General features: G+C 69.8%; 56 protein-coding genes (2 of these 56 running past the window's edge). 18 read left to right on the top strand and 38 right to left on the bottom strand.

The window, feature by feature from the left end:
* On the bottom strand, positions 1 to 1383 hold the 5' portion of the coding sequence (locus tag ACFU97_RS04655) for a transglycosylase domain-containing protein (protein WP_384250799.1). The gene continues 993 nt to the left of window position 1, outside the view; only the first 1383 of its 2376 coding nucleotides appear in the window; it begins with the start codon at positions 1381 to 1383; its stop codon lies off the left edge, out of view.
* A 255-nt stretch (positions 1384 to 1638) separates the two neighbouring features.
* On the opposite strand from ACFU97_RS04655, the gene ACFU97_RS04660 reads away from it, so the two are divergent.
* The 5 genes from ACFU97_RS04660 (at position 1639) to ACFU97_RS04680 (ending at position 6458) form a co-directional block, all read left to right on the top strand.
* Positions 1639 to 2556, top strand: coding sequence for an SPFH domain-containing protein (locus ACFU97_RS04660; protein ID WP_384250801.1), 918 nt, complete (start codon positions 1639 to 1641; stop codon positions 2554 to 2556).
* On the top strand, positions 2556 to 2801 hold the full coding sequence (locus ACFU97_RS04665; protein ID WP_384250804.1) for a hypothetical protein: 246 nt from the start codon (positions 2556 to 2558) through the stop codon (positions 2799 to 2801). Before ACFU97_RS04660 ends, ACFU97_RS04665 begins: the two co-directional genes overlap by 1 nt.
* A 116-nt stretch (positions 2802 to 2917) precedes the next feature.
* Positions 2918 to 3442, top strand: coding sequence for a PadR family transcriptional regulator (locus tag ACFU97_RS04670; RefSeq protein ID WP_384250807.1), 525 nt, complete (start codon positions 2918 to 2920; stop codon positions 3440 to 3442).
* A complete protein-coding gene (locus ACFU97_RS04675) occupies positions 3439 to 4128 on the top strand; it encodes an ABC transporter ATP-binding protein (RefSeq protein WP_384250809.1) in 690 nt (229 codons plus the stop codon). The genes ACFU97_RS04670 and ACFU97_RS04675 overlap by 4 nt, the downstream gene beginning before the upstream one ends.
* Complete coding sequence (locus tag ACFU97_RS04680; RefSeq protein WP_384250812.1) at positions 4125 to 6458, top strand: ABC transporter permease; 2334 nt, start codon at positions 4125 to 4127, stop codon at positions 6456 to 6458. The genes ACFU97_RS04675 and ACFU97_RS04680 overlap by 4 nt, the downstream gene beginning before the upstream one ends.
* 48 nt (positions 6459 to 6506) lie before the next feature.
* On the opposite strand, the gene ACFU97_RS04685 is transcribed toward ACFU97_RS04680, so the two are convergent.
* From ACFU97_RS04685 to ACFU97_RS04715, 7 genes are all read right to left on the bottom strand, one after another.
* Positions 6507 to 6935 (bottom strand): hypothetical protein, encoded by a 429-nt coding sequence (locus ACFU97_RS04685; protein ID WP_384250814.1) that lies wholly within the window; start codon positions 6933 to 6935, stop codon positions 6507 to 6509.
* 4 nt (positions 6936 to 6939) lie between these two features.
* On the bottom strand, positions 6940 to 7326 hold the full coding sequence (locus ACFU97_RS04690) for a roadblock/LC7 domain-containing protein (RefSeq protein WP_384250816.1): 387 nt from the start codon (positions 7324 to 7326) through the stop codon (positions 6940 to 6942).
* Between the two features lie 54 nt (positions 7327 to 7380).
* On the bottom strand, positions 7381 to 8205 hold the full coding sequence (locus ACFU97_RS04695) for a MarR family transcriptional regulator (RefSeq protein WP_384250819.1): 825 nt from the start codon (positions 8203 to 8205) through the stop codon (positions 7381 to 7383).
* Positions 8206 to 8381: 176 nt separating this feature from the next.
* On the bottom strand, positions 8382 to 9761 hold the full coding sequence (locus tag ACFU97_RS04700; RefSeq protein WP_384250822.1) for an AI-2E family transporter: 1380 nt from the start codon (positions 9759 to 9761) through the stop codon (positions 8382 to 8384).
* 138 nt (positions 9762 to 9899) lie between these two features.
* Entirely contained in the window at positions 9900 to 10592 is a 693-nt protein-coding gene (locus ACFU97_RS04705; RefSeq protein ID WP_384250824.1) for a transglycosylase SLT domain-containing protein, read from the bottom strand.
* A 429-nt stretch (positions 10593 to 11021) separates the two neighbouring features.
* The gene (locus tag ACFU97_RS04710; RefSeq protein ID WP_384250827.1) at positions 11022 to 12347 is read right to left on the bottom strand and encodes a PhoH family protein; all 1326 of its coding nucleotides are present in this window, start codon (positions 12345 to 12347) and stop codon (positions 11022 to 11024) included.
* Positions 12348 to 12694: 347 nt separating this feature from the next.
* A complete protein-coding gene (locus ACFU97_RS04715) occupies positions 12695 to 13468 on the bottom strand; it encodes an isoprenyl transferase (RefSeq protein WP_384250829.1) in 774 nt (257 codons plus the stop codon).
* 722 nt (positions 13469 to 14190) lie between these two features.
* Here ACFU97_RS04715 and ACFU97_RS04720 point away from each other — a divergent pair.
* Positions 14191 to 15354 (top strand): winged helix DNA-binding domain-containing protein, encoded by a 1164-nt coding sequence (locus ACFU97_RS04720; protein ID WP_384250831.1) that lies wholly within the window; start codon positions 14191 to 14193, stop codon positions 15352 to 15354.
* 243 nt (positions 15355 to 15597) lie between these two features.
* Here ACFU97_RS04720 and ACFU97_RS04725 read toward each other — a convergent pair whose 3' ends face one another.
* Positions 15598 to 16209, bottom strand: coding sequence for a TetR/AcrR family transcriptional regulator (locus tag ACFU97_RS04725; protein WP_384250833.1), 612 nt, complete (start codon positions 16207 to 16209; stop codon positions 15598 to 15600).
* A gap of 148 nt (positions 16210 to 16357) precedes the next feature.
* On the opposite strand from ACFU97_RS04725, the gene ACFU97_RS04730 reads away from it, so the two are divergent.
* The 4 genes from ACFU97_RS04730 (at position 16358) to ACFU97_RS04745 (ending at position 20247) form a co-directional block, all read left to right on the top strand.
* Positions 16358 to 17248: an NmrA/HSCARG family protein gene (locus tag ACFU97_RS04730; protein ID WP_384250836.1), complete on the top strand. Its 891-nt coding sequence runs from the start codon at positions 16358 to 16360 to the stop codon at positions 17246 to 17248.
* Between the two features lie 218 nt (positions 17249 to 17466).
* On the top strand, positions 17467 to 18564 hold the full coding sequence (locus ACFU97_RS04735) for an NADH:flavin oxidoreductase (RefSeq protein ID WP_384250838.1): 1098 nt from the start codon (positions 17467 to 17469) through the stop codon (positions 18562 to 18564).
* Between the two features lie 103 nt (positions 18565 to 18667).
* On the top strand, positions 18668 to 19228 hold the full coding sequence (locus ACFU97_RS04740; protein ID WP_384250841.1) for a DoxX family protein: 561 nt from the start codon (positions 18668 to 18670) through the stop codon (positions 19226 to 19228).
* A 104-nt stretch (positions 19229 to 19332) separates the two neighbouring features.
* Positions 19333 to 20247, top strand: a complete 915-nt coding sequence (locus ACFU97_RS04745) for an NADP-dependent oxidoreductase (protein WP_384250843.1) — start codon at positions 19333 to 19335, stop codon at positions 20245 to 20247.
* A 280-nt stretch (positions 20248 to 20527) separates the two neighbouring features.
* Here the strand turns inward: ACFU97_RS04745 and ACFU97_RS04750 are convergent, their stop codons facing one another.
* The 4 genes from ACFU97_RS04750 to ACFU97_RS04765 all read right to left on the bottom strand — a co-directional run bounded on the left by ACFU97_RS04750 (position 20528) and on the right by ACFU97_RS04765 (position 23797).
* A complete protein-coding gene (locus tag ACFU97_RS04750) occupies positions 20528 to 21319 on the bottom strand; it encodes a methyltransferase domain-containing protein (protein ID WP_384250845.1) in 792 nt (263 codons plus the stop codon).
* Between the two features lie 96 nt (positions 21320 to 21415).
* On the bottom strand, positions 21416 to 22291 hold the full coding sequence (locus ACFU97_RS04755) for an LLM class flavin-dependent oxidoreductase (RefSeq protein ID WP_384250848.1): 876 nt from the start codon (positions 22289 to 22291) through the stop codon (positions 21416 to 21418).
* Positions 22292 to 22333: 42 nt separating this feature from the next.
* Positions 22334 to 22912: a dihydrofolate reductase family protein gene (locus ACFU97_RS04760; RefSeq protein ID WP_384250850.1), complete on the bottom strand. Its 579-nt coding sequence runs from the start codon at positions 22910 to 22912 to the stop codon at positions 22334 to 22336.
* 132 nt (positions 22913 to 23044) lie between these two features.
* Entirely contained in the window at positions 23045 to 23797 is a 753-nt protein-coding gene (locus ACFU97_RS04765; protein ID WP_384250853.1) for a prepilin peptidase, read from the bottom strand.
* 150 nt (positions 23798 to 23947) lie between these two features.
* Between ACFU97_RS04765 and ACFU97_RS04770 the strand changes: the two genes are divergently transcribed.
* A complete protein-coding gene (locus ACFU97_RS04770; protein ID WP_384250855.1) occupies positions 23948 to 24322 on the top strand; it encodes a DUF192 domain-containing protein in 375 nt (124 codons plus the stop codon).
* Positions 24323 to 24349: 27 nt separating this feature from the next.
* Here the strand turns inward: ACFU97_RS04770 and ACFU97_RS04775 are convergent, their stop codons facing one another.
* From ACFU97_RS04775 to ACFU97_RS04895, 25 genes are all read right to left on the bottom strand, one after another.
* Positions 24350 to 24844, bottom strand: a complete 495-nt coding sequence (locus ACFU97_RS04775) for a hypothetical protein (RefSeq protein WP_384250858.1) — start codon at positions 24842 to 24844, stop codon at positions 24350 to 24352.
* 43 nt (positions 24845 to 24887) lie between these two features.
* On the bottom strand, positions 24888 to 26837 hold the full coding sequence (locus ACFU97_RS04780) for a Flp family type IVb pilin (RefSeq protein WP_384250860.1): 1950 nt from the start codon (positions 26835 to 26837) through the stop codon (positions 24888 to 24890).
* 169 nt (positions 26838 to 27006) lie between these two features.
* Positions 27007 to 27528, bottom strand: coding sequence for a hypothetical protein (locus ACFU97_RS04785; RefSeq protein WP_384250862.1), 522 nt, complete (start codon positions 27526 to 27528; stop codon positions 27007 to 27009).
* Entirely contained in the window at positions 27525 to 28253 is a 729-nt protein-coding gene (locus ACFU97_RS04790) for a hypothetical protein (RefSeq protein ID WP_384250865.1), read from the bottom strand. Before ACFU97_RS04790 ends, ACFU97_RS04785 begins: the two co-directional genes overlap by 4 nt.
* Before the next feature lie 100 nt (positions 28254 to 28353).
* Positions 28354 to 30645, bottom strand: coding sequence for a Tox-REase-5 domain-containing protein (locus ACFU97_RS04795; protein WP_384250867.1), 2292 nt, complete (start codon positions 30643 to 30645; stop codon positions 28354 to 28356).
* A 973-nt stretch (positions 30646 to 31618) separates the two neighbouring features.
* Positions 31619 to 32182, bottom strand: a complete 564-nt coding sequence (locus tag ACFU97_RS04800; protein WP_384250869.1) for a hypothetical protein — start codon at positions 32180 to 32182, stop codon at positions 31619 to 31621.
* Between the two features lies 1 nt (position 32183).
* Positions 32184 to 32849: a hypothetical protein gene (locus tag ACFU97_RS04805; protein WP_384250871.1), complete on the bottom strand. Its 666-nt coding sequence runs from the start codon at positions 32847 to 32849 to the stop codon at positions 32184 to 32186.
* A complete protein-coding gene (locus ACFU97_RS04810) occupies positions 32846 to 34252 on the bottom strand; it encodes a hypothetical protein (RefSeq protein WP_384250874.1) in 1407 nt (468 codons plus the stop codon). Before ACFU97_RS04810 ends, ACFU97_RS04805 begins: the two co-directional genes overlap by 4 nt.
* On the bottom strand, positions 34249 to 34566 hold the full coding sequence (locus ACFU97_RS04815; RefSeq protein ID WP_384250877.1) for a type VII secretion target: 318 nt from the start codon (positions 34564 to 34566) through the stop codon (positions 34249 to 34251). Before ACFU97_RS04815 ends, ACFU97_RS04810 begins: the two co-directional genes overlap by 4 nt.
* Before the next feature lie 59 nt (positions 34567 to 34625).
* A complete protein-coding gene (locus tag ACFU97_RS04820; protein ID WP_384250880.1) occupies positions 34626 to 35663 on the bottom strand; it encodes a hypothetical protein in 1038 nt (345 codons plus the stop codon).
* Between the two features lie 38 nt (positions 35664 to 35701).
* Positions 35702 to 36349, bottom strand: coding sequence for a hypothetical protein (locus tag ACFU97_RS04825; protein WP_384250882.1), 648 nt, complete (start codon positions 36347 to 36349; stop codon positions 35702 to 35704).
* A 418-nt stretch (positions 36350 to 36767) separates the two neighbouring features.
* Positions 36768 to 37421, bottom strand: coding sequence for an OmpA family protein (locus tag ACFU97_RS04830; RefSeq protein WP_384250885.1), 654 nt, complete (start codon positions 37419 to 37421; stop codon positions 36768 to 36770).
* A gap of 8 nt (positions 37422 to 37429) precedes the next feature.
* Complete coding sequence (locus ACFU97_RS04835) at positions 37430 to 38008, bottom strand: hypothetical protein (RefSeq protein WP_384250887.1); 579 nt, start codon at positions 38006 to 38008, stop codon at positions 37430 to 37432.
* Between the two features lie 34 nt (positions 38009 to 38042).
* Entirely contained in the window at positions 38043 to 38657 is a 615-nt protein-coding gene (locus ACFU97_RS04840; RefSeq protein ID WP_384250890.1) for a pilus assembly protein TadG-related protein, read from the bottom strand.
* Positions 38657 to 38890 (bottom strand): hypothetical protein, encoded by a 234-nt coding sequence (locus tag ACFU97_RS04845; protein WP_384250892.1) that lies wholly within the window; start codon positions 38888 to 38890, stop codon positions 38657 to 38659. Before ACFU97_RS04845 ends, ACFU97_RS04840 begins: the two co-directional genes overlap by 1 nt.
* A gap of 253 nt (positions 38891 to 39143) precedes the next feature.
* Positions 39144 to 40097, bottom strand: coding sequence for a response regulator (locus ACFU97_RS04850; RefSeq protein ID WP_384250894.1), 954 nt, complete (start codon positions 40095 to 40097; stop codon positions 39144 to 39146).
* A gap of 56 nt (positions 40098 to 40153) precedes the next feature.
* Entirely contained in the window at positions 40154 to 41803 is a 1650-nt protein-coding gene (locus ACFU97_RS04855) for a sensor histidine kinase (RefSeq protein ID WP_384250897.1), read from the bottom strand.
* Positions 41804 to 41821: 18 nt separating this feature from the next.
* Complete coding sequence (locus tag ACFU97_RS04860; RefSeq protein WP_384250900.1) at positions 41822 to 42709, bottom strand: DUF5936 domain-containing protein; 888 nt, start codon at positions 42707 to 42709, stop codon at positions 41822 to 41824.
* A gap of 31 nt (positions 42710 to 42740) precedes the next feature.
* Entirely contained in the window at positions 42741 to 43685 is a 945-nt protein-coding gene (locus ACFU97_RS04865) for a type II secretion system F family protein (protein ID WP_384250902.1), read from the bottom strand.
* A 61-nt stretch (positions 43686 to 43746) separates the two neighbouring features.
* The gene (locus ACFU97_RS04870; RefSeq protein WP_384250904.1) at positions 43747 to 45084 is read right to left on the bottom strand and encodes a CpaF family protein; all 1338 of its coding nucleotides are present in this window, start codon (positions 45082 to 45084) and stop codon (positions 43747 to 43749) included.
* A gap of 17 nt (positions 45085 to 45101) precedes the next feature.
* A complete protein-coding gene (locus tag ACFU97_RS04875) occupies positions 45102 to 45470 on the bottom strand; it encodes a TadE/TadG family type IV pilus assembly protein (RefSeq protein ID WP_384250906.1) in 369 nt (122 codons plus the stop codon).
* A gap of 1 nt (position 45471) precedes the next feature.
* A complete protein-coding gene (locus ACFU97_RS04880; protein WP_384250909.1) occupies positions 45472 to 45870 on the bottom strand; it encodes a pilus assembly protein in 399 nt (132 codons plus the stop codon).
* A 5-nt stretch (positions 45871 to 45875) separates the two neighbouring features.
* Entirely contained in the window at positions 45876 to 47123 is a 1248-nt protein-coding gene (locus ACFU97_RS04885; RefSeq protein ID WP_384250912.1) for a CpaE family protein, read from the bottom strand.
* 6 nt (positions 47124 to 47129) lie between these two features.
* Complete coding sequence (gene cpaB / locus ACFU97_RS04890) at positions 47130 to 47840, bottom strand: Flp pilus assembly protein CpaB (protein WP_384250914.1); 711 nt, start codon at positions 47838 to 47840, stop codon at positions 47130 to 47132.
* 76 nt (positions 47841 to 47916) lie between these two features.
* A complete protein-coding gene (locus tag ACFU97_RS04895; protein WP_384251134.1) occupies positions 47917 to 48726 on the bottom strand; it encodes a hypothetical protein in 810 nt (269 codons plus the stop codon).
* Between the two features lie 337 nt (positions 48727 to 49063).
* Between ACFU97_RS04895 and ACFU97_RS04900 the strand changes: the two genes are divergently transcribed.
* The 7 genes from ACFU97_RS04900 to ACFU97_RS04930 form a co-directional block, all read left to right on the top strand.
* Positions 49064 to 50626, top strand: a complete 1563-nt coding sequence (locus ACFU97_RS04900) for a Flp family type IVb pilin (protein ID WP_384250917.1) — start codon at positions 49064 to 49066, stop codon at positions 50624 to 50626.
* 20 nt (positions 50627 to 50646) lie between these two features.
* A complete protein-coding gene (locus ACFU97_RS04905; RefSeq protein WP_384250919.1) occupies positions 50647 to 51210 on the top strand; it encodes a hypothetical protein in 564 nt (187 codons plus the stop codon).
* Positions 51211 to 51212: 2 nt separating this feature from the next.
* A complete protein-coding gene (locus ACFU97_RS04910) occupies positions 51213 to 51647 on the top strand; it encodes a DUF3592 domain-containing protein (protein ID WP_384250921.1) in 435 nt (144 codons plus the stop codon).
* A complete protein-coding gene (locus tag ACFU97_RS04915; RefSeq protein WP_384250924.1) occupies positions 51644 to 52039 on the top strand; it encodes a hypothetical protein in 396 nt (131 codons plus the stop codon). Before ACFU97_RS04910 ends, ACFU97_RS04915 begins: the two co-directional genes overlap by 4 nt.
* A gap of 148 nt (positions 52040 to 52187) precedes the next feature.
* Positions 52188 to 53879 carry a chitinase gene (locus tag ACFU97_RS04920; RefSeq protein WP_384250927.1) on the top strand — a complete coding sequence of 564 codons (1692 nt, stop codon included), beginning with the start codon at positions 52188 to 52190 and terminating at the stop codon, positions 53877 to 53879.
* A gap of 130 nt (positions 53880 to 54009) precedes the next feature.
* Positions 54010 to 54522, top strand: a complete 513-nt coding sequence (locus ACFU97_RS04925; RefSeq protein ID WP_384250930.1) for a SigE family RNA polymerase sigma factor — start codon at positions 54010 to 54012, stop codon at positions 54520 to 54522.
* Between the two features lie 56 nt (positions 54523 to 54578).
* Positions 54579 to 55761: the 5' portion of a hypothetical protein gene (locus tag ACFU97_RS04930; RefSeq protein WP_384250933.1), read on the top strand. 80 nt of this gene lie beyond the right edge of the window; 1183 of the gene's 1263 nt are visible here — the first part of the coding sequence; the start codon lies at positions 54579 to 54581; its stop codon lies beyond the right edge, outside the window.

The following is a 55761-nucleotide window of genomic DNA, read 5'->3' on the forward strand; positions in this document are numbered from 1 at the left end:
CGGCTTGCCGGTCTGCGTCTGGGCGTCCTCGTCCAGGGCCGCGGCGAGGATCACCGGCTTGAAGGTCGAGGCGGGCTGGTAGTCGGTGCGCGTCGCGTTGTTGCGGAAGTGCTTGTAGTAGTCCTGGCCGCCGTACATCGCGACGACCGCGCCGTTCTTCGGGTTCACGGAGACGGCACCGGCCTGCACGTCGGCGTCGACCGAGCGCTTCTTCGCATCGAGCTTGCTGGTCAGCTGCGACTTGGCGGCCTTCTCCAGCGCGGCCTGCTTCTTCTTTTCGATGTTGAGCGTGATGGTCCAGCCACCGGCCTTGACCAGGTTCTCGGCGTCGTTGATGTTGTCGGCGGTGCCCTGCGCGACGAGCTGCTTGGCGAGCTGGTTGTTGGCCGCGTCCACCAGGTAGCCGGTCTGGCCGCCCATGCCCGGCGCCGCCTTGGGCGCCTTGGGGACGGGGAACTTCAGGCCGTCGCGCTTGCCCTTGTCGAGCCAGCCCTCCTCGACCATGTTGTCGAGGACGTAGTTCCAGCGGGCCTGCACCAGCCTCTTGCCGGTGTCGGTGGCGATCGCCCAGTCGTACTGGTTCGGCGCCTGGAGCAGCGCGGCGAGATAGGCGCCCTGCGCGACGCTCAGGTCCTGGGCGTCGACGCGGTAGTAGGCCTGCGCCGCGGCCTGGATGCCGTAGGCGCCGCGTCCGTAGTAGCTGGTGTTGATGTAGCCGGCGAGGATGTAGTCCTTGGACTTGGTGCGGTCCAGCTTCAGCGAGATGACCAGTTCCTTCAGCTTGCGCGAGACGGTCTGGTTCTGCGTCAGGTAGTAGTTCTTGACGTACTGCTGGGTGATGGTCGAACCGCCCTGCGCGCCCTTGCCGGACAGGGTGTTGAGCAGACCTCGGGCGGTGCCCCTGAGGTCGACGCCGTTGTCCTTGTAGAAGGACTTGTTCTCGGCGGCGACGAAGGTGCGCTGGACGCCCTTGGGCACCTTGGCCAGGTCCACGATCTCGCGGTTGCGCTGGCCGTCGCGGGTCATCAGCGAGCCGTCGCTGTACTTGTAGACGTTGCTCTGGAGCGTGGCGTCGGCGTTGCCCTTGGGTATCCCGATCATCATGTACAGCGCGATGAACGCGCCCATGCCGAGCAGGCACACCCCGAAGAAGGTCCCCACGATCTTCTTCCAGGTGAACATCCGGCGTATGAAGCTCCGGCCGTCCTTGCCCTTGCCCTTGGTCCGGCCCCGGCCCTGGGCCGCCCTGCGGGCCGCCGCCCGGCCTCCGACGACCGTCACGGGCTCCTGGGCCGACGCGGTCGTGCTCGCCGTGGAAGAGCGCGTGGGCGCCGCGCGGCGGCCACCGCGCTGTCGCGCTCGTCTGTCTTCCGCTCGTCCCATTGGTCCGTTCCGCTCCGCTTCGCTCATGTGTGCTCACACGTCACACAGGTTCGCCGCTCAAGTCAGCTCAAGAAGCTAACACCGTGACATGTGACGAAGGTCCGTCGATCCGGCCTTTTGCGGACGTGACAATCAGCACCCGCCCCAACGGAACCGACGGCTGAAGGGGGTTGAGGGTTGCTCTGCGGAGTAAAGTGTTATCACTTAGCTAGAACGGCGCTAACAGACGAACGCGCCACGAGAACGGGGGCCCTCATGTCCGCACAAGACTCCGCACCCGCGGCCGACGTCCCGGAGATGCCCGCACCGCGGGTCCGGGAGTTCGCCGCGCACAGCATCGGCGGCGCGCTCGCGCTGCTGCTCGGACTGCTCGGGGTGCTGGTGGCGATCGGCCTGTTCGCGGCCGCCTCGGTCAGCCCCGGCTTCGCCGTCGGCGGCGTCGTCGTCCTGATCGCCGCGCTCATCTCGCTGCGCGGGCTCAACACCGTGGCACCGGGCGAGGCCCGTGTGGTCCAGCTCTTCGGTCGCTACCGCGGCACGATCCGCCAGGACGGCCTGCGCTGGGTGAACCCCTTCACCTCGCGCACCAAGATCTCCACCCGCGTCCGCAACCACGAGACCGCGGTCCTCAAGGTCAACGACGCCTACGGCAATCCGATCGAGCTCGCCGCGGTGGTGGTCTGGAAGGTGCGGGACACCGCGCAGGCGACGTTCGAGGTGGACAACTATCTGGAGTTCGTGGCCACGCAGACCGAGGCCGCGGTCCGGCACATCGCCATCGAGTACCCCTACGACGCCCACGACGAGGGCGGGCTCTCGCTGCGCGGCAACGCCGAGGAGATCACCGAGAAGCTCGCCGTCGAGCTGCACGCGCGCGTGGAGGCGGCCGGCGTGCAGATCATCGAGTCGCGGTTCACGCATCTCGCGTACGCTCCCGAGATCGCCTCGGCGATGCTCCAGCGTCAGCAGGCCGGAGCGGTCGTGGCGGCCCGGCGGCAGATCGTGGACGGAGCGGTGGGCATGGTCGAGGCGGCCCTCGCGCGGATCACCGAGCGGGACATCGTGGAACTGGACGACGAGCGCAAGGCGGCGATGGTGTCCAACCTGATGGTGGTGTTGTGCGGGGACCGGGCGCCGCAGCCCGTCCTCAACACCGGGACCCTCTACCAGTAATGGCGTCCTCCGAGGGGCCCCCGCCCTCGCCCGAGCGCCGGCCGCAGCAGCGCAAGCAGGTGCTGCTGCGGCTGGATCCGTCGGTGTACGAGGCGCTGGCGCGGTGGGCCGGGGACGAGCTCCGGTCCGCCAACGCCCAGATCGAGTTCCTGCTGCGCCGGGCGCTGGCGGACGCGGGGCGGCTGCCCGGGGAGGCGCGGCCGATCCCGCGCCGGGGCCGGCCTCCCACCGGCCCGGAGCGCTGAGGACCCTGTGACAGAGCTGTGACAATCGGCCCCCACCTGCGGGGCCGCACACCCCGCCATGATCTACACACTCCGCGTATACATCAGGCGTATACACCGTGTGTAGAGTGCTCCGCATGTCCATCGGTCACACCCTTCTAGGACTCCTGGAGTCCGGGCCGCGCCACGGTTACGACCTCAAGCGGGCCTTCGACGAGAAGTTCGGTCACGACCGGCCGCTGCACTACGGCCAGGTCTACTCGACGATGTCGCGCCTGCTGAAGAACGGGCTCGTGGAGGTCGACGGGATCGAGGCGGGCGGCGGGCCCGAGCGCAAGCGGTACGCGATCACCGACGCCGGGATCACCGACGTGGAGCGCTGGCTCGCGACGCCGGAGGCGCCCGAGCCGTATCTGCAGTCGACGCTCTACACCAAGGTCGTCCTCGCGCTGCTCACCCACCGCGACGCGGCCGACATCCTCGACCTGCAGCGCTCCGAGCACCTGCGGATGATGCGCATCCTCACCGACCGCAAGCGCAAGGGCGACCTGGCCGACCAGCTCATCTGCGACCACGCCCTGTTCCACCTGGAGGCCGACCTGCGCTGGCTGGAACTGACCGCCGCACGCCTCGACAAGCTCGCGGAGGTGGTGGCCAAGTGACCCCGCCCCCCGGCTCCCTGCTCGCGGCCGAGAATCTGCACAAGACGTACGGGCCGACCACCGCGCTCGACGGCGCCGAGTTCTCCATCCACCCCGGCGAGGTCGTCGCCGTCATGGGCCCCTCCGGCTCCGGCAAGTCGACACTGCTGCACTGCCTCGCCGGCATCGTGACGCCCGACACGGGCTCGATCACCTACAACGGCCGCGAGATGGCGACCATGAGCGACGCCGCGCGCAGTGCGCTGCGCCGCTCGGAGTTCGGCTTCGTGTTCCAGTTCGGCCAGCTCGTACCGGAGTTGACCTGCGTGGAGAACGTCGCCCTGCCGCTGCGGCTGAACGGCACCTCCCGCAAGGAGGCCGAGCGGACCGCGCTGACCTGGATGGAGCGGCTCGAGGTCGACGACCTGCGCAAGAAGCGCCCCGGTGAGGTCTCCGGCGGTCAGGGGCAGCGCGTCGCCGTCGCCCGGGCCCTGGTCACCAGCCCCCGGGTGCTGTTCGCGGACGAGCCGACCGGCGCGCTCGACTCGCTCAACGGCGAGCGCGTGATGGACCTGCTCACGGACGCCGCCCGGTCCACCAACGCCGCCGTCGTCCTCGTCACGCACGAGGCCCGGGTGGCCGCGTACTCGGACCGCGAGATCGTCGTACGCGACGGCAAGTCGCGGGACATGGAGCGGGCGGTATGAGGGGGCGGCAGTGGGCCGACGACCTGGCCATGGGGATGCGGTTCGCCTTCGCGGGCGGGCGTGAGGGCTGGACCCGGGCCCTGCTGACGGCCGTCGGCGTCGGGCTCGGGGTGGCGCTGCTGCTGCTGACCACCGCCATTCCGAGCGCGCTGTCCGAGCGGGACAGGCGGGGCAGCGCCCGGGACGACTTCACCTACAGCGGGAAGGTGCTGCCGAAGGCGGACGACACCCTGATCATCGCCTCGACCGACACCACCTTCCACGGCGCGGACGTGCGCGGCCGGCTCCTCCAGCAGGAGGGGGCCAAGGCGCCGCTGCCGCCGGGCGTCGCGACGTTCCCGGCGAAGGGCGAGATGGTCGTCTCGCCCGCGCTGAAGAAGCTGCTCGCCTCCGGCTCCGGCGAGCTGCTGCGCGAGCGCATCCCCTACCGGGCCGTGGGCACCATCGCCGACCGGGGGCTCGTCGGGCCCGGCGAACTCGCCTACTACGCGGGCGCCACCGGCCTGGAGCGGCATCTGGCCGGCGGCAGCGTCGAGCGCATCCACTACTTCGGGCCCTCCCCCAACAATCGGCCGGACGGGCTCGACCCGATCCTGATCCTGCTCGTCACGATCATCTTCGTGGTGCTGCTGCTGCCCGTCGGCGTGTTCATCGCCGCGGCCGTCCGCTTCGGCGGCGAGCGCCGCGACCGCCGGCTCGCGGCGCTCCGGCTGGTCGGCGCGGACGGCCGGATGGCCCGCCGGATCGCGGGCGGGGAGGCGCTGGCCGGGGCGCTGCTGGGGCTTGTCCTCGGCACCGTCTTCTTCCTCACGGGACGTCAGCTGGCGGCCTCGCTGCAGGTGCGCGACATCAGCGTCTTCCCCAGCGACCTCAACCCGTCGCCGGCGCTCGTCCTGGTCGTGGCCGTCGCGGTGCCCGCCGCGGCCGTCCTCGTCACCCTGTTCGCGCTGCGCGGAGTCGTCATCGAGCCGCTCGGCGTGGTCCGTACGGCCAAGCCGCCGCGGCGCCGGCTGTGGTGGCGGCTGCTGCTGCCGCTGGCCGGACTCGCGCTGCTGTACCCGATGATCGGCCAGGGCAACGACAACGGGAACTTCAACCAGTGGATGGTGATCGGCGGCACCGTGCTGCTGCTGATCGGCGTCACCGCCCTGCTGCCGTGGATCGTCGAGGCCGTGGTGGCCCGGCTGAACTCCGGGCCGGTCTCCTGGCAACTGGCCGTACGCAGGCTCCAGTTGAGCAGCGGCTCGGCCGCCCGCATGGTCAACGGCATCGCGGTCGCGGTGGCCGGCGCGGTCGCCCTGCAGATGCTGTTCGCCGGGGTCGAGCACGACTACACCAAGTGGACGAGGAACGACCTCGACCGGGCGCAGATGGAGATCTCCGTACGCGGCGACGTCCCGCTGTCCGAGGTGGACCACAAGCTCGCCGCGACCGAGGGGGTGCGCCGGGTCACGGCGCTGTCGCTCGGCTCGCTCGGCGACGGGCCGAAGGACCCGAACAACGAGCTGGAGGTGGCGGTCGGCAGCTGCGCGCAGCTGCGCGAGGTGGCCCGGCTGACGTCCTGCCGCAACGGCGACATCTTCCGCATCGACGGCGACGAATACGGCACCGAGACCAAGAAGCTGGTCACGGCCGGCCGCACGCTGTACTTCGACCCGGCCTACAGCGGGTCGAGCAGCCACCCGGCGGCCTGGAAGGTGCCCTCCGGGGTGAAGACGGCGGGACAGCGCGAGGACCCCACCGGCTACAAGCGCGGCGGACTGCTCATCACCTCGGGCGCGCTGCCGGCGGCCGCGACGCCCGGCCTGAGCCAGAAGGTGTACCTCTCGCTGGACCGGTCGATGCCGGACGCCGACGAGTACGCGCGCAACACCGCCGCCGGGCTGGATCCGCTGGCGGACGTGTTCACGCTGACGTCGACCAAGCAGTCGCTGCAGTTCCGGTCCATCCGCACCGGGCTGTTCGTGGGCGCCACCTGCGTGCTGGTGCTGATCGGCGCGAGTCTGCTGGTGTCGCAGCTGGAGCAGTTGCGCGAGCGCAAGAAGCTGCTGTCCTCGCTGGTGGCCTTCGGCACCCGGCGCCGCACGCTGAGCCTGTCGGTGCTGTGGCAGACGGCGATCCCGATCGCGCTCGGCCTGCTGCTCGCGTCGGTGGTCGGGCTGACGCTGGGCGTGGTCCTGCTGAAGATGACCGGCGCCACGGTGAGCGTGGACTGGGCGAGCGTGCTGTCGATGACCGGCATCGGGGCGGCGGTCGTCCTCGCGGTGACGCTGCTCAGCCTGCCGCCGCTGCTGCGGCTGATGCGGCCGGACGGGCTGCGCACCGAGTGAGCCCCTGGCGCAGGCCCCTCCCCGGTGCGGGGAGGGGCCTGCCGTCGTTCACAGGCTGTACTCCCGTACCACCCGCCGCACCTGGGCGAAGAGCATGCCCACGTTGACCGACTTGCGGCAGACGACGACGGCGACGACGTCCTGCTGCTCGTTCATGCGCACGAACAGGTGTGTGAGGTTCTCACTGTTGACCAGGATCTCCTGGAAGAAATGGTTGTCGCTCTGGATGCCGCGGCGCTCCTTGAAGACGTCCTCGATCATCACGACCGTGCGTCCCTGGAACAGGTCGAGGGTCGCGCCCGCCAGCAGGTCCAGGACCTCGGGCGGATGGTTGTCGATGGTCTCGTACGAGAGCAGCATCCCCGTGGACATGTCCACGACGCCCGAGGCGACGCACTCCGGGGCGTCGGTGCGAAGTGCCTTGACCAGGCCCATCACCTGGTCCGAGAAACCGGTGGTCATACGCTTCGTCGCCATCCCTTCAGACTCCTTCTGCCGTCTTGTGCCTGAGGATCGAACCGATGCGATCCAGTGCTGGTGCGGTCGCCCGGTGCAGCCGGTCGACATCCATGCCCTCGTCGCCCAGAACGACCATCAGCGCGGTGTCACCGACGGCGTAGAAGGCGGCACAGCCGTGGCTGCCGTACGTCACCGTCTGGCGCAGCGCGCCGCGTGAGGTCGCCTGCGCGGTACGGCGGGCGAGCCCGAGTCCTGCCGCGGCGAGCGCGGCGAGGCCCTCCGGGTCGATCGTGTCGGCGGTGTCGGCCGCGATCAGCAGTCCGTCCGCCGCCGCGACCGCGGTATCGGTGATACCGGTCACCTGCTCCCGCAGGCCGCGCATCTCCAGCGCGAGGGCTTCGTGGTCCATGTGCTCAACTCCCGTGTGTCTTTTCACAGTTCGGTACGCGTCTGGTCGGTTCGATCACTTCGGGGATCCGTTTCGGAGGCGGAAGAAGCCGTTCGGTCTGCGACGGGGGAGAGTGACCGGCGCCGGCGGTTCCGGCGGCGGTGGCGCGGGGGGCGGCGGGGTGCGGCTGTGGATGCCCTCCGGGGCCACGCGGACCGCGATGGGCGCCGGCTCGGGCGGGCACCGCAGCAGGCCCTCGGTGAGCATGCGGGAGACCTCGACCGTGACCGTGTAGACCCCGCGGCCGGTACGGAAGGCGAGGTCTCGGGCGGTGCGGCGGCCGTCGGCGTGGGCGAGCAGATCGGTGCGGAGCTCGCCGAGCGGGGCGGTGGACTCCGGTACGGGCAGCGGCCGTTCACGGTCGGGGTGCACAGGGTGGGGCAGCGCGGCGAGGGCTCTCAGCTTGCGGGCGGCGTCCTCCAGCAGCCGTGCGCAGGGCTCGCCGACGGAGACCGGAGCGGGCGGCTCCACGCCGGCCTCCACGCGCTCGCAGTCCTCGACGCGGCCCGCGAGGATCGCGAACACCGCGTCCTGGAGCGCCATCGCGCACACCACCGCGAGCTGGGCCGCACCGGCGTAGCCGCCGGCGACCAGTCCCGCGGCCGGCCAGCGGGCGCCCCCGCCCTCGCGCACCAGCGCGGCCCACTGCTCGCCGTCCACCCGCCCGGACCGCAGCAGCAGCGCTTCCGGCCCCGGCGACCCGGGCGACTCGGCGGCGACGATGAGTCCGTGCCGCAGGTGCAGCACGCCGCCCGGCGACCCGGTCACCCGCAGGGCACCGGTCCACCCCTCGCGCCCGCAGGCAGCGAGAGCCCGTGCCAGCAGGTCGTGACCCGACATGACACCCCCTGTCGCGTACCGCTGAGGGGGGAATTCGTATCAGGCCGAACGCATATTCCGGCCGGAGATTTCCGACCTGTCCCCAGGTGACGGAAGTTGCACCCGGAGTCCGTTCAATTGGCTTTGTTCGGCGCGCATTTGATCGAACGGCGAACGCAATTCAGGCGCCTCGAAGGTCAGCTGCGGGCGCCCTCGGAGCCGTCCTGGGCGGGCGCCTCCCCGGCGCCCGCGCCGGTCCGCGCGACCTCGTCCTCGATCTCCTGCGGAGCCTCCGCCGGGGGCTGTTCGTCGCCGCCGGGAATGTGCTCCGCCGAGTACGCCCGCAGATACGCCACGACCGTGTTCGACACGGCCACCAGCGGCACGGCCACCACGGCACCGCCGATCCCCGCCACCATGCCGCCGGCGGCGACCGACAGGACCACCGCGAGCGGATGGACCCGCACCGCGCGCCCGAGGATGAACGGCTGGAGGATGTGGCCCTCGATCTGCTGGACCGCGAGCACCACGGCGAGCGTCATCACGGCCGTGAACACGCCCTGGGTGACCAGCGCGACGACCACCGCCAGCGCGCCGGAGGCCACCGCGCCGACGAGCGGGATGAAGGAGAACAGGAAGATGAAGACGGCCAGCGGCACGGCCATGGGCACGTCGAGGAAGTAGATGCCCAGGCCGATGAAGATGGCGTCGATCAGGGCGACGAGCACCGTGCCGCGCACGTAGGCGGTCAGCGTGCGCCAGGCCCGCGGACCCGCGCCCGCGATGGCGGGACGGGCCGCCATGGGCACCAGCTTCAGCGTCCACTCCCAGATGCGCCGGCCGTCGTAGAGCAGGAAGAGGGTGGAGAAGAACGTCAGCAGGATGCCGGTCAGCGCCTCGACCACGACCTGCACGCCCTCGAGGCCCGCCGAGGTGATCTGGTCGGTGTTCGCGCCGACCGCGTCCCGCAGGTTCTTGGCGATCTGGTTGATCTGCTTGTCGGTGACGTGGAAGGGGCTCTTCAGCAGCCAGTTGCGCAGGTCGTCGATGCCGCTCTGGATCTGGCTGGAGAGGTTGTCGATGTTCTCCATGACCTGCCAGGTCACGAACCACCCGATCAGGCCCATGACGACGAAGCCGAGGATCGCCGTCAGCGCGGTCGCGGGGCCGCGCGGAACGCCGTGCCGCTTGAGACGGGCCACCGTCGGCTGGAGCAGAGCCGTGATGAGCAGGGCGACGACGAAGGCGAGGACGACGAGTTGTACGGCGCTGATGACCCGCATCAGCACCCAGACGGTGCCGGCGAGCACCAGCAGCCGCCAGCCGGCCTCCGCCGCGACCCGCACGCCCCACGGCACGGCCTGCGCGGGCTCGGGGCGCACCGGCCGGGCAGGGCGCGGCGACGGCACCTCGGCCGTGCGTTCCGGGGCCGGCTTCGCCCCGTTCTTGCTCCGGGAAGACGGTGTGTCGTCCTCGGTGGACTCCCGTTCGACCTCGGCGCGGCGTTCGTCCAAACGCTCACTCACCTCGGTCAGGCCGGCGCCGATCCGACCGAGCCACCCTGGCACTCGCGACATGATGCGTCCTCTTCCCCCGTCTGTCCCCACCACTCCCCCCTGGAGCCGTTGCGTTCGACCGTACAGGGCGAAAGCCCCTCCCCCTATGACGGGGAGGGGCTGCGCAAGGTTGAGAGACGGGCCGAGGACCTCGGCGGCTCAGTACCAGCTGTTGGCCTGCCAGAAGGACCAGGCCTCGCACGGGCTGCCGTACCGGCTGTTCATGTAGTTGAGGCCCCACTTGATCTGGGTGGCCGGGTTGGTCTGCCAGTCGGAGCCGGCGGACGAGTACTTCGAGGCGGGCAGCGCCTGGAAGAGGCCGTAGGCGCCGGAGCCGGCGTTGACCGCGTGGTAGTTCCAGCTGGACTCGTGGTCCACGATGTTGCTGAAGCACTGGAACTGGCCGCTCGGCACCATCTGCCGGGCCATCGCCTGGATCTGGCTCACGGAGTACGAGCTCTGCACGGGGAAGTCGGCCGAGGTGGCCTTGCTGCGGCTGGCAGCGGCCTTCGCCGCGGCACGCTCCTTGGCCTCCTTGGCAGCCTTCTCCGCCGCTTCCTTCTTGGCGATGGCGGTGTCGGCGGCAGCCTTGCGGGCCGCCTCCTCGGCGTCCTTCTTGGCGCTGGCGTCGGCCTGGATCGCCTGTGCGTCGGCCTGCTGCGTCAGGGAGGCGGTCTGCACCTGGGCCTGCTGGCCCGTGGGTATGTCCGCCAGGAGCGTCGCGTCGGATGCCGTCGCTTCGGCGTCGTTGGGCTGGGCAGTGCTGCCCGAGGCAACTCCGACAACGCTTCCGACGGCGGTGACCGCGGTGGCCGAGGCCACTGCGAATCCCCGGACCGAAATCCGGCTCACTCGGTTTCCTTCCAGCATCGCCCGCTTCGGTGACCCTGGCGGACGCAATCGTGCCCCTGACGCTGGCCTCCCCACTGCTTGGTCACGGGAGGCACGGGCCCGGTGGGCAACTCCTGCTGGAGGAGCGCCGCATGGTGCTCGGGCGGCATACGACGACGCTGTGGAGTTAGCTGTGGTGCTTCTGTGGTGCCGTACCGCTGGGGGTACAGGTGTGTCGTATGCGGGGCCTGACAGGAGTGAGACTCTGCCGTAACCGGACGCCGGGTGGCAATTCTGAGTTGCGTGTGAAAGCTCACATCCCGTTTGACCCTGGGGATTTTGAGAAACGGCAGCACGCGAAGGCGCCGCCCGGCTAGGCTCGCAGCCTTTGCTGGACGGCGCCAACTGACGCGTAACCGGCCCCAATTGGGCCTAGGTCGGTGAGACCGGCTAGATCTGCCCGTCTTCGAGCATTTCGGTCACAAGGGCCGCGATCTGGGACCTCTCGGACCTCGTCAGCGTGACATGCGCGAAGAGCGGATGCCCCTTCAACTTCTCGACGACGGCGACCACTCCGTCGTAGCGACCGACGCGCAGATTGTCCCGCTGTGCCACGTCATGGGTGAGAACCACCCGTGAATTGGCCCCGATCCGGGACAGAACGGTCAGCAGCACGTTCCGTTCCAGCGACTGCGCCTCGTCCACGATCACGAACGCGTCGTGCAGCGAGCGTCCGCGGATGTGGGTGAGCGGAAGGACTTCGAGCATGCCGCGCGCGGTGACCTCCTCGATGACCTCGCGGCTGGTGACCGCGGACAGCGTGTCGAAGACCGCCTGCGCCCAGGGGCTCATCTTCTCGGCCTCGGAGCCGGGCAGATAGCCGAGTTCCTGCCCGCCGACCGCGTACAGCGGACGGAAGACCATCACCTTCTGGTGCTGACGGCGCTCCAGCACGGCCTCCAGACCCGCGCACAGCGCGAGCGCCGACTTGCCGGTGCCGGCCCGGCCGCCCATCGAGACGATCCCGACGTCCGGGTCGAGCAGCAGATCCAGCGCGATCCGCTGCTCCGCGCTGCGGCCCTTGATGCCGAAGGCCTCCCGATCGCCGCGCACCAGGCGGATGTTGCCCTCGGGCGTGACCCGGCCGAGGGCCTTGCCGCGCTCCGACTGGATCGTCAGGCCCGTGTGCACGGGGAGGTCGGAGACCTCCGGCACGTAGACGTGCCCTTCCTCGAAGAGGATGTCCACCTGCTCGCCGGGCAGGGTCACTTCGGACATTCCGGTCCAGCCGGAGGAGTCCGTGATCGCCAGTTCCGCGCGGTACTCCTCGGCGAGGAGACCGACGGACGAGGCCTTGATCCTGAGCGGCAGGTCCTTCGAGACGACGGTGACGTCGAAGCCCTCGGCCTGCAGATTGCGGGCGACCGCGAGGATGCGGGAGTCGTTGTCCCCCAGGCGGTAGCCGCTCGGCAGCACGCTGGGGTCCGAGTGATTGAGCTCGACACGGACGGTCCCGCCCAGTTCACCGATCGGGATGGGGGCGTCGAGGCGGCCGTGCCGGACCCGGAACTCGTCGAGCAGGCGCAGGGCCTGCCGGGCGAAGTAGCCGAGTTCGGGATGGTGCCGCTTCGCCTCCAGCTCCGTGACCACGACGATGGGGAGCACGACCTCGTGCTCGTCGAAGCGGCTCAGGGCGTTCGGGTCGGCCAGCAGGACGCTGGTGTCGAGAACATAGGTGCGCCGGTCTGGCTTGTGGCGCTTTGTGCTGGTCACCACGGAAGGACGTACCCCCTCGGATGAGGTCGGGGAGCGACGGAGTGGAGCTGGGCCGGTCGACGGCCGCCATGCACGGGCCGAAAACCGGCCCTCCGCCTTTTCGTCCGTGCTGTGACCGCACGATCGGGCTGGTGCAAAGGGCCTCCCGGGCGGACGGCCCCGTGCCGTCCGCTGAGATCCGACACCCGTGGTTCGGGTGTCGACCTGCTTGGCTTATGCCCTCGAACAAGCGTCACCATGCCGACATCTATGGCGGCGCGCTGGTGAACTCCTTGTTACTTCCGCCCCAAATGGGGTACTGCCGGCGCGCTCCGAGGCCGCCGATGCCAGGCGTGGCAAGGCCTGTGTCAGCCGCCGTAACGCCGGTGTCGCGCCGCGTAGTCACGCAGGGCGCGCAGGAAGTCGACCTTGCGGAAGGCCGGCCAGAAGACCTCACAGAAGTAGTACTCGGAGTGCGCCGTCTGCCACAGCATGAATCCGGACAGGCGCTGCTCGCCGCTGGTGCGGATCACCAGGTCGGGGTCGGGCTGGGCGCGGGTGTAGAGGTGCCGCCCGATCATGTCGACGTCGACGGCCTCGGCGAGGTCGTCCATCGAGGTGCCCTTGTCCTTGGCGTCGAGGAGCATGGAGCGCACCGCGTCGGCGATCTCCTGCCGCCCGCCGTAGCCGATCGCGACGTTGACCAGTATCCCGTCGACGTGGGCGGTGGTCTCCTCCGCCTCCTTCAGCGTGGTCTGCATCTGCGAGGGCAGCAGGTCGGGCGTGCCGACGTGGTGCACCCGCCAGCGGCCGTCCGCCGCGAGGGTCTTCACGACGTCCTCGATGATCCCGAGAAGCGGGCCGAGCTCGTCCTGCGGACGGTCGAAGTTGTCCGTCGACAGCAGCCAGAGCGTGACGACCTCGACGTCCGTCTCGCTGCACCAGCCGAGGAACTCCTCGATCTTCTCGGCGCCCGCCCGGTGACCGTGCACGGTGGTGGAACCCGAGGCCTTCGCCCAGCGACGGTTGCCGTCCATGATGACGCCGATGTGCTTGGGCACCTGAGCGTGGTCCAGGTGGCCCTCCACCCGGCGCGCATACAGCCTGACGAGCAGGCCGCGCAGCTTGTCGCGCAGGTTCACGTGTTTGTCAGCCCCTCCGTGCAGATGCGGTCCCCGCGGCTCGCAGCCTACCCCTGCGGGGCTGCGGCATGGGATGTGGGGTGCCGGGGTGGGGAGTTGGGGCCACGGGTTCACGGGAGGTCCCGTCCGCCGGCGGATGCGGGTGCGCGGGTGGCTCGCCGCGCGGCTCCCCGCGCCCCGGAAGCCCTCGCCCGTGCCCGCCGGGAACATAAAACGGGCCGGTCCGTGGGGGGGAGACGGACCGGCCCGAGGGGGGGTTTCCACCATAACCCTTCGTAAGGGCCGGTGGGTGCATCGGCGTGCCACAACTACTCTCCGGAATCGAACGGCGACGCGCCGGTGGCCGTCACGCGGCCGTCTTATGGCTGGTTCATGGCCGGATGCGGGCCGGTGCGCAGTTCGGTCGGCGGGCGGGGCGCTGTCCCCCAGGCGGGTGAACCGGGCCGCGGATCCGGGCTTGACGCGGGAAAGGGCACCGCGCAGCCCCCTCCACTGCGCGGTGCCGCCGCGCAGCTTTGCTCACGCGAATTACCTGCTCTTGAACTTACGTGACACTCGAGGGCGGAGGCGAGCCAACCTTGATAACAATGTGAAAACCGAGTCGGACCTGTGAATGTGCGAGTGCGACCCGCCCCTGATGCCGTAAATGTCCGGTCCGGTGGGGAGAAAGACATCACGGATGGCGGACGGGATCTGACCTCCATCCGGCCTACCGTCGCCTCATGACCCTGACGATCACATGGGACGAGGCGAGCGCACGGCGGCTGGAGCGGCAGTTCCTGGCCACGCCCGCGCGAAGCGGCACTCCGGTCGCCGACGTCGTCGGCGCGATGCTCGGCGCGCATGCGCAGGTGCTGTCCGCGGCGGAGCTGTCGGTGGGACTGCGGACCGCGGACGTGACACGGGCCGGGGTGCGCGCCGCGCTCTGGGGCGATGCCGCACCCGCGTCGCTGGTGAAGATGCACGGGCCGCGCGGGACGGTGCATCTGCTGCCCGCTCGTGAACTGCCCCTGTGGTGCTCGGCGTTGCCCGCGGTGCCGTCCGGGGCGGGGCCGTTCGCGCCGGACGTGCGGGTCACCGAGGAGCAGGCGCGGCAGATCGTTGCGGCGATCGGGGACGCGCTGGAGGGGGTGTGCCTGACGGTCGACGAGCTGAGCGAGGAGGTCGTCGCCCGCACCGGCCCCTGGGCCGGCGACCGCGTGATGCCCGCCTTCCAGGATCTGTGGCCGCGCTGGCGGCAGGTGATGCACCGGGCCGGCCAGTCCGGCGCCCTGTGCTCCGGCCCGAACCGCGGCCGCAAGGTCACGTACACGCGCCCGCCCCGCTTCACGCCGCTGCCGCCCGACGAGGCGGTGCGCGAGCTCCTGCTCCGCTACCTGCACGCGTACGGCCCGGCCACGCCGCAGAACTTCGCCAAGTGGCTGGCGGCGCCGGGCGGTTGGGCGACCACGCTGTTCCGGCGGCTGGCCGGGGCCGGGGAGATCGAGGAGGTCGCGTTCGAGGGGGAGCCGGGGTGCTGGATCGTGGCCGGTGACACGGAGTTCCCCGGGGACCGGGTCCGCGGGGTCCGTCTGCTGCCCTACTTCGACGCCTACGCCATCGCCGCGCAGCCCCGGGAGACGCTGTTCCCGGGCCCGGCCTACCGGCGGGCGCTGGCCGGCGGGCAGGCCGGGAACTTCCCGGTGCTGCTGGTGGACGGCGTGGTGGCGGGGGTGTGGCACCAGCGCCGCAGCGGCCGCCGTACGACGGTCACGGTGGAGCCCCTCGGACGGCTCACCGCGCGGCAGCACAAGGAGCTGTCCGGGCAGGTGGAGCGGCTGGGCGAAGTGCTCGAGGCGCAGCCGGAGTTGGTGATCGGCGAGGTGACGTCGGGACCGCACGCCTAGTCGACGGCCTCGTGGACACCGGTGTACCCCCGGACGACAACGACCGACGCCTCGACGCCCTCACCCCGCCCTGGGTGAGCCGGTGCCCGCCGGCGATGCCCGTATCTCGCTGGTCCTCGTCGGACCACGTACCGGGAGCGGCGAGGAGCCGAAGAGGCGGGCAGCCCTGGTGAGGCCGCGGGTGGACCCGGCAGAGCCTCGCCGTCGGTGACATCGCCGGCCCGCCGCCGGACGGGCGAGGTCTCAGGCGGTACGGAGCGGCTCGGCGGGCGTGGCCCGCCCGCAGTCGCACGGGCCGCGGCTGGCGAGCCCGTACATCGCGGTGGAGAGCAGGCGGGCGACCAGATCGGAAGGCTCCACCGAGCGTTCGGCCGCCCAGGCGAGCCCGAGGACGAGGGAGATGACCTCGGTCACGGTCACGTCGGGCCGGACCGAGCCGGTCTCCTGCGCGCGTTCCAGCAGCCGCCCTCCTGCGGAGCGCATCTCGGCGCAGGAGGCGTGAAGGCCCGATTCCTCGTCCGCCAGCGCATTCATGATCGACTCCGGCAGGCCCTGATAGGTGGCCGAGCCGGCCGCCAGTTCGGCAAGCCAGGTCAGCAGCGCCTCGCCGGGCGCGGGGGAGGAGACCAAGCTCTCGGCCCGGGTGCGCAGGGCGTCGAAGTTGGCGTCGAGAAGGGCTTCGAGCAGCGCTTCACGGGTGGGGAAGTGCCGGTAGAGCGTTCCGATGCCGACACCTGCGCGACGGGCTATGTCGCGCAGCGAGGCGTCGGTGCCGTGCTCGGCCACGGCCTCCCTCGCCGCGGCGAGCAGCAGCTCACGGTTCTTGCGGGCGTTGGCGCGAGACACCTGCGGCACGATCGACACCTCTTTCAAACCGGAGCGGTGCTCCGTTGACTGCCGGAGCGGTGCTCCGTAAGCTGGCGGAGCGGTGCTCCGGAAAGTCGGAGGCACCTCTGGCATTTTACCGGAGCGGCGCTCCGGGTGGTTACAGCACTGGAGAGTCATGCCCCCCACATCCAAGATCGCCCTCGTCACCGGTGCCACCGGCCGGCAGGGAGGCGCCACCGCCCGGCACCTGCTCGCCGGTGGATGGCGGGTACGGGCGCTGGTGCGCGACCCGGCCGGCTCGCCGGCGCAGGAGCTGGCCCGGCTAGGGGCCGAGCTGGTGCCCGGCGACATGGACGACCGAGGGTCCCTGGATGACGCCGTCCGCGGGGCGTACGGGGTCTTCAGCGTGCAGCCCTCCCTCATCCCGCCGGATTTCACCGAGAACGAGCTCCAGCGAGGGCTGAATGTCGCCGAGGCCGCGCACGAAGCGGGCGTCGAGCACCTCGTGTACGCCTCCGTGGGCAGCGCCGACCGGAACAGCGGCATCCCGCACTGGGACATCAAGTGGCAGGTCGAGCAGCGCATCCGTGCTCTGGGGATTCCCTCCACGATTCTCCGCCCGGTGATGTTCATGGAGAACCACGCCGATCCGGCGTACGGCCTCACCGGCGAGCACACGTTCATCGGGGCGATTCCATCCCGTGCCACCGTTCAGCTGATCGCCGTCGGCGACATCGGCGCCTTCGCCGCTCTCGCCTTCGGCGACCCCGGGCAGTACCTGGGCAAGGCGATCGAGCTGGCCGGTGACGAACTGACCCGCGACCAGATGATCGCCGCGATCAGCCGGGCGACCGGTCGCACGCTGCCGTTCTCCCCCGAACGCGAGGAGCCGGTCGCCCCGGTGGCCGCGGGCGACGCCGAGGGGACGTTCTCGTTCAGCGGCTGGCAGGCGGACATCCCGGCTCTGCGGGCGCAGCACCCGGCCCTGATGGACTTCGACACCTGGCTGGCCCGGGAAGGCACGTCCCTGATCGAGACGCTGCTCGACCGCGCGGAACAAGCGTGACCCCACGCCTCGGGTGGTGGCGCGCCCACGTCGCACCCGGGGCCCTCCAGGTCTTCAGTCCTTCGCCCGGGCTCTTTCCCGCCGAAGCGACTGTCCGAGTCGAGGCACGTCAAGACGCTCGCCACCCGGCGGACAGACCTGCCTGCCGCGCCCGTGTGCCGGCCCTCCGTTCCACCCCCGTACACGATCCATGCCGTACGCGCTCAAGGAGCAGCACTGTGTCATCCCCCGCAGCCCGGGCCCTGTCCCGGCCGTTCAGTCTGGGACGTCTGACCGTCCCCAACCGGATCGCCATGTCCCCGATGACCCGGTCCTTCTCTCCTGGAGGAGTCCCGGGCGAGAACGTCGCCGCCTACTACGCGCGCCGCGCCGCGGCCGGAGTGGGACTGATCATCACGGAAGGCACGTACGTCGGTCATCCGTCGGCCGGCGACGACGGCGCCGTGCCCCACTTCCACGGCGAGGAGCAGCTCGCAGGCTGGCGCAGGGTGGCCGACGCCGTGCACGCCGCCGGCGGACGCGTCGTGCCGCAGCTGTGGCACGTCGGCATGGTGCGAGAGCCGGGCAGGCCGCCGTTTCCCGACGCGCCCGCGATGGGACCGTCCGGCCTCACCCTGGCCGGCACGGAGGGAGGCGGCCGCGCCATGACCCGTGCGGACATCGACGACGTCATCGGCGCGTTCGCAAGGGCCGCCGCCGACGCCGAGCGGATCGGCTTCGACGGGATCGAGATACACGGGGCCCACGGATACCTCGTCGACCAGTTCCTGTGGTCGCACACCAACCGGCGCTCGGACCGCTACGGAGGCGACGCGGTGGAGCGCACACGGTTCGCCGCCGAAGTCGTGGAGGCCGTACGGGAGCGGGTCTCGTCGGACTTCCCGGTGATCTTCCGCTTCTCGCAGTGGAAGGCGAGCGACTACGACGCCCGGCTCGCCGACACCCCCGACGAGCTGCTGGCGGTGCTCGCTCCGCTGGCCGATGCCGGAGTCAGCGCCTTCCACGCCTCCACGCGGCGCTACTGGGAGCCGGCTTTCGACGGCTCCGACCTCAACCTCGCGGGCTGGGCCAAGAAGCTCACCGGCAAGGCGGCCATCACGGTCGGCTCGGTGGGCCTCGACGCCGACGTCATCCAGGGAAATGCCGGGCCGGCGGGGCTGGAACCGCTGGTCGAGCGCCTGGAGCGCGACGAGTTCGACCTTGTCGCGGTCGGCCGTGCGCTGCTGGCCGACCCGGAGTGGGCCAGGAAAGTCCTCGACGGCCGGGGCGACGGCTTCGTTCCGTTCACCCACGAAGCGGAGAAGACGCTCTTCTGAGCCGTCCGGCCCTTCCGCGTCTCTTCGCCGGCCTTGTGCCGCCCCTCGCCACGCCGGGTGGCGATCACACCACAACATGCCTTCCCCCGAAATGAGTTGACCCATGTCCGTTTCCCGCAGCAGCACGCTGGACCACTCCAGCTCCCTTACGTCGGCAGCCGACGAGCAGGGCGCTCCACCGCACGCCTACGACACCGGGCTGCTGCTGTTGCGCCTGGCCCTCGGTCTGACCATGGCGGGCCACGGCGCGCAGAAGCTGTTCGGCTGGTTCTCCGGCCCGGGCCTCGACGGCACGGGGACGTTCTTCACGTCAGTCGGCTATCCGGCAGGGAAGACCATGGCGGTCGTGGACGGGCTGAGCGAACTGCTCGGCGGTCTCGGCGTCGCTCTGGGCCTGCTGACCCCTCTCGCCGGGGCCGCGGTCGTCGGAGTCATGATCAACGCCATGGCCGTGAAGTGGGGCGGCGGCTTCTTCGTCCCCACGGGCGTCGAATACGAACTCACCCTTGCCGTGGCCGCGGCGGCGCTGGCGCTCACCGGACCCGGCCGGCTGGCGGTGGACCGCCACCTGCCCGGGGTACGGGCGCACCGCGTGGTCCACGGCCTCGCCGCGATAGCCCTCGGCGTGGTCGTGGCCGCGGTGGTCCTGCTGGTCCGCCACTGATCGCGACCTGCTCGCCGGCCCCACGGCCGAGCCACAGCGCGGCGTCTCCGGGTGCCGCCGCGCAGTCCCCCACCTCAGCACAACGACCTGAAAGAACAGCAGATATGCGCGCAATCATCGTCAACTGGTCAGCCGAAACAGACGGGTTCGCAGTGGAGCATCTCCCCGATCCCGAACCCGCCGCAGGGCAGGTCCGCATCAGGATGGTGGGGGCCGCGGTCAACCCGGCCGACCTTCATGTCCTGGGCGGCTGGGGCCGCGACACGACGGACGGCGCCCCCGAACGTCGTCTGGGGGTCGGTCTGGACGTGGCCGGCGTCGTCGACATGACCGGTCCCGACGTCCACGACCTGCCCGTCGGCACGCCCGTTGCGGCCCTGACCTTTCCTCACGCGCCGCACTCCGCCGCCGGAACAGCGGCCGAGTACGTGATCGTCCCGGCGGCGGACGTGGCGCCGGTGCCCGACGGCGTCGACCTGCTGGACGCGGCCACGGTCCCGCTCAACACCCTGACCGCAGACCAGCTCCTGGCCCGGCTCGGCCCCTCCCGTGGCAGGCGCCTGCTGGTCACGGGAGCCGCCGGCGGAGTCGGCGGGTACGCGGTCGCCCTCGCCGCACTCGCCGGCTGGTCCGTCACGGCTCTGGCGCGCCTGTCCGACGCCGAGTTCCTGACCCGGGCCGGGGCCGCGGAGACGATCGGCGGTCTGGAGGGAGTCACGGGCTTCGACGCCGTGCTGGACGGTGCGCTGCTGAACGACGCGGCCCTCCGGTGTGTCCGCGACCACGGAATGTATGCGGGTGTCTTCCCCGGCCTGGAGCCCCAGCCGGAACGTGGCATCACGATCACCAGCGGAGTGGTGGTCCCCGACGGCCGTCGGCTGCGCGACATGCTCGCTCTGACGGCCGAGGGAAAACTGGAGGCCCGTCGCGCCGGCACGGTGTCTTTGGAGAACGCCGCCCAGGCCTACCAGGCGCTCCGCGGCGGTGGACAGCGCGGCCGGTGGGTGCTGACGCCGTGACGTCCCGGAACGCGTGATCAGGCGCCGGGACTCCGTCGAGTCGGCTCGTCCGGAGTGCCGCCGACCGATCAGCGCGTCTCCGGTGCCGGCCATGCGCGCGGGCAGACACCTCGAGCGACCGGGCCCGGACGGGAGTGTGGTCGGCGGCGTGCGGGCGGCGGTCGCGCAGGACGACGGCACCGCCCGCCGGGCGGGGACGGGCCCGGGCGGCGGGGCGGTGCCTCCTCGGGCTCGGCCCATCCGTGGCCTCGCGCCAGGGCCATGTCCTTGCGCGACGGCCCTAGCGGTGGTGCGGTCTGCGGGCCTCGAAGAGGTGGCGGGTGCTGTGCGCGACGAAGGGTCCCTCGGTGACGATCCGGTCGTGCAGGGCACGGAGGCGGGCCTCGTACGCCTCGACCGTGAAGTCCGGGACCATCCAGATCACCTTGCGCAGGAAGTGGACGACGGCGGCGATGTCGTGGAACTCGATGCGGAGCCGCTCGGCGCGCAGGGTGACGACCTCCAGGCCGGCGGCCTCGGCGCCGGCCCGTTCGCGCCCGGGGTCGCGGACGGCGCTCTGCTCGGCCGGCAGCGGACCGAGGAAGTACTCGACGAGTTCGAACACGCTGCGGGGGCCCACGTGCTGCGCGAAGTACGTGCCGCCGGGCTCCAGGACGCGGGCGATCTCGGCCCAGTGCGGGGTGACCGGATGGCGGCTGGCGACCAGGTCGAAGGAGCCGTCCGCGAAGGGGAGCGCCGCGTCCTCGGGCGCGGCGACGACCACCGTGCCGCGGGGGCGGAGCAGGGCGGCGGCCTTGGCGACGTTCGGCGGCCACCCCTCGGTCGCGGCGGTGAGCGCCGGGGCCTTGGCGGCACGGCCGAGCGCGAAGTCCAGGACCTCTCCCCCGCCCGTCTGGACGTCCAGCGCGGCGGTGGCCCCGGAAAGCCGGCCTGCCAGGGAGGTGGCGTACCCCCACGAGGGGCGCTGTTCCGTGGCCCGGCCCTCGAACCAGGAGAAGTCCCAGCCGTCGGTGGGCACGGCGGCACCCTCGGCGACGAGGTCCTCGAAGCTGCGGGACTGGTTCAGAGGCATGGCGACATCGGTCCTGTCGGAGATCGGAGAACGGAGAACGGCAACGGAGAAGAGTGAGTGGCGAACAGGGCGGGTGACCGGGCGGCGGCGGGCCGGTCAGGGGACGAGGGGCCTGACCTCCTCCGCCACGAAGCGCACGAAGCCCTCGGGGTCGGGCTCGTCGCCCGTCGGCTGGAGGATCACCGTGTCGGCGCCGGCCTCGGCGAGGCGCCGCACGGCCTTGGCGACGGTGCCCGCGTCGCCGGCGACCCCGAGGTCGGGGGCGGGTTCGAGTCCTTCGCCGGCCTGCTCGGCGCGGAGCCGGGCGCCGGCGTCGGGGCCGCTGGTGGCGAGCAGGTAGACGACGACCTCGTGCGGATCGGCGGTCCGCCCGGCCGACTCGCGCCCCTCGTCGATGAGCCGGCGGGCCCGGCGTACGCCGTCCACCGTGGTGGAAGCCGTGAGGACGGTGCCGTCCGCCGCCTCGCCCGACAGGCGCAGCGAACGCGGTCCGGTGGCCCCGGCGAAGACGGGCACGGGAGCGGGCGGCGGCCAGTCGAGGCCGACGTCGTCGAGGCGGACGTAGCGTCCGCTCGTGGTGAGGCGCTCGCCGCTCAGCAGGGTGCGCAGGGCGAGGAGGTGCTCGCGCAGCAGGGTCAGCGGGGACTCGGCGCGCGCCCCGACCTGCCCCATCCACGCCTGTACGCCGTGCCCGACGCCGACGATCGCGCGCCCGGGGAACATCCGGTGCAGGGTGGCGGTCTCCATGGCGGTCACGGCGACGTTCCGCAGCGGCACGGGCAGCAGGCCGACGCCGATCCGTACCCGTTCGGTCCAGGCGAGGGCGGCCGCGGCGGCCGAGATCCCGCCCTCCAGGAAGCAGTCCTCCCACAGCCAGAGCTCTTCGAGCCCGGCCTCGTCGGCGGCACGGGCGACGGCGCGCAGTCGCTCGGGGGGCAGTTGGGGGCGGAACACGGCACCGAGTCCAGTCATGCGTTCCTTCCTACCCGCGCCGAAACCGGCCGGACAACTGCTTTACCAGGCGGCGCCGACGGCGTTCGGCACGTAGTGCAGGAACTCCACGCCGTTGCCGAAGGAGCGGCTCTCGGCGAGCCGGAGCGACGCGGTGAAGTCGGCCTGCGGGAAGAGCCGGGTGCCGTGGCCGACAAGGACCGGGTGGACGTAGATCCGGTACTCGTCGACGAGCCCGAGCCGCAGGAACTCCGCGGCGACCCCCGCCCCGCCGAGCCCGAGGTCGCCGTGCGCCCGCTCCTTGAGCGCCCTGACCTCCTCGGGGACGACGTCCCGTACGACGGTCGCGTTCCAGTCGGCGCCCAGCAGGGTCCGCGAGTACACGACCTTCGGGATGTGCCGCCAGATCCCGGCGAACTCGGCGGTCACGGCGGAGACGTTCGGGTCCATGTCCGCGGTGGGCCAGTAGCGGGCCATCAGCTCGTAGGTCCGGCGGCCGGTCAGCAGGGCGCCGAACTGCCGGATGGTGCCGTTGAAGTGCTGGTGGATCTCCGCGTCGACGCAGTGCCAGGAGATGTCGTGACCGGGGCCCTCGACGAAGCCGTCCAGGGAGATGTTCATCATCAGCACGATCTTCGGCATCTCTCACCCAGCAGTCGTCCGTCCGAACCGGTCGCCGCTCACCGTATCCAGAGCGGGCGGAAATCGATCAGGAGGAGCTACGGAGGTATCAGAAGGCGATGCGAAGACAATCGGGAGGCGATGCGGAGGCGGTCAGCGTGCCGCGAACGCGCCCAGCAGCAGGCCCGTGAACGCCCCGCCCGTCATGAACGGCCCCAGCGGAATCGCCGACTTGCGGCCCGCCCGGCGCAGCACGACCATCCCGAGCCCGTACACCGCGCCGTAGAGCAGCCCCATGAAGGCACCGCTCAGGAGGATCCCCCAGCCGTACCAGCCGAGGGCCGCGCCCAGTGCGAGCGCCAGCTTCACGTCGCCGAAACCCATGCCGGAAGGATTGATGAGGAAGAGGACGAGATAGGCGCCGCCCAGCGCCAGGCCGCCGAGCAGGGAGGTGGACCAGGAGCCGGCGGCGGCCGGCAGGAGCGCGGCGACGCCGAGCAGGACGGCGGTCGCGGCGGCCAGCGGCAGGGTCAGCACGTCGGGGAGGCGGTGGACCCGGTGGTCGACGAGCGTCAGCAGGACGGCCACCGGGGTGAGCAGGGCCCAGACCGCCGTCTCCGGGTGCGGGCCGCCCGCCGCGGCGAGCGCGGCGCAGACGAGGGCGGTCGCCGCGGAGACGATGCGCGTGCTCGGGCCGTACGTCCCGCACGGGCCGGCCCGCTCCACGGTCGCGCAGCTGGCCCGGCCCACCCAGCCGCCGCAAGGCCCCGTGATCAGGTGCCCGGCGGGGCAGCTCGCGCTCCAGGGCTCGCCCGCCTCGACCGAGAAACGGTGCGCCGCACGCGGCAGCGCGAGGCCCGCCCCCGCTCCCCACACGGCAGCCACGACGATCAGGAGTACGCCCACGGCGGGACCCTATGGCGGCGGGGGCGGGTTCGGCATGGGTCCGTGGGCCCATGTAGGGCCCAGTGGTGTGCGGATACGTTCGGTTCTCGCGGTTCTCCGGCGCGCGGGGTCCTCCCGTGTACGGCGGCGACAACGGAAGGGAGCCTCGGTATGGGGCGGCGTTGGCAGGACGGGAAGGGCACGCTGATGGTGCGGGGGGACGGTGGACTCGGCGCACATCCGGTGCGGTTGGAGATCGCCACGTCCTACCGGGCCCGTACGAAGGGGCTGCTCGGCCGGGACTCGGTCGACGGGGCGATCCTGCTCTCCCCCGCCAACAGCATCCACACCTTCCGCATGCGCATCCCCATCGACGTCGCCTATCTGGACCGCGACCTCAACGTCATCGCCGTACGCACGATGAAGCCCTGGCGGCTGGGACTGCCGCGGCCCCGCTCCCGTCACGTGTTGGAGGCGGAGGCCGGGGCGATGGCGGGGTGGGGGCTGCGGGCGGGGGCGCGGGTGGAGGTCACGGGCGAGGCGTGAGGTGAACGTGCACCGGGTCGGCGTCCGCTAGTGGTCCTTCTCCCAGCGCCGCATGTCCTCCGCGTTGCCGATCCTGATGCCGAAGGTCCAGGTCGGGTCGAGGAACAGCCAGTGACGGGACTCGAGTTCGAGGGCGAGGCACTTCAGGACGCCCCCGGCCGGGTCCGAGCCGGGGTCCGTGTACGTGCGCACGTCCGTACACCGCAGCCGCGCCCAGCCGTCCCCGAACAGCTGTTCCCCCCAGGAGGCGTGGGCGACCTCGTCGTCCGTCTCCTCCTCCACGGTCTCGAAGAACTCGACCCCGCCGAGCGAGACGTCCTCCACGAGACGCACCGCCAACTGGTCGTACTGCCCGACCGATTCGAGCCGCAGCACCCCCTCGTCGAGCACCACGTGCACCACGAGCGGCTGCGGCCGGAACACGGGGACGGGCAGCTCGTCCCGGTCGATGAGACCGGGCACGAGAACGTCCGTCACGTGACGCCGCCGCAGGACGTCCTCGATGCGGTTCCACGCGGTCACTGCCTGCTCCTGTCCCTCGGCCTCGGTCCGATTGGACCACGGGTCACTCGGCCTTCTTGGTGATTTCGATCGAGGTGTCCAGCCCCTCGCCGGACTTCAGCGCGGTCCAGAACTCGCCGTTCTCACGCAGCACGATGGTCACGCCGTTGCCGCGGTAGATGAGACCCTCCGGCTCGCCCTTCTTCAGCGTGCCCTTGCCGACCAGCTTGAACGTGCCGTTCTTGATGTTGGCCTCGATGTCCTGCAGGAACCGCGGCCCGTCCTCCTTGAGCTTCTTGTACTTCGTGCCGAGCGCGTCCTCGACCAGCTTCTTGTGGCGCAGGAAGTGGTCCTTGAACTTCTTCGGGTCGCCCTGCTGGACGGTCGGCTTCTTCGCCGCCTCGATCTCTTCCTTGGTCATCCGGCCGGCCGCGCCGTCGGCCTCGTCGGCCTGCTTGCGCGCCTCCTCGGCCTCCTTCTTGGCGTCCTCGTCGCAGCCGTCGTCGGCGAGGACGACGTACGGGGAGCCGCCGGCGGCCAGGACCGTGGTGCCGGTGCCGGAGGAGCCGGTGAACGTGCCGCCGTCCGCCGGGGCGGTGCCGTCGTAGGGGATGCGGCGGCTCGGGGCGGAGATGGTGCAGCCGGACTTCCTGGCCTTCTTCTCCGCCTCCTCCGCGGCGTCGTCGGCCTCCTTGGCCGCCCTCTCCGCGCCGGCCACGTCACCGGCCTTGGCCGCCTTCTTGGCGTCCTCGGCCGCCTTGCCGGCCTTCTCCGCGAGCTTGCCCAGTTTGCCGAGCTTGCCGAGGACGCCGATCTTCTCGACGACCTTTCCGGCGTCGTATCCCGGGATGAAGAGCGAGCCGATGTTCCAGACGACGGTGGTGACGGCGCGGGTCTTGTTGCCGCTGTTCCACTGGTCGGCGACGTCCTTGCCGATGAACATGTCGTAGAGGACCGTGCCGCCCGTCTTCAGCGACGCGCCGCCCCAGTCGGTGAGGGCGCCGAGGTAGTCGCCCTTGGACCACATGTCGGCGGCGCCCTTGGAGTTCTCCACCCAGTCGTGGCCGAGCTGCTTGCCGTAGTCACCGAGGCCGCTGAGCGTGTCGAGGGGGTGCCGGAACATGTCGTAGATCCCGGTCACGTCGCCCCAGACGCCGTCGACGAAGAGGCCCTGGCCGACCTGCTTGACCTGGTTGCCGGCGCAGCCGAAGAAGGCGCCGAAGCCGGAGAAGCAGCCGTCGTCCTTCTTGTCGTCCTTCTTGTCGTCCTTCTTGTCGTCCTGCTTCTTGTCGTCCTGCTTCTTGTCGTCCTGCTTGCCTGCCGGATCGTCGGCGGGATTGTCGGCGGGGTTCTGGGCTCCGGGGGCGTCGGTCTTGCGGCCGGGGTCGGCGGTGCCCTTCCCGTTCCCGTTCCCCGCCGTGACGTCCGTACCGCCGCCCGACGGGGCCGGGCAGGCCATGCCGGTGACCTTGCAGACCTGCGCCTGGATGCCGCCGGAAATCTGGGTCCCGAGCCCGCTGACCACCAGGGCCGTGACGATCGCGGCGACGATGGCGACCAGACCGGCGTACTCGACCGCGGTCTGCCCGTCGTCCCGGCGCCAGCGGATCATGCGGGCCAGGGAGAAGGGGCGGCGCTCGGCGCGCTCCAGTCCGGGAACGTCGTACCAGCGACGGCTCTCCGGGCGCAGCAGGAAGCACAGGACGAGGATCGGCAGCACGAGCTGCGTTCCGCCGCGGGCCGATCCCGCGACGAGGTTGGCCGCGCCGCTCAGGATCAGCCACACCTGTACGGCGATCAGACCGCGCCGTACCGCGACCCCGCCCTCCCAGCTCCGCCGGGCCAGCCACCAGCCCAGGGTGCCGGGTACGGCCCCGTAGACGAGCAGCGCGAGGACGCCGCCGCCGAGTGCGCCGGCCGACGTCGCCGTGAACAGCAGACCGAGGCCGCCGACGATCGTCATGCCGAACAGGACGTGCACGAGAACCAGCGCGGAGGCGAGCGGTGTGGGCATGGGCCGGCGCCGGCCGTGTCCTCCCGGCCACCCGGCCCCCGACTCCGGCACTCCCCCGATCGACGCCATGACCGCCCCCCCTCGACTGGCTACTCGGCCGAGGTTAGGAAGAGGCGGTCTGCCCGAGATGGGCCCGTGGACCCAAATCCACGCCCAAAGGACCGAAGGGTTACGGCAGTCCGCCGTCGGGGCCGGTCACGGCCGCGAAGAGGACCACCGGTTCCTCCTTGTCCTCGTGGCCGACGCTCGCGGCGACGACGCGGTCGCCGGCGCGCCAGTGGAGGAGGTCACCGAACCAGCCCTGGCGGACGAGTTCGCGGAGGAGGGGCGGGAGGCCGCTCTCGCCCACACCGCCCTTATCGCCCTCATCGCCCTCGTCGTCGGGGTCCAGGAAGGCGTAGTCCTCCATGGACAGTTGCCCGTGCGGGCCCCAACGGGCGTCGAGGGCGGTCGCGAGGTCCTCGAGCTCCGCGTGGAACTCCTCGCTGACACGCATGAGTTCGGCCCAGTCGTCGTCCGGGTCGGCGGAGGAGAAGTCCCGGCTCTCGTGCAGCCTCAGCAGGTGGAAGCCCTCTTCGGGGAGGGGGCGGGCGAGGTGCTCGGCGATCGCGGCGACGTATGTGGAGGTGGAGAACTGATCCTGGGCGCGCGGCGGGGTGGGCGTCGGGGTGGCCTTCGGGGCGTCGTTCACAGCGTCGGCCTGGTGGCGGGGAGCGGCAGGGGCTCCAGGGCGCCGCACTCCATGAGGGCCTTCTGCGCGGCGAGCACCGTCTCCGTGCTGGGCGTGGCGCCCGGGGTGTCCGCGAGGTCGAGGACCAGTCCGCCGTGGTCCGTCGGGAGGCGGCGGGCGGGGAAGTCGGCGGGGACGCGGGCGGCGCGGCCGGCGGAGAGGTGGACGGACCAGCCGGCGCTCGGGTCGGTGTTCTGCAGGCCGTAGGACTCCTGCACGGCGTCCGACAGGTCCCAGTCGAAGACGAGACCGCAGTCCGCGTCCCACACTCCGCCGAGCACGGCAAGCGTCTCGGCGTAGTGGTCCGACAGCGGTGACCGGGGGGACGTCGGGGCGCGGAAGAGTTCGAGGGTCGCCGTGAAGGGCGTGTACTCGTCCGTTCCGCCGGCGATCACCTGGGCCCGTACGTGGCTGCCGTCCTGCTGGGTGGCGACGACGTGGCCGGTGTAGCCGAGGATGTCGAGGTCGTCCTGGGTGTTGGCGTCCCGCAGGTCCGTGGCGAAGGCGTCGGGGTCCGTCGGCACCGGGGCTCCCGGGCCCGCGTCCTCCTCCCAGCGCCACTCGGCCAGGGCGCCCTGGGACAGGTCTGTCAGCCGCCGCAAGGTCTCGAGCCAGCGCGCGGCGAGCGCCTCCGGCGACTCGGGACGGGGGCCCCAGGCCACGTTCACGACCACTTCGTTCGGCATCCGGGCTACTCCGCTCCTACGTCTGTGTATCGGGGTGCTAGGTCTGGGTTCCGGCGACTGTGTGTCGGGGTCTGTGTGTCGGCGTCTGTGTGTCGGGGTCCTACTTCTGCACGGGGGTGTATTTGACGACCACGTTCACGCGGGCCTGGCGGAAGGCGCGCTGGGCGGCCTTGGCGGCCTTCTCGTTGGAGAAGTTCCACTCGACCGGCTTCCCGTTCGCCGCCCGCAACTGGCGCCGCGCCTGCTCGATGAACTTGTCGGCCTGCTTCTTGACCAGGGTGCCGTCCGGCGCGACCTGCTTGCCGTAGCCGAACTTCGCCTCGACGTAAGTCTGCCGTGCCGAGTCCCAGCCGTCGAAGTCGACGGCCCGGCCGGTCTGCGGATCCTTGACCGAGTACTCCTTGCCGCGCTTCACCTTGGAGATCTGTTCCTGGTAGCGCATCCAGCGCTCCTGCGTCGGCCAGTACGCCACCGACTTCTTGGCCTTCCAGGCGCCGTCGCCCGCGTCCTTGAAGCCCGCGCGCGGGTTCTTCAGGTCCTTGTACCAGGACGGCTTCTTCCACTTGGCGACCAGCTTGCGGCCGGCCTCCTTCTGCGCCGCCTTCTCCGCCTCCGCGGCCGCGTCGGCCTGCTTGCGCGCCTCCTCTGCCGCCTTCTTGGCGTCCTCGTCGCAGCCGCCTTCGGCGAGGACGACGTACGGGGAGCCGCCGGCGGCGAGGACGGTGGTGCCGGTGCCGGAGGAGCCGGTGAACGTGGTCCCGTCGGCAGGGGCGGTGCCGTCCTGATCGTGGTCGTGGCCGTGGCCGTGGTCGGAGCCGTGGTCGTAGGCGTAGGGGATGCGGCGGCCGGGGGCGGAGATGGTGCAGCCGGTCTCCCGGGCCTTCTTCTCCGCCTCGTCGGCCGCGCGGTCGGCGTCCTTCGCCGCCTTCTCCGCCGCCTCGGCGTCGCCGACCTTGGCGGCCTTCTTGGCGTCCTCCGCCGCCTTGCCCGCCTTCTCGGCCAACTTACCCAGCCTGCCGAGCTTTCCGAGCTTGCCCAGCTTGCCGATCTTCTCGCCGACCTTGGCCTCGCCGTAGCCGGGGATGAAGAGGGAACCGACGTTCCAGATGACCGTGGTGACGGCGCGGGTCTTGTTGCCGCTGTACCACTGGTCGCGGACGTCGTCCCCGATGAACATGTCGTCGAGGATCTTGCCGCCCGAGTTCACGGTGGCGCCGCCCCAGTCGGTCAGGGCGTCCCAGTAGTGCCCCTCGGACCACTTCCTGCCGGCGTCCTTGGAGTCCTGCGACCACTGGTCGGCGATCGAACTGCCGTAGTCCTTCAAGCCCTTCAGGGTGTCCAGGGGATGCCGGACGATGTCGTAGACCCCCTTGACGTCACCCCACACCCCGTCGACGAACAACCCCTGGCCGACCTGCTTGACCTGGTTCCCGGCACATCCGAAGAAGGCCCCGACCCCGGAGAAGCACCCCCCGTCGTCGTCCTTCTTCTCCTGGTCCTCGGCAGCCTTCTGATCGTCCTCCCACCCGGGTTCACCGTCGGCGGCGGCGTCCTTGTCGTCGTCCGTCTCGTCCACGGCGGTGTCGTCCGTGGGGGCGGTGGGGTGGGAGTCGGCGGACGGTTGCCGGTCCTGCGGCCGGCCGTTCTGTTGTTGCCCGTTCCCCTTCTGGCCGTTCTGTTGCTGACCGTTCTGTTGCCGGCCCTCTTGCTGAGGGTTGTCAGGGTTCTTCTGCTGGGAGCCATCGCCTTGCTGGGGATTCTTTTGCTGAGGGCTGCCGGCGTTGCCGTTCCCGGCCCGGACATCCGTACCGTCGCCGGAAGGGGCGGGGCACGCGGTGCCGGTGACCTTGCAGACCTGGGCCTGGATGCCGCCGTAGATCTGTGTGCCGAGCCCGCTGACCAGGAGGGCGACGACGATGGCGGCGACGACGGCGATCAGGCCGGCGTACTCGACCGCGGTCTGGCCCTCGTCCCGACGCCAGCGGATCATCCGCGCCAGGGAGAACGGCCGCCGCTCGGGCCGCTCGTGGCCGGGCAGCCGATACCAGGCGCGGCTGTCCGGCCGGGCCAGGAACAACAGGACGAGGACGGGCAGGAAGAGCTGGGCGAACCCCTTGGGCGAGCCGTGAAGAATGTTGCCGACCGAGGAGAGGACCAGCCAGATCTGCACGGCGACCAGCCCGCCCCAGACCCGGCCCCCGCCCTCCCGACTCCGCCGGGCCAGCCACCATCCGAGGGTGCCGGGTGCGGCCGCGTAGACGAGCAGCGCGAGCATTCCGCCGTCGAGGGCGTCGGCCGAGGCCGCGGTGAGCAGCAGACCGATTCCGCCGAAGACCGTCGCGGCGAACAGCACGTGCACGAGCACGAGGGCGAACGACAGGGAGCTGGGCATGACGGCCCGCCGCCCACCACCCACCCCGAACACCGGGACTCCCCCACCTACGGCCATGCCTCCGCCCCCTCAACCCCCGCGGCGGAGAGCCGAGTTCACCCACCTCCGGGCGACGTCACGCCAACCCCGCGCCAGCAACGCACGACAGGCTCCGACGGTAGGGACGGACAGCTTGGGCAGCATGGGCCTGCGGACCCAAATCGGTACCCAATCAGGAGAGGGGCTGAAAGAGCTGTTCCTTGACCTTGGCGCGGTCAGGAGGCCAACCGTCTGTGCCGAGTGAGATTCAAAGCACAGAGTTCAACGGCAAGATGCGAATCAGGTTGGTCCACGCACCGGGTCAAACTCGCTACGGACTGGATTGGGCGTTGTAGAGATCGATCGCCAGACCTGAGCGGCTTGGCTCGGGGACCTATGCCGGTTGGTAAGCAGGCCGTCGAGAGGAGATCCTCTCGCGAGCCAGCCCCAACCGCAGTCGCCGAAGCCCGAGTTCGTCCCGATCCCTGTTTAGGCCCCACTCGTGGCACCCATCCAGATCGCTGTCGATCTTCGAGCGACCGGCTTCCCCGGCAGGCTGATCGGATACGGGTACCGGCCGATGAGCGAGCTCCACTGCTTCGCGGCAATCGGTGAGCGGGGGCTGGTTGCCATCGCTATGAGTGGCCAGTTCGGACGCATCGCCGTCGACATGGCCACTGGTCACATAGTGCAGATCCCCATCATCGGGTCAGCGAACCACTCATCACGTCATCAACGACCTCAGCTTCACCATCGACGAGACCGCTCTCGCACCCAACGGGTCTGGGAGACCTTCTGCGACGACGTGGCAATGGGGGCTACGTAAACTGGGAAACGTGATCCGCGCCAACCATCCTGCGCGCACCTCACCCCTCAGGAGCTACGAATAAGTCGCGGGCCACTGTCAAGCAAACCGCCTCGAAATAACCGAATCAAGTTCAGCACTTCTCAGGGGTCATTCCGCCTTGCGACTCAGATTCTGATAGATCACGAAGAGACGCTGCGGGCCCGGAACCGCGATTACACCTGCGGAACGAGGATCTCCCGCGAGCCAGATCTCCTTCGCTTGAGCAGTCTTCTTGGTGGTGAACCCTCGACCAAGGCGTCGCCTCCACCATGCGGACCGAACATGGCCATGCAAGATCACCGGCACTTTCTCACCCGCTTGCTCAGGATTGGGAAAGCTCAACCAGACGTCTCCCATTCCGGCACCGGGAATCTCACCGATACCGCTTTCGGGGGCGTCGAACACCTGCCATGGGTGCTCCCGTAGGAGACGGCGCGTTCGAAGAGCCGAAGTGACGTATGCGGGCTGGAGGAAGGTTCGATAGAACGAGTAGAGCAACGGGAGGAAGAAGAACCAAAGCGTCCAGACAGGCAGACTCACGTGCCACGCGAGGAGCGCAACCCACGCCACTGGCCACAAGAGCTGCCCGAGAAGCGCGCATACGAACAACTGCGTCCAGGCGCGCCGCGTAGCTGGGTCGTCCCACGCCGTGGAGTGGCGGATGGCAGCCATGTCATTCCTCATCTGGTGCGTCCGAAAGCGGGTTGTCGAAGCTGATCGAGCGGGCGATGTCCCGAAGAACCGTACGGTATTGATCCGCGCGCTCGACTCCCGTGGTGGCCAACGTCAGGATCGCGATCCGCATCCCATCCGGACACGGGACATACGCAGCAATCTGCAGCAACTCCTGCTGACCGAGGGGTCCCTCAATGGATATTTTCAAGTGATTTACTACGATTGAGGCTGGCCCACAGGGAAGGTCGAGAGTCTCGATCTGATCGGCCCCACTGCCCACAGCTGCGCGGGCCGCGGTGACGCTGCGTGGAGCCCAAGCGGTCGCACGCCAGGCAAGATTGAAGACGGAAAGCAACGGGCGTCCGTCACCCTGATCGTCCGAGTGCAATCCAAGTGAGCAGTGAATGCTGCCGCTCGCCACTGCCGCCTGAGCCATGCGCTGGAGGGGAGCGAAGTCCGTCAACAGTCGTTGCCGAGTCTCGGCGTCGCGGACCCCGTCCAACAGCGGACCCAGGACAGCCCCCGGCCCTGCCTCCTCTGGACTGCTAGCCGTCGCGGCCAGTTCAACGAGCGGAAGAGCCACGAAGCCGGCGGGCAGCGCGAACCAGATATCCGCGTCGCGACTACGCGCCGACGCGTCGATGACATAGGGAACGTCGCTCATGACGCTGCCCTCGCCCCGACAACGAAGAAGTGAAGGGCTCCAAGGGTTGCAGGCAGGTCCACGGCTGCGGTCCTTGGCCCATCCAGACCACTGGTGATGACGGAGGCGGTGTCATTGTCCAGACTGTCCCAAACACTACCCGCCAAACCGTACAACGCAGTGCCAGCGCCCAGGATGGTGGCCGGCTTGTCGACCGCTTCCACAATGGGACCCAATCGACCTCCGAACACCTTTTCATGAGCCAAGATGTTTACGGCTCCTTCAGCGTTGACGGCCTGAGTCTTGATGGAAGTTCCGAGGGAAGTTCCGAATGTCTTGCCCACCCTGGCAATCTTCTGCCCCAGGGTCAATACCTCATCAGCCTCACCAGTCGCCCGCGATGCAGCTGTGATGAGTTCCGGCGCTTTCATGGCACCTTTAGCCACCGCCCCCAATGCCGGCAGCGTTCCAAGAAAGTCGCCCGCAACCCCTAGGGCGTTACTCCAGAAGTCGGCGTCGAGCTCGCCGTGGAAACCGTCAGCCAACGACGCCCGGACCTCCGGATCACTGATCCGCAAGCCAAAGGCAGCTCCACTCAGTAGACCGGCCGCCAAGAACAGCGCCCAGGGAGCGATCGCGGTGAGCCCCAACAATGCGATGACGCCGAGCACCGCTGCACACGCGCTGAGGATGTCGGGCAGGTTGTCTTCCAGCCAGTCCACGACCTTGTCGAACACGCCCGGTTCGTGCGGCGCCAACTTCTCCGTTGCGTCGCGGATCTTGTCGGCTCGGTGGTGTGCCTTCTCCTCGTGCTCCTCGGCCAGCTTCTTCGCCTTGCCGATGATCTTGTCGAGGTCGGCCTGCGCCTCCTCCACGGCCGTGTTGGCATGGATCAGTGATTTGTGCGCGGCGCTTTGACGAGATCCCTTTTTGTCGAGATCAGGGTCGTTCTTGGCTGTGGACTGGCGTCCCTTCGCGGAGTCCAGAACGGCCTGCGCATCCTTCGCGGCGCTCTCCAGGCCCCTGGCGCGGCGCTGGAAGTCGTCCAGTTCGCCATTCCAACGGTCAAGCTGGCGAGCTGCCTTACGGATGGAATGTGCGGCATTCTTCAGGTTCAGCGGCAGTGGACCGTCTTCCAATTGCCCTCGAAAAGCGACAGCCGCGTCACCTTTCCAATAGCTTCCCTCCAGCAGCTTGGTCACCAAGCTGTGCGTGTCTTCCAGCACCTTGGCACACGTCGAAAGCTTCTTGTGCAGGTCGCGGACGGCGTCCGTGTCCCCCGGCACCGGGTTGAAGCCGAGGTGAGGGTAGTCCGGGTTGGGGATCCTTGGAGCAGACTTCAGGCCCTGGGGCTTACTGAGATCTGCATGGGCTCGGGCATCGGGAGCAGCGCCTGTCTGCTCAATACCGGGGGTGTACGTCACTTCGAACCCCCGGCATGACCCTTCTCAGCCTTCTTCAGTGCTTGCTCAAGCGCCTTGTCCACCTCTTGGTAGCTGTCCTTACTCTTTCCGATGATCTCGGCAAGGTCATCAGTCTGCTCGCCGATCTGCTCGGTGCCGTACTTCCAGTCCTTCTGGAACTCTTCGCACGCGGAGTCGAGATCGTCAGTTCCGAGCCCGGTCACGGTCGCATCGCTCAGGGCCTTGCGCAGCCCGTTGAGCGATGTGCTCGACTTCTTGAGCAGCTTCATGAAATGCGCGAGTTCGTCACCATCGACCGACAGTCGCTCCGCCATATACGCTCCTCTCTCCCCGCGTTCCGTTCCCGGGCTGCAGCAGAACGCCCGTATCACGTTCAGCGATTGACGGACTGGATCTCCTGGACAGCCATGTCCTGAGTGGTCTCGAAGGTGCCGTCCGGCAAGTCCCCCCTCGAGCCGCCGGACCCCTCCCACGAGATCTGCCATGTGATGGACGCCTTCAGCCTGTACGGCCGGCCATTGGTCGCTCGCAGATAGGTGATGCCGCACGGCGGCGTCTTGCCGGCCTCACCGCTCGCGTAGGGGGCGCCGATGGAGCCGTCGTCGTTGATCACGCAGTCGCCGGATGAGGGGTGGGTTTCTGCGTCGCTCGTGCCCGGGCCCACATGCAGGGCGATCGGCTTCGCCGTGGTCTCGGCCCACACACCGGCTTCCGGCAGTTCCGCACGAACCTTGACCTCCTGGAAGTCGGCCTCGTCCAGCCACACCCAAGTCGGTGCGTTCACCGTGGACTTGACGGCAGGCTTCAGCTCCACCTGAGTCTGCGGGACGTCGATCCTGTTGTAGGCGTAGGCGGCGAGAACATCAGGGGTGGGGGCGTGCTTGTCGTCGGGCAGAGTGCGAGCGTTCTGCCAGAACATGGTCCGCTCGCAGTCGGCCGAAGCGATGTCGTTCCGCCTGTTCGGGTTGATGACACCTCGCCAGAACATGCCGTCCTTGCCGAGGTTGTAGTTCTCGTAGCCCGCTCCGCTGCCGTTCTTCGCCGTGCCCTTCTCGTAGTGGTCCACCATCAGCTGCTCCCCCCAGCTGAGCGTGGGGGTGACGGGGACGAGGTGGCCGTTGGGGTTCTTCTTCAGGCGGTCGACGGCGTCCTTGAGCTGCTGCGGTGTGGACACTGGCTCGTACCAGCACGCCGGAGGACTCCAGTTGGGGTCCACTGGAGCCAGCGGCTTGGCGGAGGTACCAGAAGAGCCCTTGGTCTGGGTGACCTTGATGCGGGATGCGGTGGCCAACGCGGTCAAGGTGCTGCCGGAAGCACCACCGGAAGGGGTTCCGGCAGACGGACCAGGAGCCCTGTCATGACCCTCGCCGTAGCCGTAGGACTCTGTGCCGGATGCCAAGAGAGCGACCATTGCGGTGGCCAGCAGACACAGGCCCCGCCGTGCTCCCCTCACTGCCCGCACGCCCCCCGCTCGGTCTGTACCGTCCGCGTCTTCCAAACCCCTTGAGAGGTCTTCTCCAAAGTGGTGCGGTACTGGAGGTACGGGCTGGTGCCCCTCGGGGTGCCGGCCAGCTTGTTCGTCTTCCGGTTCTTGGTGAACGCCTTCCCCTCGTCCACGCAGTAGAAGAGAACACCCAAGCCCTGGCTGTTCACTCGCACCTGAGAGTCGAAGACCCTGACCTTGCCGACCAGACTGTCGTCCGTTTTCACATAGCCCTTCACCCACGACCGGGCCGACTCCAAAGCAGCGCCCTCGTTGTAGAACGTCACGGGGCCTGCGTTCGGGTCGGCATCGATGATGGCGGCGTGGGTCGCCCGCAGCCCCTCCTTGCCGTCATCGAGGACCGCCTGCAGCTTCGGGTCGCTACTCGTCCACCCTTCGAAGGTCATCGTGAAGGTCGACGGCAGCGCGATCTCCGGTCGCTTCACATCGGACGCCACAGAGGCCGAAGCCGATGGGCTGCTCTTCGCTCCGGTATCCGCCCCATTGATCTTGTCCGAGGACGAGTCGTCGCTCCCTCCCGAGCCGCAGGCGGTGAGCAGAAGGGCCGCGGACGCGGTGAACGTGGCGATGGTGAGCCGGGCGGGGCGGTTCACTGTGGACTCCGGTTGATGTGGGGGTTACTCAAGCGAACCAAACGGTAGTCGTGGGGCACATCTGGGCACCAATCGAGATCTCGTCAAGCGCCGATGAGTCGACTGGCGATTTGGTCTAGCTTCAGGTAGTTGTGATGCACTCCGGGTGACCAGGCAGCCAGCAACAGGTGACCGATGGCACAGCGATGGAGCACGATCAGCCGTCCTGGGAAGCGAACTTGGTTTGCCTGTGCGCGCTTCACTGACTGTGCGATCGCCTTCTCAGCCGCTCAGTTGAGTCAATGAATGCCGTGCGTGTGCCGAACGTCGAGTTCAGGCGGTCCAGGGCAACTGTCCGCACAACAAAGAGGGGCCCGCCCCTCGCCCTTGGCGGCTTGGGACGGGTCCCGAATCGTTCCCGTGTGTCGTACGGACTGTTTCAGTTGCCGCTCTCGCTCCGCGGGAACGTGACCTCCACGCGCCGGTTCTTCTTGCGGCCCGCCTCCGTGGAGTTGTCGGCGATGGGGTACTGCTCGCCGTAGCCGCGGACCTCGAAGGTGATGTTCGGGTCGTTGAGTTGCTGGTCCAGGATGTCCTGGACGGCGTTGGCGCGTTGCCTGGAGAGGACGTCGCCGTGGGCCGAGGAGCCGAGGTTGTCGGTGAAGCCGAAGACGCGGACCTTGGTCGCCTTCTGGTTCTTGATCTCGTCGGCGATCGTCGCGATACGGGACTTCGCCTCGCCGCTCAGCTTCGCGCTGTCCTTGCTGAAGAGGACCTCGGCCTGAAGGGCGAACGTGACGTCGGTGTTGGTGTCTTCGCGACGCTCGTCGCCGCTCTGGTCCTCCACGACGGACTTGATGTCGAGGACTTTCGGCTCGGCGAGGGTCGCGCCCTCGGGGAGCTTCAGGTCCGGATCGTTGGGATCGACCTTGACGGGCGCGGAGGCGGAGGCCTCGGTGCCCGGCGGGGCACTGGGGCTTTCGCTGGCGTGGGCCGTCACGGCGCCGTAGAGGTTCGCGGCGACCATGACGGAGGCCGCCGTGAGGGCCAGGGCGAGGCGCGGGGGCGCCTTGCGGGTGTAGGAACGGTTCATGGCCGGCCTCACCCGGAGATCTTGATCGAGCCGCTGGAGAACGTCGGTACCTGCAGGTCGACCTCGGACGTGCTCGCCGGCGGCGCCGGGAACTGCATGAACACCGGAAGCGTCTGGCCCGCCTCGAGGTTCCCGAGGCCGGTCGTGGTCAGCGGGCGCCCCTCCGTGTCGCGCAGCACGTAGTAGCGCTTCTTGCCCTGGGAGTCGACGAGTGTGGCGCCACCCAGGGAAGGACCGTGCGCGATCACTTCGGTCTCGTCCCCGCTGGTCTGGGGCGGAATGACGACCGACTTGGCGCCGTCGTTCTTCACGACCCCGTTCACGGTGACGAACCCGCCCGAGTCCCTTTTGGCGGAGGTGATTTGGAGAAGGAGACCGTCCGTGCCCTTCAGCTCGGCAAGAGGTGTCTCCGACGTGCCCTCCTGAGAACTCGGCTTGGATCCACCCTGTTGGGAGGAGGACGCCGATGTGTCGGGCTTGTTGTCGTCACCTCCCCCGCCGCAGCCGGCCACCCCGATCGCCAGTCCGGCCGCAACGGTCAGCGCGACCAGTCCCCTACGGGCCTTCGTAGTGAACCGAATGCTCATGACTCTGTTTCCTTCTCCACTCGTCGTTCGCCTGTCAGTCGTCGGCCAGATGGACGTCGAAGAGGTCTTCGGGTCCGGGCAGATCGGTGAGGTGCTTCGGGTCCAGGTCCCAGAACTTGCCGTTGTCGCAGGTGAGCCGTGGCAGCACGTCGGGCCCGGCGTCCGCCGGCAGAGGCCTGAACGTGCAGAGCGGTTCGATCACGGCAGTGGCGTGCGCGTGCGAGTACCGGTTCTCCGTGCCGGGGACTATGGACTCCCCGACAGGCTTGTCGGCCTTCACATGGACCGTGTAGCTCAAGGACAGCAGGTTCGGGCTGCAGCCCCCACCGGGCACGTCCACCTGCGCGTCGTTCTGCGACGCGAGCTGGTCCGCGCGCCCGCAGCCGTTGAGCACGGCCTGCTCGCCGGTGAGGATGCCGTTCCACTTGTTCGGGTCGAGTACGTTCTCCGACCACAACCCGGCAAGGTCGTCCCTGGTCTCCTGAGCCGCCGCGAGTGCCGCCGCGTCGGCGGCCGTCTGGGCACCGTTCCGATTCGCCGCGGCCTGGCCGACCGCGAAGTAGGCGAACGCAAGGAAGAGCAGGCCTCCCACCACCGTGATGTAGATGGGGAAGGCCTGCCCTGCATCGCCGTACCGGCGAGGTCGCATCAAGGAGCGACCTTGGCGATCTGCGCCTGAATCTTGCCGAGAATCGTCTGACCGAGGTTGGTGCCCGTGATCGCCAGCACGATCGCCACGACCACCGCGATGATGCCCAGGTACTCGACCGCGGTCTGGCCCTTGTCGCCGGCGCGGCGCTGCACTGCCTCGACCGTCGTGTTCTTCCAGCCGTTCACACGGACCTTGGTCGCAACGGCGGTCTTCAGCATCAGGTCGCTCATGGTGTTCCCCTCCGGGTTCGGCCGGCCGTCGACCGGCCGACTCCTGCGTCTCTGTGCCGTTCGCGTAACCGGCTTCCTCCTTGCCGGTGCCGCTTTCGACACGAGAAACGTACGGCGGGACACCCCGCCCGCCAGAGGGTCCCAGGGCCCAATCAAGGGCCCAAAGAGAGGCCCAGTCGCTGCTTTGGGACTGCGTGCCCACGGCGTGGGCCTGCGGGTCCTGCTGCACGATCCCCCGTGTCTTCACCCCAGCTCACCCCAACCCTCGGCCCGACCCGGGTGCCGTGCCGAGCCACTTGGCGGCGGCCTCCGAGCGGCTGGTGCTGTGGAGTTTGGCGAAGATGCGGTTGATGTGGTTCTTGACCGTCTTCTCGCTGATGAAGCAGGTGGCGGCGATCTGCTGGTTGTTCATGCCGGACGCGATGTGGTCCATGATCTCCGCCTCCCTCGTGCTCAGTTGGAACCGTGACCTGTCCGGAGCGGCCGGGCGGCCACCCGACCATCCAGACGACGACTGTCCCACATCCGGTTGCATTTGCGAAAGGTTTTCCGCAGAAACATCGGGAACAGGTGGCCGGTGGGTGTCGAAATGGCCTGGTGGTGACGGGACTTCGGCGTAGGAGTAGGCGTTTCTTGAGGATGCGGTTTCGTATGCAGTCGCATCCACCTGGCCCAGGCCCTCGGGCAGGGGTACGCCCCCGGCGGGGTTCTGGCCCTGGCGCAGCTGTGCCAGCAGCGCGCCCGCCGCCGTCGGGGTGAAGTGGGCCCTGCCCTCCTTGATGTCCCGTACGGCCGCGACCAGTTGGTCGGCCGTGAACTCGCCGTGCACCAGGTAGCCGCCCGCGCCTCGGCGCAGGGCCTCCTGGACGATCTCCGACTCCCTGCTGTAAGTGAGCATCACGACCGGGGCGATGTGCACGAGGTACGGAAGGGCCGAGATGCCGTCCACGCCCGGCATGCGGACGTCCAGGAGGACGACGTCGGGGCGTTGCTGGAGTGCGGCCTCGTAGGCCTGGCGGCCGTCCGCCGCCTCCGCCACGACCGTGATGTCGGAGCGGCCGGAGAGCAGCGCCGTCAGGCCCGCGCGGACCACCGGGTTGTCGTCCGCCACCACGACCTTGAGCGGTGCGGGTGGGGGGAACGCCTCGAACGGGCTCTTGGGCGGCGGCTCCTGGGAGCCGGGGTGGGGACTCGTCGGGTCCGGCATGGGGAGGTGGCCTCCTCTCTTCTGAAAGGGTTCGTGGGGGGACGGATACGGCGTACTCATGCGGGTGAGGGCGACGGCGCCGCCGTCAGGGCCGCGAGCGGGAGTTCCAGGCGGACCTCCGTGCCCTTGGGGTGGCCGCCCCGGCCGATACGGATGCGGGCGCCGACCGACGCGGCCCGCTCGACCATGCCGACCAGGCCGAAGTGGCCCGCACGGCGCAGCTGTTCGAGGGTGGTGCCGGAGGGCAGGCCGCGGCCGTCGTCGTAGACGCTGATGCGGAGCAGGTCGCCGTGGACGCCCGCGCTGACGTCGACGCGGGTCGGGCTCGCGTGGCGGTGGGCGTTCTCCATCGCTTCCGTGGCGATCGTCAGAAGCTGGCGGGCCACGGCCGGTGGCACGGGTGGCACCGCGTGCTCGCCGGTGGGGCGGTATACCGCCGCGAGCCGGGTGCGCGTGCTGAAATCCCTTGTACGGGCGGCCAGTTCGACGAGTACGTCGGTGGCGTGCTGCGGGTCGGACTCGCGGCGCAGGTCGGCCAGGAGTTCGCGGGACTCGGCCGCCGCCCTGCGGGCCGAGCGGGCGACCAGTTCGGCCTGCTGCTTGACGAGTTTCGCGTCCATGTGAGGGGCGCCCGCGGATCCGGCGAGGCCGTCCGCGGCGAGCGCCACGCCGTGCAGGGTCTTGGCCACCGAGTCGTGCATCTCGCGGGCCAGGCGCGCCCGTTCGGCGCTGACCGCCTCCGTGACCGCGAGGCGGGCCTGGACGGTGGTGAGAGCCTGCGTCGCGGCGCCGAAGCGGAGCATGAGGTTGCGCAGTGCCGAGCCGACCGCGCCCGCGATCACGCAGAGGCCGGGCAGGAGAAGGGACTCCGCCGGGGCCGCGTGCAGATCCTTCGTGGTCGCGTAGACCAGGACGAGGATCACGGACTGGAGGGAGGCGAACACCGCGGCGCCGCGCCAGCCGTAGACGATGCCGGCCAGGAGCGGGGTGCAGACGCTGACGTAGGCCAGGGTGGTGTCCGGGCCCGCGGAGATGAGGAGCAGGGAGCCGAAGAGGGTGTCCACCGCGAGGAGCGTGGGGTGGCGCAGGAGGAGGGGGCCGAACCGTTCCCAGTCCCGGAAGAGGACGTAGGACCCCATGAAGGTGACGACGACCGCTGCGCCCACGAGGCGGGTGGCCAGGCCCGGGGAGGCGTTGAGGAGGGCGGCGGGGGCGGCGAGGGCGATCATGGCCAGGCGGAAGCCGAATACCTGGCGGCACATGGCCTGGAGGGCGTTGACCTGGATGGGGATCGCTGCGGCGCCGGGTTCCGCTGCGGGTGCGGGTGCGGGTTGCCGGGTGGGCACCCGGCCTTCGGCCGGGCCGGTGTTCACGCCCGCGCCACCCGTGCTGCTTTCGTCGTCCGGTGCGGGTGGCCCTTGTGGGTGACCAGCACCATCGGCGGCTCCCGGCGATCCCTCGGCTACGGCAGCGTCGGCCGCCGCCTGACCCGCCCCCCTCGGATCCGGCTGCGCCGGCATCCCCGTCAGCCGGACCCCCGCCGGTTCCCAGCCCGGCGGCAGTGCGGGGGTCACCGACGTCACCGGGATGTCGGGGGCGCCGGTGCGGACGTGGGCCGGGAGGACCGTGCCCGCGGGTGGGGTGGTGATCTCCGGGGTCTTCGGGCGCCGCCGCAGCAGGCCCGTGCGTTCGCTCGTCGTCGCCATGTCCGTCGTCACCCCGTCCTACTTGCCCGTGAGGGAGCCGAAGTCGGTGCCGGAGCCGAGGATCAGGCCGGCGCCGAGGAGGATCATGGTGGCCGGGACCATGAAGGTGGTGATCATCATCGTGGCCTTGGGCACCGCGCGGGCCGCCTTGCGGCGGGCGTTCTGCGCGTCCGTGCGGCGCATGTCCTTCGCCAGGGACACCAGGGTGTCCACGATCGGCGCGCCGAGCTCCTCGCCCTGCTGCAGCGCGGTGACGAACATCGCGACCTGCTCGGAGTCGTTGCGGCGGCGCAGTTCGGCGAAGGCCTGGCGGCGGCTCATGCCGAGGTCCATCTGGCGCAGGGTGATGCGGAGTTCGTCCGCCCACGGGCCCTCGTACTTCGACGCCACCCGGTCCAGCGCCTGTCGGAAGCCCAGGCCCGCGCTGACCACGACCGCGAGCACGTCCAGGAAGTCCGGCAGCGTGCGCTCGATGACGTCCTTGCGGACGCGGATCGCCGCCCAGATGCCGACCTCGGTCCAGAACGCGCCGAAGGCGAACAGGATGACGGCCACGATGAGGTTGCCCTTCATCAGGAACACCAGGCCGCCGACGCCGCCGAGGAAGCCGTAGACCGCGCGGCGGGCAGCGTAGCGGTCGATGGTCAGGCCTCCCGGGTTGCCCGCGAGGTCGATCTTGCGGCGGTACCTGGCCACCATCCTGGGGCCCATCAGCCGCAGGACGGTCGGGGCGTACCGCATGCCGAGGCGGTCGACGAGCGAGTCGACCGCGCCGGTGCGGGTGGATCCGACCTCCAGGGCCAGCGCGAGGTCGCCGGGCAGTCGCGCGTCCGCGCGGTACATGCGGATGCCCGCGAAGATGCCCCAGATGCTGAGGCCCATCACCAGTGCCAGCAGAAGTCCCACGGTCGTCCTCCCTCCAGGCTTCTCGGACGTCTCAGACGTCGATACGGGACATACGGCGGATGAGGATGAAGCCGACCGCGTAGAGCGAGAAGGCGATGATCACCGCGCCCTGTCCGAGCGGGGAGCCGGTCATCCGGTCCAGGGCGCCGTCCTTGACCCCGTTCATCAGGAACAGCGACCCCACGCCCAGGACGGGAACGGCGTACGACGTCATGTTGACCTGGGAGAGCTGGGTGCGGACCTCGCGCCGGGTCTCCTTGCGCTCCTCCAGCGTCTCGGTGAGGTTGCGCAGGGCGCTGACCACCTGCCCGCCCGCGCGGTTGGACAGCACCAGGGTCGTCACGAGGACGACCAGCTCGCGTGAGGGCAGCCGGTCCGCCAGTTCGCCCAGCGCGTCGTCCATCGACGCGCCGACCGCCAACTGGTTGGCCACCTTGCCCAGTTCCTCGCCCGCCGGTGCCTCCAGCTCCTCCGCCGCCATCCCGATGGCCGTTCGCAGGGCCAGGCCCGCCTGGGTCGCGTTCGCCAGGATGCGGGCCAGTTCGGGCAGTTGGTTGATGAACTTCTCGATGCGCTTCTGGCGCTGCCAGTTGAGGAACTGCAGGGCCACCCAGATGCCGAGCATTCCGGCCAGCGGGCCGAAGAACGGGGCCAGGGTCGCCTGTCCGATCAGCCACAGCCCCGCCACCGTCGCCAGCATGTAGACGAAGAACTCGCCCGGCGTGATGTCCAGGCCGGTCGCCGCCAGCCGGAGTTCCAGCTTCTTGCCCAGCTTCGTACGGCGCAGCCGGCGGTCCAGGTTGCGGAAGCGGCGCCGCTTGCCGCCGATGGGGATCTGGCCGGTGGCCGAGAGCCGGTCGACGAGTTCCTGGCGCTGGGCCTTGCCCATGGCGTAGGCGTGCAGACCCATGACCGCCAGGACGCAGGTCAGCAGGGTGATGCCGGTGGTGAGCGTGACGAGGGTTTGCAGATCCATCGGACGGGTTCCTACCTGGATTGGGTCTACGTGGCGTGTCGGCCGACTGGCTGCCGGCCGCCTACCTGGCTTCTCTGGTGGCGAGTTGGTCTGCGGACTGGGCCACGCCGAAGGCCTGGGGGACGGGCTGGCTCGCCATGTAGAGGCGGTCGGCGGTGCGGCGTGGGAGCGGGAAGTATTCGAAGGCGCCGTAGATACGGCCGTCGGAGGCCATCGGCTGGGCGTTGAAACGGGCCACCGTCGCCAGCCGGTACGGCTCGCTGCCGTGGCTGTCGAGCAGGGCGACCTCGGTGATGCGGCGGGCGCCGTCGGCGAAGCGCGTGAGCTGGATGATCACGTCGATGGCGCTGTTGATCTGGTCGTGCAGCGCCTCGAAGGGGATCTCGACCTCGGACATCGACGCCAGGGTCTTCAGTCGCATCAGCGCGTCCTCCGCACTGTTGGCGTGCACGGTGGCCAGCGAGCCGTCGTGGCCCGTCGACATCGCCTGGAGCATGTCGAGGGACTCGCCGCCGCGGACCTCACCGACGACGATGCGGTCGGGGCGCATACGCAGCGAGTTGCGGACCAGGTCGCGGATGGTGACCTGGCCCTTGCCCTCGACGTTCGGGGGGCGGGACTCCAGGCGGATCACATGCGCCTGCTGGAGCTGGAGTTCGGCGGAGTCCTCGATGGTGATGATGCGCTCGCCCTCCGGGATCAGGCCGGAGAGGGCGTTGAGGAGGGTCGTCTTTCCGGTGCCGGTGGCGCCGGAGACGATGACGTTGAACTTGGCCTGCACCAGGCCCGCCAGCAGATACAGCATGTGCTCGTCGAGCGAGCCGAAGCCGATCATCTCCTGGAGTGTGAAGGAGCGCGGGAAGCGGCGGATGGTGAGCGTGGCGCCGGTCAGCGACAGCGGCGGGATGATGACGTTCACGCGCTCGCCGGACGGCAGGCGCGCGTCGACCATCGGATTCGACTCGTCCACACGGCGGTTGACCGTCGAGACGATCCGCTCGATGGTCTGCATCAGCTGGTCGTGGGAGGGGAAGCGGAGCGGGAGCTGCTCGACGCGGCCGCCGCGCTCGACGAAGATCGCGTCGGGGCCGTTGACCATGATTTCGGTGATGGAGGCGTCCTCGAGGAGCGGTTCGAGGATGCCGAGGCCCAGCGCCTCGTCCACCACGCGGCGGATCAGCTGCGAGCGCTCGACCGTCGACAGCACCGGGCCCTCGCGGCTGATGATGTGCCCGAGCACGCGCTCGAGCCGGGCGCGGCGCTCGGCGGCGGCCAGCGCGCTCATCTCCGCGAGGTCGATCTCCTCCAGGAGCTTGGCCCGGTACGAGGCGACCATGTGGCCGTCCTCGCCCTTGTTGCCGTTCTCCTCGGGGGAGTTGATGCGTGCCCGCAGGCTCATGGTGATCCTCGCAGTGCTCAGTGGTCGAGCGGCATGGTGGCTGTCTTGTGCGCGGCGTCGAAGTCCCAGAAGGGAACGATCGAGGGGATGTCGACGGTGGACGTGACGGTGACGTCGTCCGTGCCGAACGCGGCCTGGCAGTCGGTGCCGTCCGCCAGGAAGCCACTGACCGCCTTGCGGCAGTCCTGCGCGTAGTCGTCGCGGAGCGAGGCGCTGCGTGCCCCGGTGCGGGCCGCGGTGCCGGCCTGCTGGGCTGTGTACGCGATCAGCCCCAGCTGCACGGCTGCCATCGCCACGAGCAGCAGAATCGGCAGGAACCCCAGATATTCCAGCGCCACCTGGCCCCTGTCGCGCCCTTTCCTCTCCCTCTTCCTCCCGTACGACATCTCAGTTCGTCGCCTCCTCGACGGCGCCCGCGTGGCCCTTCACGGTGAACGGGAAGTTGATCGTGCCGGGGAACAGGATGGGGACCTTGATGCTGACGTCCGAGGTGATGTAACCGGTGCCGAACCCGCCGCAGTCCGCCGTCGTCCCCTCCTTCCACGCGCCCGACAGCTTGTCCAGGCCCGCCTGCCGGCACTTCCCCGGGCCGTCGTACCGGGCGGCCGTTCCCGCCCGGACCGCCTCGTCCGCAGCATTCCCCGCAAGCGTGAACGCGTACCCCACCAGTACGAGCTGCCACAGCACCACCAGCGTGACGATGATGGTCGGCGTCATCCCGAGGAACTCGATCGTCACCTGCCCCCGGTCCCCGCCCCTCCACGACGTCCGCATGCGCTCCCCCATGCCGCTCACTCCTTACGCCGCCGGAAACTCACCGAGCCGCGATCGCCGCCTCGCAGGCGTCCGCCCTTCTGGGGCCCTTCCGTCACCTTCACCAGGCCGAGTTCGCCCGCCAGCGCCCACAGCGCCTGCTTCACCACGCCCTTGCTGTCCAGCTCGTGGACCCGGCCCGCGTCCACCGCGCCCTGTAGTTCCTTGAAGTTGGCGGGGATCGCGGTCGCGGCGACCGTCGTGCCCGTGATCTTCTGGATCAGCGGCGGCTGGATCTCCGTGCCGCGCGTGTGCCGGTTGACGACCACCGTCGTCTCCTCGGCCTTGCGGATCTGCAGCCGGTCCCACATCCGCACCGTCCGCTTGGCGCCGCGCACGGCGACCACGTCCGGCGTGGTGAGCAGCAGCGCCGCGTCCGCCATCTCCACCGCCGCCGCGCCCGCGCCGCTGAGCTGCGCACCGCAGTCGACGACCACGACCTCGTAGCGGGAGCGCAGCGCGCTGACGATCTGCCGCGCGGCCCGGTCGGTGACCTCCTCGCCGCGTTCGCCCTCGCCGGGCGCGAGCAGCAGGGCCACGCCCGTGTCGTGCCGGAAGACCGCGTCCGCGAGCACCCGCGGGGAGATGTCCGTGATGGCCGCCAGGTCCACCACCGACCGGCGGAACTGCACGTCCAGGTACGAGGCCACGTCCCCGGTCTGCAGATCCATGTCCACCAGCGCGGTGCTGCGTCCCGATGCCTGTGCGGCCAGGGCGAGTTGGATGGAGGTGAGGGTCGCTCCCACGCCGCCCTTCGCCCCGCACACCGTGACGACGGTGCCGCCGACGCCGGTGAACACGTCGCCGCCGGAGCCCAGATGGCGCCGTACGCCGACCGACCACTGCGCCACCGCCTGGACGCGGCTGGCCAGTTCCTCGTAGCTGAGCGGCAGCGCGACCAGTCCGCGCGCGCCGTAGTCCATCGCGGCCTGGAAGAGTCCCGGGCTCGCGTCGGAGGTGACGAGGATGACCCCCACCGCGGGGAAGCGCAGGGCGACTTCGCGGATCAGCTCCAGGGCCGGGACCGGGCCGATCCGCTCGTGCACGACCACGACCTCGGGCAGTTCGTCGACCGACTCGGCGGCGAGGCGCGCGAGGGTGTCGATGAGCTGGGTCGAGTCGGCGACCGGGGCCACCGGCTCGGCGTCGGGCAGCTGGCTGAGCAGTGTCGTGATGGACCGGACCGCGTCCACGTCACCGACGGCCGGGAGGATCCTCGTGGCCATGGCCTCTCACTTGTCCTTCGCGAGCTGGTACGTCCGGTCCCGGTCGGGGACCGTGGTGTCGCTGCCGGGTGCGACCAGCGCGAGCCGGACCCGCTGGGCGAACGACTCCGCGTAGGTGATGCGCTGGGCGTCGAGCGTGGAGAGGGCGAAGGTGATGGGGACGGCGTCGGTGGGCTGCTGCTGGTTCTTGTCGCTCTGGCCCGGTTCGAGTGCCTTGATCTCGCCGACGTCGAGGACCTTGGCGTTTGTTACGATGATCTTGGACTGAGCGGGGTCACCCTCCCGTTCGCCCGCGAAGGTGGCGTACACGTTGACGGTGGAGCCCGGCGTGATCTTGCCGGCGACACCGGTCGCCGCATCGATCATGATGGCGACCTCCTGCTGCCCGGGCTGCAGGGCGGGCTGGTTCACGATCATGTCGCTCTGCAGCAGGGAGCCCGCCTGGAGCGTGGTGACCGCGATCTTGCCCTGTATCTCGCGCAGATTGGTGATCGCGTTGTCCGACAGCCAGCGCTTGGGCATCTGGATCTTCTCGAACTGGCCCGTGTTCAACTGGGTGTAGGGCGGCACGTTGGACTTGACCCGGTAGGCCGTGACCTCCGGACCGACCTTGGACTTCACGTCGCTGATGACGGACAGGACGCCGGCGAACGCGCCGAGGGCGCAGATGACCGACAGAAGCAGGAGTAGCACGCCGCGGCGCTGACGGGAGTTCATGAACCGTACAACCTCATTGGGGATATCGGTCGAGCGGAATGGATTCGTGCGAGCGGTGCGTCTGGAGGTTCAGGACTCACCCGGCGGGGATTTGGTTCTCGACGAGCGGTGGAGTGGCGGAGCAGAAGACGCAGCGGTCGCCGATGACGTCGATGCCGCACCAGTGGCAGACGCCCTGCCGGACCGACGTGACCAGCTGGTACAGCACGGACAGGTCGGGGAGATAGGCGGCGAACTCGATCAGCTTGCCCGTACCCCACCAGATCTGCGACTCGGCCGGCAGTGGTGCTTCCTTGAGTCCCTGGACGCTCCAGGACTGCGCAAGGGTTCCCGTGACCCAGTCCGACTGCAGCTGCCCCTTGGCCACCAGCATCCACGTGCCGAACTCCGGGCCACTCAGTTCGGCGCCGGGGCCGATCTTCACCAGCTGCGGCTCGGGGTGCGCGAGGACGCCGAACTGGCTGCCCGGCACCCATGACTTGGCGTGCGACTTGAGGCCCACGGGGACGCGGTCGAGCCGGGCGACGGAACCGAGCAGCGCGCCCGCGTGGATGTAGTGGGTGAGCAGGCGGCCGGCCGAGGCGAGCACGCCGGGGCTGAGGTCGCAGGAGGCCAGCTGCCTCAACTGCCGTGCCAGGACGGCCAGTCCGAGTGGGGGCAGATCCGGACGGAACAAGGCGATGCGGTCGCTCTCCAGCAGGGAGCGGATGGTGTGCAGACGTCTGTCGACCCCACGGGAGACCGCCTGCGAGCAGACCACGATCAGATGCCCGTGCTGGTCGATCAGACCCTGCACCGCGGCCAGTGCCTGCTCGAGCGGCTGCTTGTCCAGGTCCTGGAGGACGACAGCGGGCAGGGTCCGCTCGTCCTGCGGTGGCAGCGCCATGTCGGCACTGGTCACGGCAATGGCAGTTGGCACGCGCAGCTCCCCGTGTTACGCCGTCGATCCACCGGGGTTACTCCGGTACACCGAGATGACTTCACTGCGTGACTACCTCAGCACTGTATCCACGCCTCTGTGACCGGAGAACAGCGTTTCTGTAGCTGGTGGGCAACTGTCGATTCACAAGACACGCCAAAACGGGGCAGGTTGAGCATCTTGCCGGTCCCATTCCGACTCTGGGCCTCCGTTTGGGTCCCCGGGCCCACGCCGCCCGGCACCTCGCGCGCCTACCGTCGCCGCCGTCGGCAACAACCACACCGCCCGCCAAGGAGGGGTGCGCATGTCTCGCGGGGGAGGCATACGACCGCACGCACGACGGAGATTCGCATACGACGACCGGGGCGCGACCGGCACCGAGTACCTCGGGATGGTCGTCGTCACCGCGGCGATCGTGCTCGGCGTCTCGGCCACGGGCGTCGGCCGGACGATCTACGACAAGCTCGGCGCCGAGATCTGCAAGGTGGCCGGCGGCGGCAACTGCTCGGCGGGCGGCCCGGATGCGGGCAAGCCGCTGACCGACGCCGACTACGAGCCGGCCCTGTGCCAGGTCTCCTCGGTGACCGACAAGGCGGGCTCCAAGGCCAAGATCCTGTTCTGGGAGATCGGCAACGAGTACGGCTTCCAGGAGCAGCACCTCAAGGCGAAGACGGACGTCAACCACGACGGCAAGGTCGACGACAAGGACGAGCTGGTCTATCTGACCTTCACCGACGCCGCGTCCGTCGGCGTGAAGAAGGACTTCCAACCCGGCATGAAGGTGGGCAAGTTCGGCACCGACAAGGTGGAGCTCGGCGCCGGCATCAAGGTCACCAATGGCGACACCTGGGTCTTCGAGAGTCCCGACGAGGCCAAGCAGTTCCGGGACGACGTCGAGAAGCTGCAGATGTACCAGATGCGGCGCGAGATGCCCGGCGGCGCGGACGCCAGCCTCGGCGACGGCATCCTCTACCTGTTCGGCACGGGCCCGCTCAAGGACGAGGAGGACACCGAGAACCGCATCAAGGACCACCTGGGCGACAACCGCAAGATCACCTACGGCAAGGTGGGCCTGGACGCGTCCGCGTCCGCGGGCATCAAGTTCTCCATGGCCGACGAGAAGAAGCTCAGCGCCACCCTCGGCGGGAACTTCAAGTACTCGCCCGACGTGACCTGGACGGACAACGCCTACAAGAACACCAAGTCGTACACCTACTCCTCGTCCATCGAGTACGGCACGAAGGTGGGATACCAGGCCGGACCGCTCAGCGGCGACTACTCGGCCTCGCGCACCCAGACCGGCACCATCACGGTCACCTACGACAAGACCACCGGCAAGCTGGTGCGCATCGACATGACCCGCACCGTCGAGGACGGCGGCCAGAAGGACGGAGCCAAGGTCGGCGGCGACAACGGCAAGGACGGGAAGGACAAGCGGGGTGGCAGCGTCGGCGAGAAGGGCACCGACAGCACCACCGGCATCCAGATCGTCACCAACTCCGTGAGCTTCGACCCCGGTCCGGCGGGCGACAAGGACCGGGCGATCGGCGAGCAGTGGCTGGACAGCAACAACGAGCAGATCGCCACGCCGTTCAAGTACATGTTCGACGACCACGCGCCGACCGGCCGCCCCGGCGACGACGACCCCTTCGGGCAGCTGATGTTCGACAAGGGCAGGTCGAGCCGGATGAACTACACGGGCGAGGTCAACGCGGCCGAGTACGGCTTCGAGCTGAACCTCGGTCTCAGCCTCGGGCTGTCGATCAGTACCGAGAAGAAGTCCGAGACCCTGACCGACGCGCAGTTCCTGGGCGCCCCTCGCGGCAGCAGCCGCTCCTACCTTCCCTACAGCTACTGTGCGAACTGACGAGAGGGGAGCTCCCGCTGATGAAGACCCGCCGTACGTTCCTGGCCGCCGGCCTGCTGACCGCGTTCCTCGCCGGGTGCGGAGGCGGGGGCTCGGACTCCGCCTCGGTGCCCGACGGTTGGGGGACGCTGAGGACGAAGGGCGTCGATGTGTCGTACCCGAAGGGGTTGGGCGGATACCAGGAGCAGTCCGACGCCGAGCGGAGCAAGTACAACGCCGCGGCGGCCGACCGCACGGAGAACGGGAAGACCGTCTCGATCATCACCGTCCAGCTGGACTTCACCCAGGCGAACTCGGCGGAGCAGGCCGCGATCGCCGCCGAGGCCGGCATCCAGATGGGTGCGAGCGTCAAGGGCGACAAGGACGTGAAGCTGACCGGCGCGGACGAGGCCAAGCGGATCGACTTCAGCTTCAAGTCGACCGGCCAGGACGGCGATCCGCCCAAGGGCACACCCGTCAAGGGCGTGATCCTGACCGGCCTGGACTCCTCCGGCAAGACCTTCGCGGTCCGGATCGACGCGGTGCGGGGCAAGCTCTCGGACGCGGACCTGAACAGGATCGTCAAGTCGGTGGAGGTGCACTAGCCGTGCACGTACCGGGCGGTGGTTACGTCGTACTCGTGCTGCTCGTCGCCCTGTTCGGGGCGATCGCGGTGAAGTACGCCCGGCGGCTGGTCACGGTGGCGCGGGTGCTGCGCCGCGGGGTGCGCACGTCCGGGGAGTGCGTCCGCGTGGAGACCGAGCCCTACGACCGCTCGGACGCCACCCGCCACTTCTTCGCCTTCCGCACGCCGGACGGCACCCGGGTCGAGTTCGAGGACCTGGCGGGCCGGTCGACCGGCGAGGGCGCCCCGGTCACCGTCACCTACGACCCGCGCGATCCGCGGGGCACCGCGACCGTCGCGGGCCGCGGCAGCTGGTCCCCGGTGCTGCAGTCCCTGGCCCTGACGGCGGGCTGCGGCCTGGCGGCAGTGGGCTTCACGATCCTGCTCTGGCACGAGGCCTTCGGAGGTGGCCGATGACACTCGTACGGTCCTGGGCCGCGGGCATCCTGGTGCTCGTCATCACGGAGTACATCCAGATCAGAGCCTTGTACGACAACGCCGTGGGCCCCGAGGGGGTCGGCTCCTTCGGGGCGGCGCTGGTCTTCGTCCACATCCCGAACCTGCTCTGCGTGGTGCTCGCGACCTGGGCGGCCGCGCGAGTGCATCCGGATCCGTGGCGGCGGGTGCCCGGGCGCCATGTGGCGGCGGCGTGCGCGGTGCCGGCGGCGGGGCAGCTGCTGACCCTGTCGCTCCGGCCCGATCTGGTGACCGTGTCGAGCCTCGCGCTGTGGATGTCGACGGGCGTGCTGCTGGCGGGATGCTCGATCGGGCTGCTGCTGGACAAGTGGTGGCAGGGCCGGGAGGCGTGACGACCCCCGACCGCCGGGAGGCGTAGCGACCCCCGATCGCCGGGCGGCATAGCGACCCTCGACCGCCGCGGGCCGTAACGGCCCCCAGTCGTCGGCAATTTGGTCTGGACCTCTTGACAGCTCAATTGGTCTGGACCAACTTGTTGTCATGTCCCCACACAGAAGATCGGCACGGCTCTGGGCCTCAGTGGCCACCGTCGCCCTCGCCCTCACCTTCGCGGGCACGGGCCAGGCGTCCGCGGCGGACGTCAACAACGCCAGGAACGCCGGCTTCGAGTCCGGCCTCGGCAACTGGACGTGCAGCGCGAACAGCGGCACGACCGTGTCCTCCCCGGTGCACAGCGGCGCGGCCGCGCTGAAGGCGACGCCGGCCGGGCAGGACAACGCCCAGTGCAGCGAGTCCGTGGCGGTGAAGCCCAACTCCACCTACACGCTGAGCGCCTGGGTGCAGGGCGGCTACACCTACCTGGGCGTGACCGGCACCGGCACGACGGACGTCTCGACGTGGACCCCCGACTCGTCGAGCTGGAAGCAGCTGTCGACGACCTTCACCACCGGGTCGTCGACGACCTCGGTGACGGTGTACACGCACGGCTGGTACGGCCAGGCGCCGTACTACGCGGACGACATCTCGGTGTTCGGCCCGGACGGGGGCGGCGGCAGCGACCCGAACCCGACGGTGCCGGCGGCGCCGGCGGGCCTGTCGGTCTCCTCCACGACGTCGACCTCGGCGTCCCTGGCCTGGACGGCCGTGTCGGGAGCCACCGGCTACAACGTCTACCGGGACGGCACGAAGGTGACGGCGGTGACCGGAGCGTCCGCGACGGTCACCGGCCTGACCGCGTCCACCTCGTACTCCTTCCAGGTCACGGCGACCAACGCGGCCGGTGAGTCGCCGAAGTCGGGCGCGGTGACCGCGACGACGGCCGCGAGCGGGGGCAACGGGAACGTCTCCCTGCCCAAGCACGCGGTGACCGGCTACTGGCAGAACTTCAACAACGGCGCGACGGTCCAGAAGCTCTCGGACGTCTCCTCCCAGTACGACATCATCGCGGTGGCCTTCGCGGACGCCACGTCGACGCCGGGTGCCGTGACCTTCAACCTGGACTCCGCGGGGCTCGGCGGCTACACCGTCGACCAGTTCAAGGCGGACATCAAGGCGAAGCAGGCCGCGGGCAAGAAGGTCATCGTCTCCGTGGGCGGCCAGAACGGCACGATCTCGGTGAGCGACTCGGCCTCGGCGACGAACTTCGCCAACTCGGTGTACTCGCTGATGCAGACGTACGGCTTCGACGGCGTGGACATCGACCTGGAGAACGGCCTCAACGCGACGTACATGTCGCAGGCGCTGCACGCGCTGGCGTCGAAGGCCGGCTCGTCCCTGATCCTCACGATGGCACCGCAGACGATCGACATGCAGTCGACGTCGAACTCGTACTTCCAGACGGCGCTGAACGTGAAGGACATCCTCACGGTCGTCAACATGCAGTACTACAACAGCGGTTCGATGCTCGGCTGCGACGGCAAGGTCTACAGCCAGGGCTCGGTCGACTTCCTCACGGCGCTGGCCTGCATCCAGCTCCAGGGCGGCCTCTCCCCCTCCCAGGTGGGCCTCGGCCTCCCGGCCTCCACCAGCGCGGCGGGCAGCGGCTACGTCTCCCCGACGGTCGTCAACAACGCCCTGGACTGTCTGGCGAAGGGCACGGGCTGCGGTTCCTTCAAGCCGTCCAAGACCTACCCGGACCTGCGCGGCGCGATGACCTGGTCCACGAACTGGGACGCCTCGGCGGGCAGTTCATGGTCGAACTCGGTGGGCGCACACGTCCACGGCCTGCCGTAACCACCAACCGAACAAGCGCATCCGATGCCGCCCCTGTCCACGTCAGCGTGGGCGGGGGCGGTCGCGTGAAACATTTCTCCGGGTTCACCGCATCAATGAAGTGAGAGCGGTCGGCCGGACAGGGGGAGCGATGCGGCAGGTTCGGGCTGATGAATACGCGGAGTTCGCCGCGGTGCGGGCCGGGCATCTGTATCGGTCCGCCTGTCTGCTGACCGCCGGGGACACGCATCTGGCCGAGGATCTCGTGCAGGAGACGCTCGGGCGGCTGTACGTCAGCTGGCGGCGCGTGGCCCGGGTCGGGAATCCGGCGGGGTACGCGCAGACCGTTCTCCTGCGCGCGTTCCTCGCCCATCAGCGGCGGCGCAGCAGTACCGAACGGGCGATGGACGTGCTGCCCGACCGGCCGGACGAAGGTGCCGGGCGCGACACGCCGTTGCGCCTGACCCTGCTGGAGGCGCTCGCCCGGCTTCCCGCCAAGGACCGGGCCGTGGTCGTCCTGCGGTACTGGGAGGACCGCTCCATCGAGGAGACCGCGCAGGTCATGAACGTCAGTTCCGCCGCCGTGCGGACGCGGTGCAGTCGTGCCCTCGGCCGGCTACGGGAGCTGCTCGGTGAGGATCTCAGCGAGTACGCCCGGCCCTAGCCACCTCAGCGTCCGTCCCGTCCGTCACTTCCACCCTCGCGAAACGGTGATCCGTCATGCCCTTGGACCAGCACAGCGAACCCTTCGAGGAGCAGCTCTCCGCCGGAATGCGGCACGCCGCCGGCGCCTTCGAGACCGACCGGGCCGCCCTCGTCACCGCCGGTGCGGTGCGCGGACGGCGCCGCCTGCTGCTGCGGCGGCGGGCCGCGGTCGCGGGCGGGGCCGCCGGGCTCGCGCTCGTCGGCGTGGGCGGGGCGCTGCTCCTGCCCGGCACCGGGCCCAGGACCGACAGGTCGTCGGTCGCCGCCGACAGCCGGCATCCCTCCGCCTCCCCGTCCGCCGCCCCCTCCCCCGTCTCCGGCGACGCGCTGATCCGTACGCTCGAAAAGCTGCTCCCCTCCGGCAAGTTCAGCGGCGCCGAGGCCCAGGGCACCGAGGAGGGCACGCCGTACGCGCATCTCGTCCTCGACGACGGCAAGGGCGCGTCGGCCGTGGGCGTGAGCCTCGACCGGGTCGAGCCGGGCAGCGACCAGGCGCGGCAGGTCACCGAGTGCCCCGGCAAGGTCTACGCGCACTACGACACCTGCCGCACGAGCAGGCTCGGGGACGGCTCCGTCGTGATGGTGCTGCAGGGCTACGAGTACCCGGACCGCCGCGTGGACACCAAGTGGTGGAACGCCGAGCTCGTCTCCCCGCAGGGCCACCACGTCAGCGTCAGCGAGTGGAACGCGGCGGCGGAGAAGGACGCGCCCATCACCCGGCCCCAACCGCCGCTCTCCCCCGCCCAGTTGAAGCACATCGCCGCCGCTCCCGCCTGGCGGGACGCCATCGACGCGATCGCCGGCGACCCGAAGAAGCCGACCGCTCGGCCGACCGCCCGACCGACGGTCAGCGAGCCCGTCGCCGCCGTACCCGTCGCGCCCACCCTCACCTCCCTGCTGCCGAAGGGCGTCTCCGTCTCCGAGAACAGCGGCGACGACAGCGGCTTCGGCTACGTCGTCGCCGACGACGGCAAGGGCAAGAGCCTGATCCAGGCGAACGTCCAGGGCGGCATGGGCGACGTCGCGGGCGATCTCTTCGGGTCCGGCGCCGAGACACTGCCCGACGGGACGCGGGTCGCCGTGCACCAGGGGCCCGGCGAGAAGGGCGGCGCGGGGGTCGTGATGTGGACCGTCGACACCCTGCGGACCGACGGGACGCGCGTGGTCGTCAGCGCGTTCAACTCCGGCGCGCAGGACA

The organism is Streptomyces sp. NPDC057616 (assembly GCF_042800575.1).
Taxonomy (GTDB): Bacteria; Actinomycetota; Actinomycetes; order Streptomycetales; family Streptomycetaceae; genus Streptomyces.

Bases quoted from the DNA above. Each gene is read 5' to 3' on its own strand.
- ACFU97_RS04880 (WP_384250909.1), bottom strand. From the start codon at position 45,870: ATGGGGGAGCGCATGCGGACGTCGTGGAGGGGCGGGGACCGGGGGCAG.
- ACFU97_RS04895 (WP_384251134.1), bottom strand. From the start codon at position 48,726: ATGGCGCTGCCACCGCAGGACGAGCGGACCCTGCCCGCTGTCGTCCTC.
- ACFU97_RS04720 (WP_384250831.1), top strand. From the start codon at position 14,191: ATGACCCTGACGATCACATGGGACGAGGCGAGCGCACGGCGGCTGGAG.
- ACFU97_RS04845 (WP_384250892.1), bottom strand. From the start codon at position 38,890: ATGAGCGACCTGATGCTGAAGACCGCCGTTGCGACCAAGGTCCGTGTG.
- ACFU97_RS04815 (WP_384250877.1), bottom strand. From the start codon at position 34,566: ATGGCGGAGCGACTGTCGGTCGATGGTGACGAACTCGCGCATTTCATG.
- ACFU97_RS04885 (WP_384250912.1), bottom strand. From the start codon at position 47,123: ATGGCCACGAGGATCCTCCCGGCCGTCGGTGACGTGGACGCGGTCCGG.
- ACFU97_RS04745 (WP_384250843.1), top strand. From the start codon at position 19,333: ATGCGCGCAATCATCGTCAACTGGTCAGCCGAAACAGACGGGTTCGCA.
- ACFU97_RS04840 (WP_384250890.1), bottom strand. From the start codon at position 38,657: ATGCGACCTCGCCGGTACGGCGATGCAGGGCAGGCCTTCCCCATCTAC.
- ACFU97_RS04660 (WP_384250801.1), top strand. From the start codon at position 1,639: ATGTCCGCACAAGACTCCGCACCCGCGGCCGACGTCCCGGAGATGCCC.
- ACFU97_RS04850 (WP_384250894.1), bottom strand. From the start codon at position 40,097: ATGCCGGACCCGACGAGTCCCCACCCCGGCTCCCAGGAGCCGCCGCCC.
- ACFU97_RS04680 (WP_384250812.1), top strand. From the start codon at position 4,125: ATGAGGGGGCGGCAGTGGGCCGACGACCTGGCCATGGGGATGCGGTTC.
- ACFU97_RS04780 (WP_384250860.1), bottom strand. From the start codon at position 26,837: ATGCCCACACCGCTCGCCTCCGCGCTGGTTCTCGTGCACGTCCTGTTC.
- ACFU97_RS04920 (WP_384250927.1), top strand. From the start codon at position 52,188: ATGTCCCCACACAGAAGATCGGCACGGCTCTGGGCCTCAGTGGCCACC.
- ACFU97_RS04670 (WP_384250807.1), top strand. From the start codon at position 2,918: ATGTCCATCGGTCACACCCTTCTAGGACTCCTGGAGTCCGGGCCGCGC.
- ACFU97_RS04700 (WP_384250822.1), bottom strand. From the start codon at position 9,761: ATGTCGCGAGTGCCAGGGTGGCTCGGTCGGATCGGCGCCGGCCTGACC.
- ACFU97_RS04870 (WP_384250904.1), bottom strand. From the start codon at position 45,084: ATGAGCCTGCGGGCACGCATCAACTCCCCCGAGGAGAACGGCAACAAG.
- ACFU97_RS04690 (WP_384250816.1), bottom strand. From the start codon at position 7,326: ATGGACCACGAAGCCCTCGCGCTGGAGATGCGCGGCCTGCGGGAGCAG.
- ACFU97_RS04790 (WP_384250865.1), bottom strand. From the start codon at position 28,253: ATGCCGAACGAAGTGGTCGTGAACGTGGCCTGGGGCCCCCGTCCCGAG.
- ACFU97_RS04770 (WP_384250855.1), top strand. From the start codon at position 23,948: ATGGGGCGGCGTTGGCAGGACGGGAAGGGCACGCTGATGGTGCGGGGG.
- ACFU97_RS04795 (WP_384250867.1), bottom strand. From the start codon at position 30,645: ATGCCCAGCTCCCTGTCGTTCGCCCTCGTGCTCGTGCACGTGCTGTTC.
- ACFU97_RS04875 (WP_384250906.1), bottom strand. From the start codon at position 45,470: ATGTCGTACGGGAGGAAGAGGGAGAGGAAAGGGCGCGACAGGGGCCAG.
- ACFU97_RS04805 (WP_384250871.1), bottom strand. From the start codon at position 32,849: ATGAGCGACGTTCCCTATGTCATCGACGCGTCGGCGCGTAGTCGCGAC.
- ACFU97_RS04760 (WP_384250850.1), bottom strand. From the start codon at position 22,912: ATGCCGAAGATCGTGCTGATGATGAACATCTCCCTGGACGGCTTCGTC.
- ACFU97_RS04855 (WP_384250897.1), bottom strand. From the start codon at position 41,803: ATGGCGACGACGAGCGAACGCACGGGCCTGCTGCGGCGGCGCCCGAAG.
- ACFU97_RS04820 (WP_384250880.1), bottom strand. From the start codon at position 35,663: ATGGTCGCTCTCTTGGCATCCGGCACAGAGTCCTACGGCTACGGCGAG.
- ACFU97_RS04865 (WP_384250902.1), bottom strand. From the start codon at position 43,685: ATGGATCTGCAAACCCTCGTCACGCTCACCACCGGCATCACCCTGCTG.
- ACFU97_RS04915 (WP_384250924.1), top strand. From the start codon at position 51,644: ATGACACTCGTACGGTCCTGGGCCGCGGGCATCCTGGTGCTCGTCATC.
- ACFU97_RS04835 (WP_384250887.1), bottom strand. From the start codon at position 38,008: ATGAGCATTCGGTTCACTACGAAGGCCCGTAGGGGACTGGTCGCGCTG.
- ACFU97_RS04665 (WP_384250804.1), top strand. From the start codon at position 2,556: ATGGCGTCCTCCGAGGGGCCCCCGCCCTCGCCCGAGCGCCGGCCGCAG.
- ACFU97_RS04730 (WP_384250836.1), top strand. From the start codon at position 16,358: ATGCCCCCCACATCCAAGATCGCCCTCGTCACCGGTGCCACCGGCCGG.
- ACFU97_RS04830 (WP_384250885.1), bottom strand. From the start codon at position 37,421: ATGAACCGTTCCTACACCCGCAAGGCGCCCCCGCGCCTCGCCCTGGCC.
- ACFU97_RS04685 (WP_384250814.1), bottom strand. From the start codon at position 6,935: ATGGCGACGAAGCGTATGACCACCGGTTTCTCGGACCAGGTGATGGGC.
- ACFU97_RS04740 (WP_384250841.1), top strand. From the start codon at position 18,668: ATGTCCGTTTCCCGCAGCAGCACGCTGGACCACTCCAGCTCCCTTACG.
- ACFU97_RS04905 (WP_384250919.1), top strand. From the start codon at position 50,647: ATGAAGACCCGCCGTACGTTCCTGGCCGCCGGCCTGCTGACCGCGTTC.
- ACFU97_RS04800 (WP_384250869.1), bottom strand. From the start codon at position 32,182: ATGGCTGCCATCCGCCACTCCACGGCGTGGGACGACCCAGCTACGCGG.
- ACFU97_RS04755 (WP_384250848.1), bottom strand. From the start codon at position 22,291: ATGACTGGACTCGGTGCCGTGTTCCGCCCCCAACTGCCCCCCGAGCGA.
- ACFU97_RS04695 (WP_384250819.1), bottom strand. From the start codon at position 8,205: ATGTCGGGTCACGACCTGCTGGCACGGGCTCTCGCTGCCTGCGGGCGC.
- ACFU97_RS04900 (WP_384250917.1), top strand. From the start codon at position 49,064: ATGTCTCGCGGGGGAGGCATACGACCGCACGCACGACGGAGATTCGCA.
- cpaB (WP_384250914.1), bottom strand. From the start codon at position 47,840: ATGAACTCCCGTCAGCGCCGCGGCGTGCTACTCCTGCTTCTGTCGGTC.
- ACFU97_RS04750 (WP_384250845.1), bottom strand. From the start codon at position 21,319: ATGCCTCTGAACCAGTCCCGCAGCTTCGAGGACCTCGTCGCCGAGGGT.
- ACFU97_RS04925 (WP_384250930.1), top strand. From the start codon at position 54,010: ATGCGGCAGGTTCGGGCTGATGAATACGCGGAGTTCGCCGCGGTGCGG.